Origin of the sequence: Streptomyces sp. NPDC006332, from assembly GCF_040612855.1 — a bacterium.
Classification (GTDB): Bacteria; Actinomycetota; Actinomycetes; order Streptomycetales; family Streptomycetaceae; genus Streptomyces.
Genome location: NZ_JBEXRA010000046.1, coordinates 1 through 55343, shown reverse-complemented (window position 1 = coordinate 55343; position 55343 = coordinate 1). Strand labels below are relative to the sequence as shown.

The following is a 55343-nucleotide window of genomic DNA, read 5'->3' as shown; positions in this document are numbered from 1 at the left end:
TCTGCAGCCGCCCAGGGGGTTCGGCCGGACCTATCTCGACGAACTGCGGGGACAAGGGCTCATCCGCGTCGACTCGGTCGGCGGCACCGCACTGCTGGTACGTGCCGACCTCCATCGGGACGGTCTGATCTTCCCCTCCTTCCCGTACCAGCACCTGATCGAGACCGAAGGTCTGGCCGCGATGGCCCGCGACATGGGCACCTCCTGCTGGGCGCTGCCCGACCTGGAAGTACTGCACCCGCACCACGCCACGGATCTGGCGGACATCGGGGCCATGTCCCCGTCCTGACCGATCGAGGCCGGGCACCGGGTGCCGAAGCGGCATAGCTCACATGGAGTACACGAACGGGCGCCTTGAGTGACGAAATCCTACGGTGATGCTGCTGCCCCAGTCGTGGAGTTCACCAGCCACAGAGGGCAGATCCCAGCCCCCGAAAGGAAGGCACACCGTGAAAGCCCGTGTCATGTCCTCCCTCGCCCTCCCTGCCGCTCTGGCGACCGCCGGACTGCTCAATTCCGCGGAGGCGGCCTACGCGACCGCCCTCGGTGCGGACGCGCCGACAGCGACCGCGCCGTACGCGCACCACGGACAGCCGATAGGCGCCGACGTCACCCTCACCCCCGGGAACGGGCACCCCTGCACGCCCATCGGGAACGTCACCGTCACCGACTACGGGCACTGCTGCACCCCCGTCGGCAACGTGACCATCACCGACTACGGGCACTGCTGCACCCCGGTGGCCAACATGACCATCACCGACTACGGGCACTGCTGCACGCCGGTGGCCAACCTGACCATCTGTGACTACGGGCACCATCAGGAGCTCGCACACGGCCACCACGATCACGTCCCTGGGCGTCTACAGCACTCCAGCTAGCACCCGATCCGGCTGGCCCGCTGCGACGTGGCCCTCGAAACAGGGCCGGGGGGGGCGTCGGCGCCCGACGTCGCGGAACCCTGCCGACCGTATGCCCGGATCCCCTCCATCCCCTTCCGTTCCGAAGCGAAAGACGGCGCATGCCCCACAGATCCGACCCTGTGGTCTCAGTGGTCATCCCCTGCCACAACTACGCCCGCTATCTGCCCGAGGCGGTCTCCAGCGTCCTCGCCCAGACATTCCGTTCCTGGGAAATCGTCATCGTCGACGACGGCAGCACCGACAACACCGTCGAGGTGGCCCAGGGCCTGGCCGCCCGTCACCCCGACCGGTGCATCAGGCTGCTTCAACAGACCAACGCCGGGGTCTCCGCCGCGCGCAACACCGGAATCGACGCAAGCGCGGGCCGATACATCCTTCCGCTGGACGCCGACGACGTGATCGCACCCACGATGCTGGAGAAGACCGTCGAGGTGCTGGAAAACAACCCCGCCATCGCCATCGCCTCGACCGATGTGTTCACCTTCACCGACGACGATCTGCCCCCGCAGGCGATGCCCCTGCCCGCCTACAGCAGAGAGCTGCTGCTCCAGCGGCTGATCATGTTCTACTGCTCGCTGTACCGCCGCGAGGCGTGGCAGACCGTCGGCGGGTACGACGAGACCATGCGGGCGGGGGAGGACTGGGACTTCTGGATCGGCTGCGTCGAGCACGGCTTCGACGCCCACCACATCCATGAGCCGCTGTTCGGGGCGCGCAACAAGGACACCGGACTGCACCTGGAAGCCGCCGAGAACGACCTGGCGATCCGGGCCCGGATCGTGGCCAACCACCCGGACCTGTTCAAGCCGATCACCCGTGGCTGGGCACACGCCGTGCTCACCCAGGACGCGGAAGCCTGCCTGCGGGACGAGCACGTGCCCGACGACATCCTGACCCGGGCCACCGAGATGGACCAGTTCCTCACCGCGGTCATGGCCCTGCAGCGCACCACGCGGGTGCAGTACTACCACATCCGCCGACTGGAGAAGGCGCTGGCCGCTCAGGGCGGCATCGCCGACCCGTCCGTCCCGGAGAAAGAGCCCGCCCCGACGGCTTCCACCGTCTGACGCGGTTGTCGCGATAGGCCTGACGGAGTCCTACGAGCCCAGCATCCGGGCCAGCACGTCCCGCTGCAGCGGCCGGACCCGCGCGTGCAGGTCTCGGCCCGCGCGGGTCAGGGCCACCCACACACCCCGCCGGTCCTCCGCGCAGACGGAGCGTTCCACCAGGCCGTCCTTCTCCAGACGGCCGATCAGCCGGGACAGCGCGCTCTGGCTGAGATGCACTCGTCCGACGAGGTTCTGGACCCGGCACTGGTCGCCCTCCTCGGGCGACTCCGCGGCCAGGATGTCGAGCACCTCGAAGTCGCTCGCGCCCAGCCCGTGCGGGTGCAGCACGCGGTCGATCTCGCACATCGTGCGGGCATGCACGGACAGGATGTCCCGCCACCGCTCCTCGAGGCCGCCCCCGACCCCTACCCCGACTCCGACCGTTTTCGCCGTCATACCAGCACGGTAGCACCGATCCGGCCATTCGTTGAGCATGCAACTAGTGCATGCGCAAGGAGTGTCGAACGGGGCGCGGTGCGCGACGAGTGCATGCGCGAGGCGGATGCGTGACGGGCGTGCGCAGTCGATATCCCCGAGAAGAACCAGGGCGGTCAGGCGGGCGGATCCTGCGTCAACCCGATCAGGTTCCCGTCCGCGTCCTTCACCGAGGCGATCAGCTTGCCGCCGCCGACGTCCTGGGTGTCCTGGAGCAGCTCCGCGCCGGCGGCCAGCAGCGCCGCGAGGGTCTCTCTGAGGTCGGTCACGTGCCAGTAGGGGACCGGACCGGTCATGCCCCGCGCGTGCCCGTTGGGGTCGAGGCCGACATCCTGCCCGGCGTCGCGGAACCCGACGTAGTACGACTCGTCGGCGTACGGTTCCACCCCAGCAGGGCCGCGAACAGGGCCTTCGCCGGAGCGAGATCCTTGACGGGGTAGATGATCGTCTTGAGGCCTGCGGTCATGGCGTACTCCTCCGTACCGAGTGGACCCGACGGATGGTGTCGGTGCCTCTCACGCTAGGCCGGGGAGCGGGCGGCCGCTTCTTCGATCCTGACCGGTTGCCGTACCGGCGTTTCCAGGTCCGGGACCCTCGCCCGTACGAGGACCCGAGCCGCGGGCGACGCGGGTCCTCGCGCAGGAGCAAGCTGCGCTGTGCACGACGTGCGCTGCAAGGGAGTTGGGTACCGGACAAGCTTGACCGGTCGCCGGACAGGGCGGCTCGCACTGCGGGACAGTGGGACGACGCGGTACGCCGAGGGTTCGGACGGAGGGGACACGATGCTGAGGACTCCCACCGGCCCGAGGCGCCTGCACATCCTGGAATGGCTGAAGGACCCCGCCGCACACTTTCCGCCGCAGCGGCACGGCGACCCCGGCGAGGACGGTGTCACCGCGGACGCCGTGGCCCGCAAACTCGGCGTGAGCCGCTCGGTCGCCGAGACGCACCTCGGCCTCCTCGCGGACCTCGGCCTGCTGCGCACCCGAAGAGTCCGGCGCCGCACCCACTACCGGCGCGACGAGATGCGGATCGCCGAAGTGGCGCGCATGTTCGAGAAGGGCTGGTAGACACCGACCCGGCACGGGTACCCGCTCGGCCGGCCGTCTCCGACAGCGAGGAGAAGCACAAATGGCCCGGCCCACTGCCCTCGTCCCCCGCCGCTACCTCGCCGTCGGCGGACGCGGCCCCGAGGATGTCGTCGCCGATGCCCGCGGACGTGTCCTCACGGGGGTGGAGGACGGGCGCATCCTGCGCCTGGACGGGCTGACGGGGCCCGCCGCGCCGCGCGTCGAGGTGCTCGCCGAGACCGGCGGCAGGCCGCTCGGCCTCGAACTCCATCCGGACGGCACCCTGCTGGTGTGCGACGCGGAACGCGGTCTGCTGCGGATCGACCTCGCAAACGGAGGCGTACGGGTCCTCGCCGACTCGGTGGCGGGGGAGCCGCTGCGGTTCTGCAGCAACGCGGTCGCCCTGTCCGACGGAAGCGTGTACTTCACCGTCTCCAGTCGCCGCTACCCCCTGCGGCAGTGGATCGGCGACATCGTCGAGCACACCGGCACCGGCCGCCTGCTGCGCCTGGCCCCCGGCAGTGACACGCCCGAGGTCCTCCTGGAGGGACTGCAGTTCGCCAACGGACTGGCCCCGAGCGGCGACGAGTCCTTCCTGGTCGTCGCCGAGACGGGCGCCTGCCGGCTGACCCGCTACTGGCTCACCGGACCGCGCGCGGGACACGGCGAGCTCTTCACCGACAGCCTTCCGGGGATGCCCGACAACATCTGGCGGTCCGGGCCCAGGGGCCCGGTCTGGGTGTCGCTGGCCGGCCCCCGCATCCCCGTGCTGGAGAGCCTGCACCGCGGTACCGCATCCGTTCGCAGCGCCGCCGCACGTCTGGCCGTTCGCGCTCCCTTCCGCCCCACCGGCACGATCGGCGTCCTGGCGGTCGACGACGACGGTCGGGTGGTCCACCACCTCACCCGACGTCATTCCGGCTTCCGCATGGTCACCAGCGTCTGCGAGAGCGAGGGCCACCTGGTCCTGGGCAGCCTGTGGGAGCGCGGCGTCGCGGTCTGCGAGGCACCGGTCACCACATGACCCCGGCTCAGCCCGGGGTTACGCTGTTGAGCGGCCGCGACCACCCTCGCGGCGCGGCGGTGGGGCCCGCCGTACCCGAACCGCGGCAGGCCGCCGCCAACGGTCCCTACTTGCGAACGCGCGCGCCTGGCTGCCCGGGCCCCGGCGAGTAGGAGACGCACGACCATGACAGCCCCGGAGACCGAGAGCCACCCCACCGCCGCGCGCACCCCCCGGCGACCCGACCGACGTGGTCAGGCCCCCGTCGTCGCCGTGGTCGCGCTCGGCGGCGCCCTCGGCGCCACGGCCCGCTACGCACTCACCCTGGCGTGGCCCGCCGAGCCCGGTACGTTCCCCTGGGCGACCTTCTGGACCAATGTCGTCGGCTGTGCCGTGATCGGCGTGTTCATGGTGGTCATCACCGATGTGTGGGCCGCCCACCGCCTGGTCCGCCCCTTCTTCGGCACCGGTGTCCTCGGCGGCTTCACCACCTTCTCGACGTACGCCGTCGGCATCCAGAAACTGGTCGACTCGGGCCACCCCCGCACCGGGCTGGCCTACCTCGCGGCGACCCTGCTCGCGGCGCTCACGGCGGTGTGGCTCGCGGTCGCGGCCGCCCGCCGCGTCCTGAAGTGGAGGCAGACATGACGAGGCTGACCCACCGCGCCCTGCGCCTGACCGTCTTCGTCGGCGAGCACGACACCTGGCACCACAAGCCCCTGTACAGCGAGATCGTGCACCGGGCCCATGCGGCGGGCCTCGCGGGCGCCAGTGTCTTCCGGGGCGTCGAGGGCTTCGGGGCCTCCTCCCTGATCCACACCTCGCGCCTGCTCTCCCTGAGCGAGGACCTGCCGGTCGCCGTGGTGATCGTCGACGACGAGGAGCGCGTACGGGCCTTCCTGCCTCAGCTCGACGAACTCGTCACCGAGGGGCTGGTGACCCTCGACGACTGCGAGGTCGTCCGCTACACCGGCCAGAAGGACGAACAGGGGCAATCCGGGCATGAAAGGTAAGAGGTCGTTGTGAACTGGCTGCTGGTCGTCGTGGGGGCCATGGTCGGCGCCCCGCTCCGTTACCTCACGGACCGGGCCGTGCAGTCCCGGCACGACTCGGTCTTTCCCTGGGGCACCTTCGCGGTCAATGTCACCGGCTGTCTGATCCTCGGCCTGCTGACCGGCGCGGCGGCCGCCGGAGCCGCCGGTTCCCACCTCCAGCTGCTCCTGGGCACCGGCCTGTGCGGGGCGCTGACGACGTACTCGACCTTCTCCTACGAGACCCTCCGTCTGACCGAGACGGGATCCGGGTTCTACGCCGCCGCCAATGTGGCCGCCAGCGTGATCGCGGGTCTCGGCGCGGCCTTCGCGGGAGTGAGCCTGGCGCAGGCGGTGTGGGCGTAGGGGTCCGGCGGTGCGGGCTCGGCCCGGCTCTCGCCCGCGTGTAGTAAGACTGTCCCCGCCGCACTGGCCCTCCCCGAGAAGAACTGGATCCCATGAGCGTCATCAGCGTCGGTCAGGCTGTCGTCCTCGGAGCCGTGGAGGGGGTGACCGAGTTCCTGCCCGTGTCCTCCACCGGCCATCTGAAGATCGTCGAGGGGCTGATGCACATCCCCGTGGACGATGACGCCGTCGTCGGGTTCTCGGCCGTCATCCAGGTCGGAGCGATCGCGGCCGTGCTCGTGTACTTCTTCAAGGACATCGTGCGGATCGTCTCCGCCTGGGGCCGGGGGATCAGGAACCGTGAGGAGCGCTACCACCACGACTACAAGTTCGCCTGGTGGGTCATCTACGCCACCATCCCGATCGTCGTCGTCGGTCTGGCGGCCAAGCCGCTGATCGAGGGGCCGCTCGCCTCGCTGTGGGTGGTGGCCGGCTCGCTGATCGTCGGCAGCGGCGTGATGTGGGCGGCGGACCAGATGGGCAGGCACAAGCGCGGGGAGGACGACACCTCCTTCAAGGACGCCATGCTGGTCGGCGCCTCCCAGATCCTCGCCCTGCTCTTCCCCGGTTTCTCCCGCTCCGGCGCCACCATGTCCACCGCGCTCATCCTCGACCTGGACCGGGTGGCCGCGACGAGGCTCTCGTTCTTCCTCGGCATCCCCGCGCTGACCGGCGCCGGCCTGTACGAACTCAAGGACGCGCTGGGGGCGGGGGTGGGCGCCGCCCCGCTCGCGGTCGGCACCGCGGTCTCCTTCGTCGTCGCCTACGGGTCGATCGCCTGGCTGCTGAAGTTCGTGGCCAAGCACTCCTTCAACGCCTTCGTGATCTACCGGATCCTGGTCGGCGGGCTGCTCTTCGGACTGCTGGCCACGGGCGCGCTGAGCAGCTGACCTTCCTCGTGCGCGGTGGGGTGTGAGAGCGCGTTCAGGCCTCCACGCCCCACAAATCTCCCCTTCCGGATCCCTTGACAGCACCCGCTCGCCACCCGGAGTATTCACTCCCGTGAACCTGTCAGACAGCCAGACAGCCAGTCAGGGCCCGCGGCGCGTCAGCGCCATGGAAGCGGTGCTCGGGCACCTGCGCGCCGCCATCGAGCGCGGTGAGTACGCGATCGGCGACAAGCTCCCCTCCGAGGCGGAGCTGTGCCGCACCCTCGAGGTCTCCCGGCCTGTGCTGCGGGAGGCCCTGAGGGCCCTGCAGACCATGGGGCTGACCGTGTCCAAGACCGGCAAGGGCACCTTCGTCCTCGCCAACGCCGTCGAAGACCCCACCTTCGGCGACTACGCGGCCAGCGACCTGCTGGAGGTGCGCCGCCACGTGGAGATCCCGGTCGCCGGGTACGCGGCGCGCCGGCGCACCGCCGAGAACCTGGACCACCTGGCCCACCTCCTGGACCGGATGGAGCAGGAGACCGACACCACCGCGTGGGTCGCGATGGACACGCTGTTCCATCTCGGCGTGGCTCAGGCCGCCCAGAACCCGGTCTTCCGCCGGGTCATCGAGGAGATCCGCGACGCACTGGCGCGTCAGTCGGCCTTCCTCAACGAACTGGGCGGACGCCGCGAGCAGTCCAACCGCGAGCACCGGGCGATCGTCGAAGCGCTGATGGACGGTTCCGAGACCGACGCGGTGGACGCCATGGCCCACCATCTCGACCGCGTCGAGACCACCCTCACCGACATCGTGCGCTCCCCGCGCACGGACATCCCCACGGAAGGCGGACCCGAGGCGTGAGCGAGTACCTCAAAGAAGAGACGCGCACAGCGGCCGCACACGTAGACGCCGGAGACGTCGGCTACAGCAAGTCCCTGAAGTCCCGGCACGTCAACATGATCGCCATCGGCGGCGCCATCGGCACCGGCCTCTTCCTCGGTGCCGGCGGCCGCCTCGCCGACGCCGGCCCCTCCCTGTTCATCGCCTACGCGGTCTGCGGGATCTTCGCCTTCCTGGTCGTCCGCGCCCTCGGCGAACTCGTCCTGTACCGGCCCTCGTCCGGCGCCTTCGTGTCGTACGCCCGCGAGTTCCTGGGTGAGAAGGGCGCCTTCACCGCGGGCTGGATGTACTTCCTGAACTGGGCGACCACCGGTATCGCCGACATCACCGCGGTGGCCACCTACACCCACTACTGGGGCATGTTCTCCGACATCCCGCAGTGGGTGATCGCGCTGATCGCGCTCGCCGTGGTCCTCACCGTGAACCTGATCTCCGTGAAGATCTTCGGCGAACTGGAGTTCTGGTTCGCGATCGTCAAGGTCAGCGCGCTCGTGATCTTCATGTGCATCGGCATCTTCCTGCTGGTCACGCAGCACCCGGTGGACGGCGCCACCCCCGGCCCGTCCCTGATCACCGACAACGGCGGCCTCTTCCCCAGCGGTCTGCTGCCGATGCTGCTGATCATCCAGGGCGTCGTCTTCGCCTACGCCTCCGTCGAGCTGGTCGGTGTCACGGCCGGTGAGACCGAGAACCCCGAGAAGATCATGCCGAAGGCGATCAACTCGATCATGTGGCGGGTCGGTCTGTTCTACGTCGGCTCGGTCGTCCTGCTGTCGATGCTGCTGCCGTGGAACCGGTACACGGCCGGCGAGAGCCCCTTCGTGACCGTGCTGTCCAACATCGGCATCCCGGCGGCCGGCGGCGTGATGAACCTCGTCGTGCTCACCGCGGCCATGTCCTCGCTCAACTCCGGCCTGTACTCCACCGGCCGCATCCTGCGCTCCATGGCGATGTCGGGCTCGGCCCCCAAGTTCACGGGCGTGATGAGCCGCAGCCAGGTCCCCTACGGCGGCATCCTGCTCACCAGCGGCATCTGCGTCCTCGGCGTCGGCCTCAACTTCGTCGTCCCGGCCGACGCCTTCGAGATCGTGCTGAACTTCGCGGCGATCGGCATCCTCTCCACCTGGGGCATGATCATGGTCTGCCACCTGGTGTTCTGGCAGAAGGCCCAGAAGGGCGAGCTCTCCCGCCCCGGCTACCGACTGCCGGGTTCCCCCTGGACCGAAGTGGTGACGCTGGCGTTCCTCGCCTCCGTCCTGGTCCTCATGTACGCCGACGGCGGCGCCGGACGCACCACCGTGCTGTGTCTGCCGCTGATCATCGGGGCCCTGGTCGTCGGATGGTTCGCCGTCCGGCGCCGGGTCGCACGCACGTCCACCACCGGAAACGGCGCGTGACCCGCGCGCCGTTCCCTGAGAAGAAGGCAGTGATGTACAGCAGTTCCGTCGCGGACGCACCCCTGATCCGCGAGCCCCTCCACGCTCCCGTCGCCCACCTGATACGCGGCGGGGTCGTCGAGGGCATCCACTACGGCTCCGTCGTCGTTCTCGACGCCGACGGCGGGGTCCGGTTCCAACTCGGCGATGTGGAGGCCGCCTTCTACCCACGCTCGGCACTCAAACCCCTCCAGGCCGTCGCCATGGTCCGGGCCGGGCTCCCGCTCGACGGTGAGCTGCTCTCGCTCGCCGCCGCCAGCCACTCCGGCGAGGAACGCCACCTGGCCGGCAGCCGCCGCATCCTGGAGCTCGCCGGGCTCTCGGAGGACGATCTGCGCAACGTGCGCGACCTGCCCTTCGACCCGGTCGTCCGCGACGACTGGATCCGGGCGGGCCGACTTCCCTCCCGGCTCGCCCAGAACTGCTCCGGCAAGCACGCGGCCATGCTGTACGTCTGCGAGCTCAACGGCTGGTCCCTGGACGACTACCTCGACCCCGGGCACCCGCTCCAGCAGGCCATCGCCGAGATCGTCGAGGACCTCACCGGACAGCGCATCGCCCGGGTGACCGTGGACGGCTGCGGCGCGCCCCTGTTCTCCGTCTCCCTGCACGGCCTGGCCCGGGCCGCCGCCCGTATCACCACCGCCGCCCCCGGCACGCCGGAGGCGCGGGTGGCCGACGCGATGCGCGAACACGCCGAGATGGCGTCCGGCTCCGGCCGGGACGTCGCCGCGCTGATGCGGGCGGTACCGGGGCTTCTCGCCAAGGACGGCTTCGAAGGCGTCCAGGTCGCCGCGCTCCCGGACGGCCGTGCCGTCGCCGTGAAGATAGCCGACGGGGCGAACCGGGCGCGTGTCCCGGTCGCCGCGGCCGCCCTGGCCCGGGCCGGCGTCGATCCCGCGGCACTCACCGAGTTCGCGGGGGAGCCGCTGCTCGGGGGCGGAGAAGCGGTCGGCTGTGTGCGGCCGGTGCGCGCACTCGACCCGGTCACGCTCTCCGCGTGCGCCTGACGTTCGCGTGCGTCTGACGTCCGCGTGTGCCTGACGACAGACCGGCAGAGCGACGTAAAGGGTGCTGTGTCCGGCCGGCCGCGGCGGTGCTGTGGCTGGTCGCGCAGTTCCCCGCGCCCCTTTGGGGCGCCGGCCTGAGCGCCTGTCGGTACGGCGCCCCTCACCCTCGCAGAAAGAGGAACTGCACCCTCATGACCACTGAAGCCACCCGCAGCGAACACGACCTGCTGGGCGACCGTCACGTCCCCGCGGAGGCGTACTGGGGCATCCACACCCTGCGCGCCACCGAGAACTTCCCCATCACCGGCACCCCGATCTCCGCCTACCCGCACCTGATCGACGCCCTCGCCGCCGTCAAGGAGGCCGCCGCACGGGCCAACGAGGAGCTCGGGCTGCTGGGCCCGCGGAAGACCGCCGCGATCGCGGAGGCCTGCCGTGAGATACGCGACGGCAAGCTGCACGACCAGTTCGTCGTCGACGTCATCCAGGGCGGCGCCGGCACCTCGACCAACATGAACGCCAACGAGGTCGTCGCCAACCGAGCCTTGGAGCTGCTCGGCCACGCCAAGGGGGAGTACGAGCACCTGCACCCCAACGAGGACGTCAACCTCGGTCAGTCGACCAATGACGTCTACCCGACCGCCGTCAAGATCGCGACGGTCTTCGCGGTACGTGGACTGCTCGACGCGATGTCCGTCCTCGAGGACGCGTTCGCCCGTAAGGCCGTCGAGTTCCATGACGTGCTCAAGATGGGCCGCACACAGCTGCAGGACGCGGTGCCGATGACGCTCGGTCAGGAGTTCTCCGCGTACGCCGTCATGATCGACGAGGACCGCAGCCGTCTCGCCGAGGCCGTCGAGCTGATCCATGAGATCAACCTGGGCGCCACCGCGATCGGGACGGGGCTGAACGCGCCCGCCGGGTACGCCGAGTCGGCCCGCCGCCACCTCTCGGAGATCACCGGACTGAAGCTGGTCACCGCGGCCAACCTGGTCGAAGCCACCCAGGACTGCGGCGCGTTCGTCCAGATGTCCGGCGTGCTCAAGCGGATCGCGGTCAAGCTCTCCAAGAGCTGCAACGACCTGCGCCTGCTGTCGTCCGGCCCCCGCGCGGGGCTCGGCGAGATCAACCTGCCGCCGGTGCAGGCCGGTTCGAGCATCATGCCCGGCAAGGTCAACCCGGTGATCCCCGAGGTCGTCAACCAGGTCGCCTTCGAGGTGATCGGCAACGACGTCACCATCACGATGGCGGCCGAGGCCGGACAGCTCCAGCTCAACGCCTTCGAGCCGATCATCCTGCACTCCCTGTCGGAGTCGCTCACCCACCTCCGCGCGGCCTGCCTCACCCTCGCCGAACGCTGCGTGGACGGCATCACCGCCAACACCGAGGCGCTGCGCGCGAGCGTGGAGAACTCCATCGGCCTGGTGACCGCCCTCAACCCGCACATCGGGTACACCGCCGCCACCGACATCGCCAAGGAGGCCCTGGCAACCGGCCGCGGAGTCGCCGAACTCGTCCTGGAGAAGGGACTGTTGCCGGCCGCGACCCTCGCCGACCTGCTGCGCCCGGAGATCCTTGCCGGCACCGGCGGGCGGCAGGCCTGAGCCGGGCACCGCACAGGACTTTCGAAACACCCCCTAGGACCGGCCCGGAGGCACAATGGCGATCATGACTTCGTCCATGACCTTCCAGCCGGTCCTGGAGCGCATCGCCGCCGAGATCGAACGGACCCCCGGCGTCGGCCGCCCCGCCGACTACATCCCGGCGCTCGCGGCACGCGACCCGCGCAGCTTCGGCATGGCAGTGGCGGAGCTGGACGGCACGGTGTACGGGGTGGGGGACTGGCGGGAACCGTTCTCCACGCAGTCCCTCACCAAAGTCTTCACCCTCGCGCTCGACCTGGCCCGCGAGGGCGACGAACTCTGGGAGCACGTGGGTCGCGAGCCCTCCGGCAACCCCTTCAACTCCCTGGTCCAGCTGGAGTACGAGAACGGCATCCCGCGCAACCCGTTCATCAACGCGGGCGCCCTCGTCGTCACCGACCGCCTCCACACCCGCACCGGGGACGCGGCCGGCGAACTGCGGGCCTTCCTGCGCTCGGAGTCCGGCAACCCGGCCCTGGACTTCGACCGGGAGGTCGCCGCCTCCGAGTCCGCGCACGGCGACCGCAACGCGGCGCTGGCCCACTTCATGGCGGCCTACGGCAACATCGGCAATCCGATCCCGGTCCTGCTCGACCAGTACTTCCGGCAGTGCTCGATCACCGCGTCCTGCGCCGACCTCGCACGGGCCACCACGTTCCTGGCCCGGCACGGTCTGCGCGCCGACGGCACCCGGCTGCTCACCCAGAGCCAGGCCAAGCAGGTCAACGCGGTGATGCTGACCTGTGGAACGTACGACGCGGCGGGTGACTTCGCCTACCGCGTCGGCCTGCCCGGCAAGAGCGGGGTGGGCGGCGGCATCATCGCGGTCGTCCCGGGCCGCTGCACGCTGTGCGTGTGGAGCCCGGGACTGGACGAGCGGGGCAACTCGGTGGCCGGGGTCGCCGCCCTGGACCGTTTCACCACTCTGACGGGAGTGTCGGTGTTCTGAGCCGGCGCGTCATCGGTGCCTCACGTGCCGGTCACACGCAGGCCCCCGACCGGAGAGCGGCAGGTCGCTTTCCGGCCACCCGACGTTGACACGCTGCCCGAGTGTTGGCCTTGGCTTTTCCCGTCGATCTCCGCCGCTGTCAGGTACTCGGCCTGGTCGGGACCACCTTCCTCGCGGCGGGAGGTGAGAGCGCCGGAGCGCTGCCCGTGCGGGAGCTGCTCGCCCCGTCCTCCGCGCACGCCGCGCTCGGCCTGGTCGGCGCGTACTTCGGCGTCGTCCTGCTGATCGCGGCCTGGGTGCTGCTGGGGCGGCTGATCCGGGGACCCGAGCCGCCCGGCCCGCGCGCCCTGATGGCTGTCCTGGTGATCTGGGCGGCGCCACTGCTGCTCGCGCCGCCGCTGTTCAGCCGCGACGTGTACAGCTACCTCGCACAGGGCGCCATGGTCGACGCGCACATGGACGTCTACGCGCACGGGCCCGCCCGGCTCGGCGGTCCGCTCGCCGCCGAGGTCTCCCCGCTTTGGCGGCACACCGGAGCGCCGTACGGCCCGGTCTTCCTCGGTGTGGCGTCCGCCCTGTCCGGTCTGACCCGGGGCGAACTCCCCGCCGGTCTCTTCGGGATGAGGCTCGTCGCGCTGCTCGGCGTCGGACTGATGGCGGCCGCGCTGCCCCGGCTCGCCCGGCACAGCGGCGCCGACCCGGCCGCCGCGCTCTGGCTCGGCGCCCTCAACCCGCTGGTCCTGCTGCACCTGGTCGCCGGCGCCCACAACGACGCCATCATGCTCGGCCTGCTCGGCTTCGGCCTGGTCGCGGCACTGGGCCGGTGGCCGGTCCTGGGCGCCGTACTCGTCACCCTCGCCGCGCTGGTCAAGGCACCCGCCGCGCTCGGGCTGGTCGCGGTCGTCGTCCTGCAGGTACGCGCGGGCGCCGACCGGACGAGGGCCGTGGTCACGACCGTGGTCGCGGCGACGGTCACCACGGTCGCCGCGACCACGGCCGCCGGCACGGGGTACGGCTGGCTGCGCGCCCTCGACACGCCCGTCTCCTCGCAGAACTGGGCCCTGACCAGCCTGCTCGGACGCGCCACGGGAGCGCTGCTGGAACGCCTCGGCAGCGACCTGGCACCCCTGGCCGTCCCCGTCTGGCACGCCGTGGGCATGGTGGCCGCCGTGGTCTCCGTCCTCGTCATATGGCTGCGGCTGCGTCCTCGGCCGGTGTACGCGCTGGGCCTGAGCCTGGCGGCGGTGGCCGCCTTCGGGCCCGCGATCCGCCCCTGGTACGCCCTGTGGGGGCTGTTCCTCATCGCCGCGGCCGCACCCAGTTCCTCGGTACGGCACCGGGTGGCCGCCGTGACGGGGGTGCTCGCGCTCGCCGCCCTGCCCAGTGGCGGCCCGGTCGGCACCGGGCAACTGGCCCTCGCGGTGCTGGGCGGCGTGCTCGCCGTGATCGTCCTGTTCCAGGCCCACCAGGCGGAACTGGCGCCGGGGCGCACGGCATGACAGCGTCCCGCACCGACCGCGGACGGCTGCTGCTCCTGCTGGCCCTCGCCGTCACCGTGACGGTGTTCACCGCGACCGTGCCGCTGCTGCGCGACTGGTTCGACCTGCGCGTGTACCACGGGGCCATCGACCACTGGATCCACCACGGCGGCCGGATCTACGACTACCGGGTGCCCGGGACACCGTACGGCTTCACCTACCCGCCGTTCGCCGCCGTGGCCATGCTGCCGATGGCGCTGCTCGGCCTGCACACGGCGATCGCCGTGGCCCTGCTGCTCAATCTGGCGGCCCTGGCCGTGGTGCTGCGGATCCTCACCGGACCGGCCTGGCGGCGCTACGGCTGGTACGGCTGCGCCCTGGGCGCCTGTCTGCTCGCGCTCTTCGAACCGCTGCGCGACACCTTCAGTTTCGGCCAGGTCAACCTCCTGCTGCTGGCCCTCGTGCTGACCGATTGCATGCTGCTGGCGACCGGCCGGCAGCGGTGGGCCGGGGTCGGGATCGGTCTCGCCGCCGCGATCAAGCTGACGCCCGCGCTCTTCATCGTCCTGCTGCTGCTCGCCGGCCGGCGACGGGAAGCGGCCCGCGCCACGGCCGTCGCCGCCGCAGCGACCGCGTTCGCCGCCTGCGTGGCCCCGGACGCCTCCCGCTACTACTGGACGGACGCGATGTGGGACACGACCCGGGTGGGCCGCCTGGACTACGTCTCGAACCAGTCCCTGCAAGGGATCCTGGCCCGGCTCGGCGTAACGGACCGCGCGGTGTGGGCGGCGGCGGTGCTGCTGGTGCTGTGCGTGTGGGCGATCCGGAGCCGGCGGGCGGTGGCGTCGGGGGAGTGGCCGACGGCGTTCGCGCTCACCGGCCTCACCGCGTGCCTGGTCAGCCCGATCACCTGGGTCCACCACCTGGTCTGGCTGCTGCCGTCCTTCGTGGTCCTGGTCCGCGCCGGGCACCCGCGGGTCGCGGGCGCACTCTACGCCGTGCTGTGCACCAGCGTGGTCTGGCTGTGGTTCGACGACGCGTCCGGTATCGACGGGTTCCTCGGCAGCAACGCCTACACGTGGATCACGCTCGGACTGCTGCTGTGGCTCCCGGTCGGTCAGTTCCGCTCCGTACGGCCGAGGGCGAGCCGCAGCACCAGTACGACGGCACCGACACCGAGGGCGACGGCACCCGCGAACGCCATCCTGTCCGGCCATCCGGGTCCACCGTCCCCCACCGTCGGCGCGGCGGCGGGCAGCGCGGTCGTGGGCGGCGCGGTCGGTCCTGGGCGAGGCCGCGCCCGGAGCGCGTCGAGCGATCCCACCGGGTCGACCCGTCCGGCGGCGGCGAAGCCCCAGTCGAGCAGCGCCCGGGCCTCCTCGTACACGGCGAAGCGCCCGCCCGACTGAGGGTTCAGTACCGTCACGACCAGCGTGCGCCCGCCGCGGCGGGCGGCGGCGACGAGTGTGTTGCCGGCGTGGCTGGTGTAGCCGTTCTTGACGCCGATGATCCCCCGGTACGGCCGCACCCCGTCCGCGCCGCTCAGCAGCCGGTTGGTGTTGCGGATCGGGAACGACCGTCCGCCACCGGCCGGGAAAAGGGCGGTGGCGGTGCCGCAGTACCACGCGAACTCCGGATCGCGCAGCCCCGCCCGGCCGAAGACGGCCAGGTCGTACGCCGAGGACACCTGGCCCGGTGCGTCGTACCCGTCCGGCGACACCACCCAGGTGTCACGGGCCCCGAGGGCGCGGGCCGTGGCCCGCATCCGGGCGGACGTGGAACCCCAGCCCCCGCTCAGCTCGGCCAGCACGTGCACGGCGTCGTTGCCCGAGTCGAGGAAGACCCCGCGCCACAGGTCGGACACCCGATAGGTGTGCCCCGGTACGACCCCGACCAGGCTGCTGCCGGCTCCGATCCCGGCCAGCTCCCGCGCGCGGACCGTGTGCCGCAGGTCGCCCGGGAGGGACGGCAGCACGGTGAGCGCGAACAGGGTCTTCAGGGTGCTGGCGGGCGGCAGCCCGCGGTGCGCGTCGTGCGCGGCGAGCACCTCGCCGGAGTGGACGTCGGCGACCAGCCACGCCAGCGCGGAGACGTTCGGCATCCTCGGGGCGCCGGCGTGCCTGCGGACGTGGGTGCCGGAGCGGTACAGCAGGGCGGGCGGCGGGGCCACGGTGCGGGAGCCGTCCGGTGCGCCGGGACTCGCGCCGCCGCGAGCCGTCGCGGTGGCGGGCGCGAGCGCGAGCAGGCCCGCCACGCAGATCGCGCAGACGGACACAGGAGTCCGGGAAGTAAATGCGATCGTCATACTGTCAACGTAGGAATGTGCCCACCGAACCCGGCGCTGCCAGGCCGAGCGGTGCTTGCGAGCACCCGGATGCCGCACCCGGCTTGACGTCACGTCATCGTCAGCCGTTCTGCAGGGTCGGCTGGATCCTGCGCAGGAACGTCGCGTTGTCCGGGGTCTCGCGCATCCGCTCCAGCAGGGTCTCCAGGTTGGTCTGGCCGTCCCGGCTCTGCAGGGCGCGGCGCAGGCCCCGCACGGTCGCCAACTCGGCCGGGGACAGGAGGAGTTCCTCGCGGCGGGTGCCGGACGGGTTGATGTCGACGGCCGGGAAGACCCGACGGGAGGCGAGGTCACGGCTGAGGCGCAGCTCCATGTTGCCGGTGCTCTTGAGCTCCTCGAAGTAGAAGTCGTCGGCGCGGGAGCCGGTCTCCACCAGGGCGGTGGCGAGGATGGTGAGGGAGCCGCCCTCCTCGATCGTCCGGGCGGCGCCGAAGAACCGCTTGGGGCCGATGAGCGCGGTCGCGTCGACGCCGCCGCTGAGGGTGCGGCCACCGGCGGCGGCCGCGTTGTTGTGGGCCCTGCACAGCCGGGTGAGGGAGTCGAGGAGGATGACGACGTCCTCGCCCGCCTCGACGAGCCGCTTGGCCCGCTCGATCACCAGCTCGGCGAGGGCGATGTGCTGCTTGGGTGTCTTGTCGAAGGTCGAGGCGTACACCTCGCCGCGCACGCAGCGCCGCATGTCGGTGACTTCCTCGGGACGTTCGTCGAGCAGCACCACCATCAGCCGGGCCTCGGGGTGGTTGCCGGCGACGGCGGCCGCGATCTGCTGGAGCAGGACCGTCTTGCCGGTCTTGGGCGGCGCGACGACGAGTCCGCGCTGGCCCTTGCCGACGGGGGCGAGCAGGTCGGCGACGCGACCGGTCAGCCCGGCCGCCGGGTGTTCGAGGCGGAGCCGCTCGCGGGGGTGCAGCGGAGTCAGGTCACGGAAGTGGCGGCGGCCGCGCTGCTCCTCGGGCGTACGCCCGTTGACCCGGGCGACCTCGGTCAGGGCGCGCTGGGTGCCGCGTACGCCGTCGACGAGGTCTCCCTTGCGCAGGCCGTACCGGCGGATCAGCGGGGCGGGGACCTGGAGGTCGGAGGGCGAGGGCAGCAGGTCCGGGGACCGCAGGTGCCCCTTCCCGTTGGCGTCGATGTCGAGGACGCCGGTGGCGACCCGGGCCGGGAGCTGCCGCTCCGCGGGAGGGTGTTCGAGTGTGGTGGTCATGAGGGGTGGTCCTTTCACGGACGGAGGTGCATGAGGCATGCGAAGGAAGGAAGGGGCGACACCGCGAGGGAGGCGGACGCAGAACACGCCTCGGCGGCGGGGAACAACACCTCGGGTACGGCTGTGCGGCCTCGACGAGGTGGTGTGGAGAAGTCGATGTGGCGACCGGTGAATCGGCGGGCCGTTCGACTGTCTGAGGAGAACTGGCACCGGCGCCCGGACAACGGGCGTACACAAGTGCTAGCCGTACTGTAGCACGCGCTGACGCGGTCACCTCTGTGAGATGGCGCTCAGCGGGCGGAGGGCGGGCCGTGCCGCAGGGAGCGGGGAAGCTCGGGCGGCAGCGGTCCGGGTGCCTCGCCGGGGGCGGGGTTCGGCCCCGGCGAGTTGAGCCCTGGATGGAACTCGGAGATGTACAACGGGAGTTCAGGTAGTGCGGTGGGACTACTCAGCCGATTCGGGCCTGCGCCGCCTCGGTGATCTGCTCGAACTGGGCGCCCATGGCCGCGGACAGGGCCTGGGCCCCCGACAGCGGTCGGACCATGACAGTGAACTCGTCGATCAGGCCGTTCTCGTCGAGGTGGATGAAGTCGCAGCCGTCGATCTCACGCCCGTCCACCGTCGCTGAGAAGACCAACGCGTGGTCGCGGCCGTCCGTGCCGTTCAGCTCCCGCACATAGCGGAAGTCCGCGAAGACCCGCGCGACACCGCGCAGGATCGCCGCGGTGATGGCCTTGCCGACGTACGGCTTGAACACGACGGGACTGGTGAAGACCACGTTCTCGGCCAACAGCGCCTCGGCGGCATCGAGGTCGCCTGCCTCGATCGCCTCGCGGAATGCGCGCACCGGATCCTCCATAGTCAAATAGTTGAGTAGGTGCGTAGTAGATTAATCACCTCCTGCTAGCGTGTCCACATGTCGTTGAAGTACGCCGTGCTGGCCGCCCTGCTGGAGGGTGAGGCCTCGGGCTACGAGCTGTCCAAGGTGTTCGACGTGTCCCTTGCGAACTTCTGGCCGGCCACGCCCCAGCAGCTCTACCGGGAACTGGAGCGCCTGGCGCAGGACGGGCTGGTCGAGGCCCGGGTGGTGCGGCAGGAACGCCGGCCCAACAAGCGGATGTTCACGCTGACCGCGACCGGTCGGCGGGAGCTGGCCGACTTCTCCGTGGAGCCGGTCCGGCGCCCCACGGCCCTTCGAGACGAACTGATGATCAAGATCCAGGCCATGGACGGTACCGACCCGCGGGCGACCCGCGCCCTGGTCGAGGAGCGCATGGCATGGGCCCGCGGAAAGCTCGGCCGCTACGAACGTCTACGCGAACGCCTCCTCGCCGGACGTACCGAGGAGGAGCACCTGCGGGACGCCGAGCGCGTCGGCCCGTATCTCACGCTCGCAGCGGGCATCGGCTTCGAGACGGAGAACGTGCGCTGGTGCGAGCGCGCGCTGACGATCCTCGACCAGCGCGCCACGAGGTGACGCGGATGTTCAGCCCCGAAGGCCCCCGACTGCGCGAACTCGCGGTACAGGCCCTGTCGTCCGTCGAACGCGGCTACGACCTGCTCGCCCCGAAGTTCGACCACACCCCGTTCCGCACCCCCGACTCGGTGCTCGACGCCGCCGCGTCGGCACTGCGCCGTCTCGGACCCTTCGACACCGGGCTCGACCTGTGCTGCGGGACCGGCGCCGGGGTCGGCGTGCTGGCGCGGGTGTGCCGGCACCGGGTGACCGGGGTCGACTTCAGCGCCGGCATGCTCGCGGTGGCCCGGGAGCGGGTGCGGCCCGCCGGTCCGCGTGTCTCCTGGGTGCGCGCGGACGCCCGGGCGCTGCCGTTCGGGCCCGCCTTCGATCTCGTCGTGAGCTTCGGAGCGTTCGGACACTTCCTGCCGCGCGAACTGCCGGGCCTGTTCGCGCAGGTCCACTCGGTGCTGCGGCCGGGCGGCGCCTTCGCCTTCCCCGTCGTCGCCCCGCCCCGGCCGGCCTCCGGCGCCTACTGGATGCTGCTCGCCTTCGACGCGGTGATGCGGGTGCGCAACGCGGTGTGGCGACCGCCGTTCGTCATGTACTACCGGGCCTTCCGGATGGCCGACGTACGACGGGAGTTGGAGCGCGCGGGATTCCGGGTCGAGCTCCAGCCGCTGCCCGAGTTCGGGCGGCGACGGGACGGCAGCCCACGCCTGCGGATGGTCGTGGCCCGTCGGGTGCCGTAGCCGATCAGACACCAGACGGACGGACGGTCATGCCCGAGCGCGCAATGCGTGCCGCGACCAAGCTCCCGAGCGCGTGCCCTGTCCCGTGCCGGGCCGGTCACAACGCGCTGTACAGGGAGCCCACGAGGGCCATTTTCCGCGGGTCGTCGGCGATATGGGGCCCCATGCGGTTCATCACGTACCCCAGGGACACCCCGGCGTCCGGATCCGCCAGACCGCAGGAGCCGCCGAAGCCGTCATGGCCGACAGCGCGTGGGTTGGGCCCGTACGAACCGTTCGGCCCGCTCAGCCACAGACCGAGCCCGACCTCTGTCTCGCTCTCGAAACCGGCGCCCAGCACCAGGTCCCGGCAGCTGCCCTGCCCCTCGCGTACCCGCTCGGCCGCCTCGGGGGACAGGACGCGACGACCGCCGTACACGCCCCTGCCCGCGACAATTCCGTAGAGCGCGGCGACGGCCCGCGCGGTGCCGTGGCCGTTGAGGGCCGGGAGCTCGGCGGCCCGCCACTCGGGCGAGTTGGCTGCGGCCGCGTCGAGCCCGGGGTTGGTCAGGGCCGCGAGCGCGGCGGGCGCCAACTGGCTGAAGACCGCCGCCTGTTCGCTGCTCGCCGCGACGGGCGGCTGCACCAGCTCGGCTGCGCGCCCCGCCTCCTGTTCCGGCAGCCCGATGGTGAAGTCGATCCCGAGCGGGCCGGTCACCTCCCGTCGCAGGAACGCGCCGGGCAGCAGTCCCGAGACCCGCCGTACCACCTCCCCGACCAGGAAGCCGTAGGTCATCGCGTGGTACCCCGAGCGGGTCCCCGGCTCCCACCAGGGCTCTGTCGCGGCGAGGCGCTTCGTGGTCAGTTCCCAGTCGTACAGCTGGGCGAGCGAGTGCGGCTCACGCAGGCCGGACAGCCCGGCATGGTGCGACAGCAGATGACGGACGAGGACCTTCTCCTTGCCGGCCGCGGCGAACTCGGGCCAGTACGTGGCCACCGGCGCCTCGAGATCGAGCAGGCCTCGGTCGGCGAGGACGTGGGCGCACAGGGCGACTGGTCCCTTCGTCGTCGACCACACGTTGACCAGCGTGTCGCGCTCCCAGGGGCGGGTCCCCGCGGCGTCGGCCCGACCGCCCCACAGGTCCACCACGGTCTCGCCGTCGGCCAGGACGGTGACCGCGGCGCCGAGCTCCCCGCGGTCACGGAAGTTCTCCTCGAACGCGGTGCGCACCGCGGCGAAGCGTTCGTCGCAGTGGCCGTGCACCTCGTAAGCACGCTGGGACATGGACCCTCCGTCGTCCGCCGGGGACTCCGGCCCGCTGCGGCGCGGACCGGGTGTCCCGAACATACCGACTGGTCGGACTGGAGGGAAGGTCTCAGGCGAACGACCGCAGCCAGCGCATCCTGGCCGCGTCCTGGTAGGGACCGCCGCCCTCGTGGTCGTTGAACTCGTACACCTCGATCGCCTTCTCGTCGTGCGCCCAGGCGTGGAAGGCCGCGAACACGGTGGAGGGCGGGCAGGTCTGGTCCTCCAGGGCGGCGGAGAACAGCGCCGGGGCCTGGGCACGCTCCGCGAAGTGCACGCCGTCGAAGTAGGAGAGGGTGCGCATGACGTCCTCGGTGTGGCCGCGGTGCGTCTTGAGGTACAGGCCGATCTCGCGGTAAGGGGGACGGTCCGTCACTTTCGCCGCGCGCGGGTAGTCGCACAGGAACGGCACGTCGGGCGCGACCGCCGCGAGGCCCGGAACCAGGCCGCCCACCGCGATCGAGATGCCGCCGCCCTGACTGGCGCCGAGGACGACCGTGCGCGCGGGGTCGGCCAGCGGGTGCGAACGGGCCGCCTCCACCGCCCGCACCCCGTCCGTGAACACCCGGCGGAAGTAGTAGTTCTCGGGGGCGTCGATGCCCCTGGTCATGAAACCGGGGTAGGCGGGGCCCCCGCCCACCGGGTCCGGGGTGCCGCCACCGCCGCCCCAGGCGCTGCCCTGGCCGCGGGTGTCCATCACGAAGTGCGCCCGGCCCGTCGACGCCCACAGCAGGTGCTCGTGCGGCAGTCCGCGCCCGCCGCCGTACCCGATGAACTCCACGATCACCGGAATGGGCGCGGAGACCTCGGCGGGGATCGTGAACCAGCCCTTCACCGAGTGGCCGCCGAACCCGGCGAACGTCACGTCGTACACCTTCACCGTGGACAGACCCGTGTCGACGAACTCGAAGCGGGCGTCCAGGTCGTACGACCGGGCCTCGTCGAGCGTCTTGGACCAGAACGTGTCGAAGTCCGCGGGCGCGGTCGACGCGCTGCGGTACTCCCGGAGTTCGTCGAGGGGAAGGTCGAACAGGGCCATGGGGGACCGCCTTTTGTGAAGAGTGAGTGCGGATGATCACACCGTACGTGCGTGGCAGGACGCCTCGCCAGATCATTACCGTCGGTAGCACCTGGGTGACGCCGGCGGGTGCGGCGTCACGAGGCGGCGTGATGGGTCAGGCCTTGCGGTGTGTCCACTGCGGCTCGGTCCGGGCCCAGTCCCGTTCCCACTCGGCCATCCTGCGTCGGGCGGCGGCGCCGCGGACCGCGGAGTGACCGAGGAGTACGACGGCGGCCGCGCCGCCCGCGGCGCATCCGCCGATGGCCAGGGTGTGCTGCCAGACCGTGGTCTCGTCCGCCGGCGGGGGGACGCTCCGGCCGTGGGAGTCGAACCACACCTTGACCGTCTCCCCGCGGTGTGTGCCCGCCGGGACGGCGGCGGTCGCCGTCCGGGGCCCGCTCCCGGGCTCGGTCCAGCGCACGCTCACCCGGTACGTGTGCTCCCGGCCGCTCACCGACGGCAGCGCGTCGGGAGTCCTGCCGATGACTTTCGCGCGTACCTGATGACGTTCGGCACGCTGTGCCACGGCGACCGCGCGCGCCGTGTCATGGGCCCACCAGCCCGCGACCGCTCCGGCCAGCGGCGCGCCCAGGAAGAGCAGCACCGCGACGGCCAGAACCGTCCAGGCCTCCACCATGTCCGACCGGCGCCGCAACGGATTGCGCCGCCAGCGCCAGCCGCGCGCCCGGGTTCGCATGTCGACCTCCGCACCGCGCACACCTGCGAGTGCCCACACGGATCCAGTATCCCTCCATCGGCAAGGAGCGGCCCGCCCACGGACCGCCGGTTCCCAGTGCCCAGCGGGGACCCGGCGAAACGGCCGGGCGGGGCGGAGGGAGGGGAACCGGCCGGGAGGCGTCCACCCCCGCGTCCGTCAGCCGAAGCGTTCGATCCGGATGCGGTCCACGGGCTGACCGGCCGCGACAAGGAGCCGTGAGGCGTGTTCGGCGAAGGCGTTGGATCCGCAAACATAGGCCTCCCACCCACCAGGAGGCTGCTCAGCCAGGAGGGGCGCCACATGTGCGGCCGACATACGTCCCACCGGCACACCCGGCGGCGCGCTCCGCGTGAACACCGGCGTCGTCTCCGTTCCCAGCTCCCGCGCGTAGATGAGGTCCTCGGGGCTGCGGGCCGACACCAGCATCCGCAACGGCACGGACAGGCCGCGCGAGCGGTGATGCCGCACCATCGACATCAGCGGTACGACCCCGGAGCCGGCGCCGATCAACAGCGCGGGCCGGTCCCCGGGCCAGGCGAAGAAGCCGCTCAGCGGGCCGCGCAGCTCGACCTCGTCGCCGGGCTCGGCCACCGAGTGGAACCAGCCGGAGACCTCGCCGTCCTCGACATGGTCGAGGGTCAGCTCGATGTGCCCGGAGTCCTCGGGCGGGGACGCGATCGAATAGTGCCGCTGGGCCACATAGCCGTCCTCGGCGGTCAGCCGCAGCATCAGGTGCTGGCCCGGCAGATGCCCCGCCCAGGCGGGCACGGCGAAGCGGAACGTGGCCGCCTGCGGGGTCTCGCGTCGGATCTCGGTGAGCGTGGCGGTCTGCCACACCGCTGCGGTCTGCTCGCTCACGGCGATCCGCCCAGGCACCGCGAAGCGGCTCGGCGGCACGAAGGCGGACGAAGCGTGGGAGGCGGGGGAGGTGGGGGAGGTGGTCGTCTCAGTCACCGGAGTACCGCTGCTCCTCCCACGGGTTGCCGCGCGCGTGGTAGCCGTTCTGTTCCCAGAAGCCCGGCTCGTCGTGGTCGAGGAGACGCAGGCCCGCGATCCACTTGGCGCTCTTCCAGAAGTAGAGGTGCGGCACCAACAGCCGGGCCGGCCCGCCGTGTTCGGAGGGCAGCGGCTTCCCGTCGTACTCCCAGGCGAGCCAGGCCCGCCCACCGGTGAGGTCGGCGAGCGGGAGGCTCGTGGTGTAGCCGGTGTGGGAGTAGGCGACGGCATGTGTGGCGGACCCATGGGGCCCCACCACAGCCAGGAACGCGTCCAACGACACGCCCCCGAACCGGACGCCGAACTTCGACCAGCCCGTCACACAGTGGATGTCACCCTCGTAGGCGGAGACCGGCAGCGCGTGTGCCTCGTCCCAGTCCCAGGTACGCGGTCGCTCCACCAGCCCGTCGACGCGGAAGGTCCAGTCGCACGGCGCCAGCTCGGGTGTGACCTCGGCGGACAGGACGGGCCAGTCGTCGCCCGCGTCGTACTGGCCGGGCGGCAGTCCCGGATTGTCGACGCGGGCGCGTCCGGTGAAGCCTCGGGTGACGTTCATACGGTTCCAGCGGGACAGAAGTTATTGCTGACGCGTTCAACCGTACGTGCCCGCCGGACCTGCCCCGGCCACCGCCCGCCCCGGGATCGTGACGGCCCTGTGAACTCTCCGGCGCCCCGGGAATAGCGCGGTGTCGATCTCCCTTGCCGACTGTTGCAGCGCCCGGTGGCCCGTACGAGCGTCCGGTGGCTGGTACGACACCATGGTCCCGGCGACAGCGAAGGAGAGTGGGAGCAGTGCCCAAGGCGTACGTGTTCACGCGGTACGGCGGCCCGGAGGTCGAGGCTTTCGCCGAGGTGGAGCGGCCCGTCCCCGGCCCCGGCCAGATCCTGGTCGCGGTGCGTGCCGCGGGCGTGAACCCGGTCGACTGGAAGCAGCGCACCGGCTACCGCCGCCCCGGTGAGAGCGGCGAGCGGGAGTTCCCGGCCGTGTTCGGCAACGAGGTCGCCGGGCTCGTCGAGGCGATCGGCGACGGCGTCGCCCAGTTCGCGGTCGGCGACGAGGTCTTCGGCAACACGGTGGCCGGAGGGTACGCCGAGTACGCCCTGCTGCCCGCCGGGGTCTGCGCCCACAAGCCGGCCCAGCTGTCCTTCGCCCGCGCGGCGACCCTGCCCGTCGCCGCCGCGACGGCCTACGACGGCGTCCACCAGCTCGACCTGCCCGCCGGGGCGACTCTGCTGGTCACCGGTGCGGGCGGCGGGGTCGGCGCGGCGGCCGTCCAGATCGCCCGCGCCGTCGGACTGAGCGTCGTCGGCGTCGCGAGCGAGGGCAAGAAGGACTTCGTCGAGGCGCTCGGAGCCGTGCACGTGCCGTCCGGCCCGGGCTGGGCCGAGCGGGTGCGGGCGGCGGCGCCCGACGGTGTCGACGCGGTCTACGACCTCGTGGGCGGCGAGGTGCTGGCCGACGCGGCCCGGCTGATCACCGACCCGGCCCGGCTGATCACGGCCGGAGCCCAGGCCGAGGAGGCGCAGCGGTACGGCGGCGCCCGCGTGGCCCGGAAACGCAACGCGGCCGTCCTGGAGGCGGTGGCCCAGCTCGTGGTGAACGGCGAGCTCGACCCGCACGTCACCCGGACCTTCCCCCTCGACCGGGCCGGCGAGGCCCTGCGCACGGTCGAGGACGGCCACGCCCGCGGCAAGGTCGTCATCGAGGTCGCCCGATGAGCACGGACACCACCCCGCACGTCCTCGACAGCCCCGCACACGCCGCGCTGACCGGCCCGCACGCCCACTTCGCCGAGCGGCGGGGCCGGGTGGTGCGCTATCCCGTCGACGTCACGCCGTGGCTGGCCCTTCCCGACGACCCGGACCCCGACGACTGGGCGGACGCCGCGACACTCGTGGGTCCCGGCAACGACGTCCCGCTGCTCGGATTCCAGGGACGGATCCCCGACGGCTGGGAGGTCACGTTCCAGGTCGAGGGCGTGCAGTTCGTCGACGACGGACTGGCCGCGGCCCCGGACCCGGAGGCGGTGCTGCTCGGACCGGCCGACGTGCCCGAGATGCTCGACCTGGTCGCCCGCACCCAGCCCGGCCCCTTCCTGCCGCGCACCATAGAACTCGGCACCTACCTGGGCATACGGCGAGAGGGCGCCCTCGTCGCCATGGCGGGGGAACGGCTGCACCCTCCCGGCTGGACCGAGATCAGCGCCGTCTGCACCGACCCCGCGGCCCGCGGCGAGGGCTTGGCGACCCGGCTGATCCTGGCTGTCGCCCACGGCATCCGGGAGCGCGGTGAGACCCCGTTCCTGCACACCGGCGCCGGCAACACCAACGCCATCCGGCTCTACGAGTCACTGGGCTTCCGGCTGCGCCGCACCACGGCGTTCGGGGCGGCCAGGGCGCCGCAACGGCTGCCGGACCGACCCGCGGCCGTGCCGGTGGCGTAGCGCGACGGGCCGGGTCCCGGGGCCGGGGCGTTCAGTCGCCTTCGGTCCCCGTGCCGGGCCACGCGTTGTAGCGGACCAGGCAGGCGGCGAACCGTTCGAGGTCGTCCCGTGTCCAGTCCGCGAGCCGCTCCCGGACGGCGGCCCGCCGGCTGACGGTGACCTCGGCGAGGATGCCCCGGCCCGCCTCCGTCAGATGCAGGAGCTGTACGCGGTGGTCCTCCGGGTCCCGGCGTCGCTCGACGAGCCCGGCACGCTGCAGGGCGGTCACCTGGCGGCTGACGGTGGACTTGTCCAGCGCGTAGTGGGCGGCCAGATCGGTGGCACGGCAGCCGCCGCTCTCCTCCAGGTGCCCGAGCAGGGTGTACGACACCAGGGACAGCTGGGGATGCATGCGCCCGGCGGATGCCCGGGCCCGGCGGGCGAACGCGGTCATCTCGCGCTGGATGGTCTCCACCGCCGCCTCGGTTCCGTTCACGGCACCTCCCTCACCCGTGAGTACTGGTTGTATAGTACAACTTGATCGGGTGCGCGCCGGGCGGGGCGGGCCGTTGGGGTAGTGTGACCGTTCGGTCGGGGGTGGTCCCGGCCAACCGCGTCGAGGAGGTGAGACCCATTACCGCTGTGTCAGCTCGGGTGCTCTCCCCTCGAAACGGCGCGGATCACCGCCGTTAGGTGACCGCGGGAGCACCTCACGGCTCCCGAAAGGCTTTCGGCTTCCATGCCTCCTCTGTCTCCGCTCACCCCGCCCTCCTCCTCCCCGTCGTCCCGTGCCCGGGTCGTCGCCGCACTGCGTGCCGCCGGTTGTGTCTTCGCCGAGGACGAGGCGGAGCTGATCCTGGCCGCCGCCGACACCCCGGACGAACTGGCGGATCTCGTGGACCGCCGGGTCGCCGGCCTGCCCCTCGAACAGGTGCTGGGATGGGCCGAGTTCCGCGGACTGCGCGTCGCGGTGGAACCCGGCGTCTTCGTACCGCGTCGTCGAACCGAGTTCCTCGTCGAGCGGGCCCTCGCCCACGTCCCGGACGCGTCCGTCGTCGTGGACCTGTGCTGCGGCTCGGGCGCGGTCGGCGCCGCGCTGGCCGCCGGACTCGGCCCCGTGGAACTGCACGCGGCCGACCTCGACCCGGCGGCGGTGCGCTGTGCCCGCCGCAATGTCCGCGCGGCCGGCGGCCGGGTCCACACCGGCGACCTGTTCGAGGCGCTGCCCGGCGACCTGCGCGGCCGGGTCGACATCCTCGCGGCCAATGTGCCGTACGTCCCCACCGGCGAGGTCGGGCTGCTGCCCGCCGAGGCACGCGAACACGAGTCGCTGCTCGCCCTCGACGGTGGCGCGGACGGCCTCGACGTCCTGCGCCGGGTCGCGGCACAGGCATCCGGGTGGCTCGCGCCGGGCGGCTGCCTCCTGATCGAGACCAGTGAACGCCAGGCCCCGTCCGCCGTCGAGGCGTTCGAACGCGGCGGCCTCACGGCCAGGCTGGCCGTGTCGGAGGAGTGGTTCGCCCACGTCGTGATCGGAACGACGTCCTGAGAATCGCCGTGGATGACGGGCGGGCCCCTGCGGGTTCGTAGGACGAGCGGGACCTGGCCGGCAGCCCTACGACGACGGGGACGTCAAGCGCGTGCGACGAGGGCGGCCGTCAGGTTCCCGCACCGTTCCCCGAGGGGCTCGGTGTGCGCCCCTCCCGGAAGTCGTGGCCGGGCAGCCTGTCGAGCCAGCCACCGGGGCCCTTGTCCCCCCGGTCGCCGGACAGGGCGTACCGCGCGGTCCTGGTGCCGTCGTCGTCGCGGGTACCGACCAGATACGCCGTGTCGCCCTTCGTCAGGGTGTCGGAGCCGGAGCCACGTCCGGGAAAGACCTTCACGTCGGCGCCCACGGTCCACGTCCACGCGGCTCCGTCCTCGCTCCTGACCGTGACCTGGTCGCCGTCCGCCTTCTCGACGGTGCCCCGCTGCCAGACGCGGACCACCCACTTGCCCGAGTCGCGGTCCTTCACGGTCGCCTCGCCGTGCACCCAGTCGCCGCCGAGTCCGAACCGCGGGCCGTGACCGTGCCGGTCGCCGGGCCCCTCGGGTGAGGGCGACGCGGACGGGGACGCGGTGGCCGCGGGAGGAGCCCCGCTGTCCGAGTCGCCCGAGGTGGCGGCGTACGCGACCGTCCCGCCCAGAGCGAGGACGGCGACCGCGGTGGCCGCCGTGACCCGGGTGGACCGTCGCTGCCACAGTCCGCGCCATCCCGCGTCCCGAGGGCGTTGGGGTTCCGCTCCGCCGGGGCCCGCGAGAACCTCCCAGTCCGGGCCCGCCCCGGAGGGCCGGTCGGGACGCTCGCCGCCCGCGGTGTGTTCCTGGTCCGGATCGTGCGTCACGGTTCACTCCCCTCGGCCACGGTGACGCCGTCCGCGCCACCACGCCTTGCTGTGATTGTCGGACGCGGCCGGTAAGAAACGGGTAATCCGTTCCTGTGGAACGGGGGCTTCCGCCCCACCCGCCCCACCCGCCCCATCCGACCCGGCGAGTGTCTCAGTCCTCCGCCTGCACCCGCGCGATGAGCAGTGCCACGTCGTCGGAGTTGTCCGGCTGGTGCAGGGTGCGCAGCAGCAGGTCGCAGACCTCCTCCAGGGGACGGTGGGGGCCTTCCAGGAGGGCCAGCAGCGCGTTGAGGCGTTCGTCGAGCGGGTGCTGCCGGGTCTCGACGAGACCGTCGGTGTAGAGCACCAGCCGGTCGCCGGGCTCGAGATCGACGGTGGTCGTCGAGAAGGCGACGCCGCCCACGCCGAGCGGCGCGCCGGTGGGCAGGTCCAGCAGCTCCGGCGGACGGCCCGCGCGCAGCCGGGCCGGTGGCAGATGCCCGGCGTTGGCGATCCGGCACTGCCGCAGCTGCGGATCGTGGACGGCGTACACACAGGTGGCGATGGAGCTGTCCAGGCTCTCGGTGATCCGGTCCAGGTGTTCCAGCAGCCGGGCGGGATCGAGGTCGAGGGAGGCCAGGGTGTTCGTGGCGGTACGCAGCCGGCCCATGGTCGCGGCGGCGTTGATGCCGCTGCCCATCACGTCGCCCACGACGAGCGCCGTCTTGCCGCCGTCCAGCGGGATCACGTCGAACCAGTCGCCGCCGACCTCGGCGGTCGAACCCGCCGGCTGATAGCGGGAGGCGACCTCCAGACCGCCGGTGACCGGCGGGTGACTGGGCAGCAGGCTGCGCTGCAGGGTGAGGGCGGTGTCGCGGGCGTTCTGGTACCACCGAGCGTTGTCGATCTGCACGGCCGCGCGGGACGCCAGCTCCCGGGCCAGCACCAGATCGTCCTCGCCGAACGGCAGTGGGTTGCGGGTGCGCTTGAGATCGAGGGAGCCGAGCACTTCGCCGCGGGCGATCAACGGCACGACCAGGTAGGAGTGGACGCCCGCCCGGGCCAGTGACTCGGCCGCCTCCGGGGTGCGGGCGATACGCGGCAGGACCTCGGCGCCGACCTGCGGCACCAGGATCGGCGCGCCGGTGCGCACACACTCGGTGACCAGACGGTCCGGAGCGTATCGGGTGACTCGTCCCGGCGGGTCGGCGGCGGCGAGGGCGTCCGGGGCGCGGTCCGCCTCGACGGCCAGGGTGCGGATCGTGGCCGGCTCGTCAGGGCCGAGGGTGCTGGGCCTGCCCTGGACGACCGCTTCCAGCAGGTCCACCGCGGCGATGTCGGCGAGTTCCGGCACGGCCACGTCGGCCAGCTCCCGCGAGGTGCGCTCCAGGTCCAACGTGGTGCCGATCCGGGCGGATGCGTCGGCGACGAGGGCCAGGCGTCGCCGGGCGGCCTCCGTCTCGACGGCCGCCCGGTGCTGTTCGGTGACGTCGACGACCGAGACGGCCACCCCCAGCACATGGGCCAGCGAGTCCTCCAGCCGGTACAGGGAGATCGTCCAGGCGTGTTCCTGGTCCGGGTCGGCCGGCGTGAGGCCGGACACCTGCTGGTCGACGGCCGGCCGCCCCGTCTCCAGTACCCGCAGGGCGGCCGACTCCAGGGCGTCGACGTCGACCTGCGGCAGCACCTGGCGCATCGTGCGCCCGATCTGTTCCTCGGCGGGCAGCCCGTTGATCCGTTCCAGCGCGGGGTTGACGGAGACGTACCGCAGATCGGTGTCCAGGACGGCCAGCCCGATCGGGGACTGCGAGACCATCCGGGCCGACAGCGCCACGTCCTGTTCGAGGCGCCGTACGGTCGACTGGTCGGCGGCGAGCCCCAGGGCGTAGACGTCTCCGTGGTCGTCAAGCAGCCGCATGTTGCGGAACTCCACGAGTCGCGTGCTGCCGTCCTTGCGCCGGACGGGGAAGGCGCCGGCCCAGCCCTGGCCGGTTTCCATCACGTCGGCGAACAGTTTGACGACCAGGTCGACGTGCTGCTCGTGCACCATGATCCGGGCCGCGTACTGGCCGAGCGCCTCCGGAGCGCGGTAGCCGAACAGCTCCTCGGCCTGCGGGCTCCACAGCACGATCCGTCCCTCGGTGTCCAACACCACCGAGGCCATGCCGAGCACGTCGAGCAGTCCGCTCGGCCGCACCGGGGGACGCACCGGCCCGTCGCCCTCCGGCGCGGGGATCCCGGCCCCTCCGGTCGCTCCCATGCCACGCACCGCCTTCGCCCGTCTCCGTGGCACACCGTTCCCCCCGTGCCGACTTCCCTGTTCTATCGCGTTCGACCGACACCGCGTCGCCGAAGTCGGCTTCTTCCACCATCCCTCAACACGGAGGACCGTCCGGTGGGCGACCGCGGAGGTGGCCAGGCCGACAGCCACTGTTCCCATATTGGTCTGTACATGACCATCTTATCGGGCCAGACTGTCCGCCGAACCCGCCCCACCCCCCACCGAGGAGTCGTCACCCATGCCCCTGCGCGCCCGGCGCCGCCGTCGCACGTTACTCGCCGCACTCGTCTCCCTGACCGCCGCGACCCTGCTGGCCTCCGCTCCGCCGGCCTCCGCCGCCGACACCTGGACCGAGGTGGGCTCCGACCGCGCCGACCCGCTGACCGAGAGTCAGGGCCTTGCCTCCGTCGAGGTTCCGGCCGGCGCCGCCAACCGGTACACGGGCATCGGCACCATCCCCCTCGCGCTGAGCAGCCGGGGCTGGAACCATGTGGGGGACCCCGACGCCTCGTACGACGGCCATTACATCGAGCCCTACCAGCGGGACTCCGGTACCACGAAGATGTTCCGGGTCCAGTCGCCCGGCGGAACCTGGTCCGAATACGTGCACACGCTCAGCTCCGGGGAGGCGCTGAACAACTCCTGGGCCGCGGTGGCTCCCGACGGCCAGTGGATGCTGTCGGGGGAGTGGGGCACCATGAACCGGCTGCTGGTCTTCCCCACGCCGGGCGTCAACCCGAGCACCTCGCCGTCGGCGAACCTCCCACAGGCATCGACCGTCCGTCTCGACCATGCCGTACGGGACGTGCAGGGCTGTGACTTCGTCAGCGCCACCCGGCTGTTGTGCTCCTCCGACGACCCGGAGGGCAGCCTGTTCGGCCTCACCAAGCCACTGCTCCAGATCGACCTCTCGGCCGCACCGAACGGCACGGCCGATGTCACCGGCCACGTCACCGCGCTGCGGCAACTCCCGCTGCGCAGCTCCTGCTCCGGCACGTTCGAGGCGGAGGGCATCGACTACGACCGCCGCACCGGCACCCTGCGCGTGATCGTCGTGTCACCGGGATTCTGTGTGCTGACGGACAGCAAGACATACCGGCTCACCCGGAGTTGAGCTCTGTCACGCGGTCGGCGGCCGGCCTCCGAAATGAGTGCCGGCACCGATGGCGGCGGGAGCGGGGCGGATGCGACGGTGGCCAGGACCGCCGAGAACGCGGATCCCTGAGGAGCCCTTCAGGACCGGCGATCGACGGCGCCCGCCCGCACCCGGACGAAGGAGAATCCGCATCCACCCCCGTGAAGCGCAGTCCGCCACGCCGCCGACGGGACGGAAGGCGGTGATCTGACCGTGGGACACGCCGACACCCTGCTCGCCATGGGCGGCGCGTTCCTCGCCGCCGCGTTCCTCGCCCGCCTCGGCGGCAAGATCGGGTTGCCGACCATCCCGCTGTTCATGCTCGCCGGCATCCTGCTCGGCCCGCACACCCCGGGCCTGGTGCTGGTGGAGGACGCCCACGACTTCGAGATGCTCTCCGCGCTCGGGCTGGTGCTGCTGCTGTTCTACCTCGGCCTGGAGTTCCACCTCGACGACCTGCGCAGCGGAGGCCGGCGACTGCTGGCGGCGGGCGGGATCTATCTCCTGCTGAACGTCGGCGCGGGCCTCGGCTTCGGGTTCGTGCTGGGCTGGGGCGTGCGGGAGGCGTTGGTGCTCGCCGGTGTCCTCGGTATCTCCTCCTCCGCGATCGTCACCAAGATCCTCATCGACCTGGGCCGCATCGGCCGCCCGGAGACCCGGCTGATCCTGGGCGTGATCGTGGTGGAGGACATCTTCCTGGCCTTGTACCTCGCAGCCCTGCAGCCCGTCATCGGCGGCGCCCAAGGAGTCGGGGAGGTGGCCCTGCAGGCGGGCAAGGCGTTCGCGTTCCTGCTGGCGCTGGCCGCCGCCGCCCGCTACGGCACCCGTCTGGTCGGACGCCTGATCCAGGTCCGCGACGACGAGCTGCTCGTCATCAGCTTCCTCGGCGCCGCGGTCCTGATCGCCGGCGTCTCCGAGGTCCTCGGGGTCGCCGACGCGATCGGAGCCTTCATGGTGGGCCTGATCCTGGCCGGCACCCCCTCCGGGCCGCGGATCCGCGCCCTGGTGCATCCCCTGCGTGACGCCTTCGCCGCCATCTTCTTCTTCGCCTTCGGGTTGTCCATCGACCCCGGCGTCATCGCCTCCGTCGCCGGACCCGTCGCCGCCGCTGCCGCGCTGACCCTCGTCATGAACGTGGTCGCCGGGCTGCTCGTCGCCCGCCTCTACGGCTACGGTGCTGAGCCCGCCGCGGACATCGCCACGACCCTCGTGGCACGCGGGGAGTTCGCGCTGATCCTGGCCGCGATGGCGGCGGGTGCAGGGCTCGACGAACGCCTCGGCCCCTTCATCGCCGGATACGTCCTCGTCCTCGCCGTCCTCGGCCCCGTGGCCGCCGGACGCGCGCACCTGCTCGTCCGGGCGCTGCACCGCGCACGGGCCCCACACCCCGCGGTTCCGGTCGCTCAGGTGCGTGAACCGGTGCCAACCGGCGAGCGGGTCCCCTGAGACCGGGGAGGTCCTGACCACCCTGGCGTCGACGGCACCATGGCCGCCCGCGGCGGGGTGGGCGAGGAGGCCGGTCCGCCCGGCGGCCTCCTCGCCCGGTCGGCGGGTGCGGTGGCCGGACGTGGGGCTACTCGGTGTCCGTGCCGTTCCAGTCGTAGGGGCCGCCGCCGCGCCACTCGATCAGCGCGGGGTCGTCGACGGCCGTGTCCTGTGCGGGCAGGCCTGCCCCGTGCAGGAACTCCAGCACGTCGAAAAGGCTGTACGCGACGCCTGCGCGCTCGCCGCGCACGGTCACCTGCCGCCCTCCGTCCGGCGAAGGCGCGAGCACGATCACGGGCGGGTCCTCGTCCATGACACCACCATGCGCCGAGGCGGGCCGTCACGCAGCTCTGCGGACGCCGAACCGGTACAGCGGGGGCAGATGTCCGGGGATGGGGCCGGTGGGACCGCACCGGATCCCGCAGTCCGCGGTGCTTGCCGGTAGTGCTCCGCCACGGCTGGTGGTTGTCTGGGGGTGGGGCGTCACGTGGAGCGTCCGTGCGCCGCGCCGCCGCCGTGAGAGGAGCGATCACGATGGACGGTCACCGACCGCATCCGGAATCGGTCTCGGTGGAGATCAGCGGGTGCAGCAAGCACGACGCCCGGATCGTGTTCGACGCCCTGTGCGGGTGCTTCGCGTCCGACCGGTGCGCCGAGGACGTGCCCGAGGACCACTCGGAGACCCGGCCGACGGTGTGGCTGGGCACCTTCGACGTCACCGAGGCACACGAGGGCGTCGCCCCCGGCCGACTCTCCTCCTCCGTCGAGGCCGACCTCCAGGGCGGGTACTGGGCGGTCGACCGCTTCCGCACCACCCTGGGATCCCTGTTCTCCGTGCACGACCTGGCCACGGCCTCCGGAGACCAGGAGAAGGAACTGCACGTGCGGCTCGAGAGCAGGTAGCCGGCGCCGAGCGGGCCGTCACCCAGGTGTCGTGACGTGGCCCGTATCACCCCCTCCCGCTTATGCAACTAGTTGCAAAAAGAGCGCGCGGTCCTCTACAACAAGAGGGCACCACAACGCCGCGCACGGAGGGGCCCGATGACCCGTTACCCGCACCTGCTCACCCCGCTCGACCTGGGCTTCACCACGCTGCCCAACCGTGTCCTCATGGGCTCGATGCACGTCGGCCTGGAGGAGGCCGAGCGGGGCTTCGAGCGCATGGCGGCGTTCTACGCGGCCCGGGCACGCGGGGGAGTGGGCCTGATCGTCACCGGCGGCATCGCGCCCAACGAGGAGGGGCGGCCGTACGAGGGCGGCGCCAAGCTCACCACGGACGCGGAGGCCGAGCAGCACGCCGTGATCACGGACGCCGTGCACCGCGAGGGCGGCCGGATCGCGATGCAGATCCTGCACTTCGGCCGGTACGCCTACCACAAGGACCTCGTCGCCCCGAGCCCGCTCCAGGCCCCGATCAGCCCCTTCCCGCCCCGCGAGCTCACCGACGCCGACGTCGAGCGGACCATCGACGACTACGCCCGCGCCGCTCGTCTCGCCCGGCAGGCCGGCTACGACGGCGTCGAGATCATGGGCTCCGAGGGCTACCTGATCAACGAGTTCATCGCCGCGCAGACCAACCAGCGCACCGACCGATGGGGCGGCTCCTACGAGAACCGCATGCGTTTCCCCGTCGAGATCGTCCGCCGGGTCCGCGAGGCGGTCGGCGAGGACTTCATCATCGTCTACCGGCTGTCGATGCTCGACCTGGTACCCGGCGGATCCTCCTTCGACGAGGTCATCACCCTCGCCAAGGCCGTCGAGGCGGTCGGCGCGACCATCATCAACACCGGCATCGGCTGGCACGAGGCCCGTATCCCCACCATCGCGACCTCGGTGCCGCGCGGTGCGTACGCCTGGGTGACCAAGAAGGTCATGGGCGCCGTCTCGATCCCGCTCGTCACGACCAACCGCATCAACACCCCTGAAGTCGCCGAGGAGTTGCTGGCCGACGGCTGCGCGGACATGGTGTCCATGGCCCGCCCGATGCTCGCCGACCCCGACTTCGTCGCCAAGGCCGCGGCCGGCCGGCCCGAGGCCATCAACACCTGCATCGGCTGCAACCAGGCCTGCCTCGACCACACCTTCAACCTCCAGATCACCTCCTGCCTGGTCAACCCGCGCGCCTGCCACGAAACCGAGCTGGTCCTGTCACCGACCAGGCTGCGCAAGCGCGTTGCCGTCGTCGGGGCCGGTCCCGCCGGGCTCGCCTGCGCGGTCAGCGCCGCGGAGCGCGGCCACGAGGTCACCCTCTACGACGCGGCGGGCGAGATCGGCGGTCAGCTCAACGTGGCCCGCAGGGTCCCCGGCAAGCAGGAGTTCGACGAGACGATCCGCTACTTCCGCACCCAACTCGAAGAACACGGCGTGGACGTGCGGTTGAACACCCGCGTCACCGCCGACCAGGTCGCCGGGTACGACGAGGTCGTCGTCGCCACCGGCGTCACCCCGCGCACCCCCGACATCCCCGGCGTCGACCACCCCAGCGTCGTCGGATACCTCGACGTGCTGCGTGACCGGGTGCCCGTCGGCGCCCGCGTCGCCGTCCTCGGCGCGGGCGGCATCGGCTTCGACGTCGCCGAGTACCTGACCGACGGCGGCGACAAGGCGAGCGAGAACCCCCGGACGTACTTCCGTCAGTGGGGCGTGGACATGGACTACCGCACGCCCGGCGGACTCACCGCCCCCGAGCGGCCCGCCCCGCCGCGCACCGTGCACCTGCTCCAGCGCAAGACCGCCAAGGTCGGCGCGGGCCTCGGCAAGACCACCGGCTGGATCCACCGCACCGAGCTCAAACACCGCGGCGTGACCATGGTCCCGGGGGTGCGCTACGACCGTATCGACGACGCCGGACTGCATGTCACCGTCGGCGACGCGAGCACGGTCCTGGAGGTCGACACCGTCGTCCTGTGCACGGGACAGGAGCCGCGCCGCGACCTGTACGACGCGTTGGTCGCCGCGGGTGTCGACGCCCACCTCATCGGCGGCGCCGACGTGGCCGCCGAACTGGACGCCAAGCGCGCGATCAAGCAGGGTACAGAGCTGGCGGCGACGTTGTAGGGCCGTGCGGCGCCGTCCCTAGGATGACCCCATGTCACTCCCGCACGCGATCCTCGTCGCCCTGCTCGAGAAGCCGTCGTCCGGTCTCGAGCTGACCCGCCGGTTCGACCGGTCGATCGGTTACTTCTGGTCGGCGACGCACCAGCAGATCTATCGCGAGCTGAGAAGACTGGAGGCCGAGGGGCATATCCGCACCCTCCCCGCCGAGCAGCCGGCCCGCGGGCAGAAGAAGAGCTACGAGGTCCTGCCCGCGGGCCGCGCGGAACTGGCCCGGTGGAGCGCCGCCGCCCAGGACCCGAAGCCGCTGCGGGACGTGCTGCTGTTGCGGCTGCGGGCGGCGGCGGTGGTGGGCACCGCCGGTATCGAGGCCGACTTGCGCCGCCATCTCGACCTGCACCGGCGGCAGTTGACCGAGTACGAGGAGATCGAGCAGCGTGACTTCCCGCCCGGCAAGGACACTCCGCAGGACCGGTTGAGGCACCTCGTGCTACGGGCAGGCATCGACCTCGAGACGTTCTGGACGCAGTGGCTCACCCATGCCCTGGAGGAGTTCGCCGACCTGCCCGCCGATCAGAGCCGGTAGGGCTTCGAACGTCGGCGCAGGAACCAGACCGTGGCCACCGCGCCCGTCGCCACCAGGCCCCCGCCGACCGCCAGGGTGAGGGTGCCGTAGTCCTTCGCGGCGCCGCCCAGCCCGCCCATGACACCGCGCGAGGGCGACGCCGTGGGGGAGGCGGTGGGTGTGGGGGCCGCGGAGACGATGACGGCCTGGCTGCCCGCCTGCGCCCCGTCCCGGTTGCAGATCACGATCACCGTGTACGTGCCCGGACTCACGTTGGACCACAGGGCCGACTGGAGGGCGTTGGTACCGGACAGTTCGGCCTGCCGGCCCTGCGCGAAGGTGGTCTGACTGCTGGTGAGCAGGGACGCCCTGCCGAAGCCGTTGTTGTTGCTGGTGCACGCGCTGGTCGTGACCGACACCGTGGCTCCGCTGGTGCTCACGGAGATCCCCGAGACGGCGGCGGCCGGCCCCGCGGCCAGGGTGAGCGGAAGCACGGTGGCGGCCGCGCCGGTCAGGCAGGAGCGGAGGAGTTGCCGAGTGGTCTGCATGGGTCTGCCCTCCGGCGGCACGGTGGCGGACATCCCTTGCGCCGCCGGGGGTCGGGGAACGCCGTGCTGCCTCAGGGAGAGCCAATGCGCTCACGGCCCCCCTCGCACCCGCACCGCCGCCGCTCAGGTGACGCGTTCCCACGACCGGCCGAGCCTGCCACCCCGATCGGCCACGTCCCGACCGCGGGCACCCGGTCGGCAGCCGGTCCGGCGTCAGGCAACCGCCGGACCCGCGGTGGTCCGGCGCCCTCAGACCGCCGACCAGCCGTCGTCGACCGGCAGGACCACGCCGTTGATGTTGCCGGCCGCGTCGGAGGCGAGGAACACGATGGCGGCGGCCTGCTCCTCGGGCTGGGCCAGTCGGCCCATGTTGACGAAGTGCGGCTGGATGGCCGCGGGCCCGTGCGCGCCCGCCTCCACGTCCACGGCGATGGCGGTCGCCGTGCCGCCCGGGGCGATGGCGTTCGCCCGGATGCCCTGCCCGCGGTACATCACCGCGAGGTTCTTCGTCAGTCCCACGATGCCGTGCTTCGAGGCCGTGTACGCGGCGCCCGCCGCGCTGCCCCGCAGACCCGCCTCGGACGCGGTGTTCACGATGACGCCCTTGCCGACCGCCAGCATGTGCGGCAACACCGCCCGCGTGAGCAGGAACGGCGCGGTGAGGTTGACCCGGATCACCCGTTCCCACTCCGAGTCGCTCACGTCCACCAGTGCCGACATGCGGTCCATGATCCCGGCGTTGTTCACCAGGACGTCCACCCCGCCCAAACGCTCCGTCGCGGTCTCGGCCACCCGATCGACGACCGCCTGCTCGCTGAGGTCGCCGGTCACGGCCACCGCGGTCCCGCCCGCCCGCTCGATCTCCTTGACCACCGCCTGGGCGCCCGCCTCGTTGAGATCGGCCACCAGGACCCGGTCACCCAGCGCGGCGAAGGCCAGTGCCGTGGCACGCCCGATGCCCGACCCCGCTCCGGTGACGATGACACTGCGCCCGCCCGTACCGTCCTCCACGAGGTGTCCGTCGACCATGAGGTGCTCCCTCCGTATGTCCTCGGACGCGGTGCCCGGGGCGGTCCCACCCTAAGACTTAATGTCTTCCAGTGACATAAACTCGTGCGGGAGAATTCCGGAGGCGTGATCACCACCAGCCGGAGGAACCCATGACCGCACCTCGCGGACGCGCGGGACGACCACCCCTCACCGAGGAACGCAAGGCCGAGACCAGGCTGCGGATCGCCCGGGCGGCGGTGGACCTGTTCGTCGCCCAGGGCGTCGTGGCGACCACCGGCGAACAGATCGGACATGCGGTCGGGGTCTCCGCGCGGACCGTGTGGCGGTACTTCCCGAGCAAGGAGAGCTGCGTACGACCACTGCTCTCGGCCGGCATCGACCTGGTCGCCGCCCGACTGCGCGACTGGCTCCCCGGGCAGTCCCTGGAGCAGCTCTTCGAGGACGAGTTCACCGACACCCACGACATCCCCGGCGGTCCCGGCCGCGCCACTGTGGGAGCCCTGGTCCGGCTGACCCGCACCGAGCCGGGTCTGCGCGCCGTATGGCTCCAGGTGTACGACGAGGCCGAGCCGGCGTTCGCCCGAGCCGTGGCCGAGCGGGCCGGGCTGCCCGCCGACGACCTGCGGACGACGATCCGGGCGGCGATGTTCAACGCGGCCCTGCGCGCCGCCGTCGAGCACTACGCGTGGCGCACCGACACGACGGCCGGCCCGTCGACGGCGGACGCCGGGACGACCGACGCCGCGACGGCGGACGCCGAGCTGGTGGCGACCCTGCGCTCGGCCTTCACCGTCGCGGCGGAAGGGCTCAGGTAGGGGCGACGGGTCCGACCGTCCGGTACCCGTACCCGTACCCGTACCCGGCGAGGCGAGGCCTCCGGTGCGGGACGGGTACCGGTGGGGTCAGACTTTCCGGTACGTGTACGCCTCGGAGGCCGCCGCCTCCACCGCCGCGAGGTCCGCTCCGGCAGCCGCCGTGACCACGGCCGCCACCGCTCCCTCGACGAACGGGGCGTCCACCAGCCGGGTGCCGTCCGGGAGTTCGTCCCCTTCCGCGAGCAGGGCCTTCACCGTGAGCACCGCGCTGCCGAGGTCGGTCAGGACGGCCACTCCGGCGCCCCGGTCGACGGAGGCGGCCGCCGCGGCGATCAGCTCCGCGCTGGTCCCGAGGTCGCCGCCCTCGGTGCCGCCCGCCGGAGCGACGGGCACGTCCGTGCCGCCGCCGGCGAGACTCTTCGCCAACCGGGCCACCGACGCGGCGACCTCCGCGCTGTGCGAGACCAGCACGATCCCGACGGGTTTCGCGTCACTCACCGGCTGCCTCCGCCACCTCGACGAGTCCGGCGATCAGCAGCGCCACCGAGGTGGCGCCGGGGTCCTGATGCCCGATGCTGCGTTCCCCGAGGTAGCTCGCCCTGCCCTTGCGGGCCTGCAACGGGATGGTCGCCTCGGCGCCCGCCTCGGCGGCCGCCCGGGCCGCGGTGAAACCGTCGGGGAGCGCGTCGACGGCCGGTACCAGCGCGTCGACCATGGTCTTGTCGCCGGGTGCGGCACCACCGAGCGTCATCACCGCGTCCACCCCGGCGCGCAGCGCCTGGGCGAACTGTTCCTCGCTGACCTCGGCGGAGTCGCCGAGGGCCTTGCCGGTGCGGCGCAGCAGCGTCCCGTACAGCGGCCCGGACGCCCCGCCGACGGTCGAGATGAGCTGACGTCCGGCGAGCGTGAGCACCGCACCGGGGGTGTCGGGCGCCTCCTTCTCCAGCGTCGCGTTCACCGCGGTGAATCCGCGCCGCAGATTGATGCCGTGGTCGGCGTCACCGATGGGGGAGTCGAGGGCGGTGAGCCGTTCCGCCTCACGTTCGACGGTCGCGGCGGTCACCGTCATCCAACGGTGGAAGAAGTCGGCGTCGAGCACAGGATCTCCTTGCGTGGTCGGTACGTTGCGATCTTCTGCCCCGTCCGGTCAGATGCCCCAGCGCAGTCCCGGAGTCTTCACCGGAGCGTCCCAGAGCCTGAGCAGTTCCTCATCGACCTGACACAGGGTGACCGAGGCGCCGGACATGTCGAGCGAGGTGACGTAGTTGCCGACGAGGGTGCGGGCGACGGCGACGCCGCGCTCCGTGAGCACCCGCTGCACCTCGGCGTTGAAGCCGTACAGCTCGAGCAGTGGCGTCGCCCCCATGCCGTTGACCAGGACGAGGACGGGATTGCGCGGGTTCATGTCGTCCAGGATCGCGCCGACCGAGAAGTCGGCGATCTCCCGGGAGGTCATCATGGGCCGCCGCTCCCGGCCCGGCTCGCCGTGGATGCCGATGCCCAGCTCCAGTTCACCGGCCGGCAGGTCGAAGGTGGGGCTGCCCTTGGCGGGCGTGGTGCAGGCGCTGAGCGCGACACCGAAGGTACGCGCGTTCTCGTTCACCTGGCGGGCCACCGCCGCCACCTGCTCCAGTGGCTGCCCCTCCTCCGCGGCGGCCCCGGCGATCTTCTCCACGAACAGCGTCGCGCCCGTGCCGCGCCGCCCGGCGGTGTACAGACTGTCCGTCACCGCCACGTCGTCATTGACCAGCACCTTGGCGACCTGGATGCCCTCGTCCTCGGCGAGTTCCGCCGCCATGTCGAAGTTGAGCACGTCCCCCGTGTAGTTCTTCACGATGAACAGGACTCCGGCCCCGCTGTCCACGGCGGCCGCCGCCCGCGCCATCTGGTCCGGCACCGGGGAGGTGAACACCTCGCCCGGGCAGGCCGCCGAGAGCATCCCGGGCCCCACGAACCCGCCGTGCAGCGGCTCGTGCCCCGATCCGCCACCGGAGATCAGTGCGACCTTCCCGGCCACGGGAGCGTCCCGCCGTACGATCACCCGGTTCTCGATGTCCACGGTCAACTCGGGATGGGCCGCCGCCATACCACGCAGCGCGTCGGCGACCACGGTCTCGGGGACGTTGATGAGCATCTTCATGGGTACCTCCTGATGAAGCCCGGCAGATGAGTCTGTGCCCTGTGTTTCTACCGGTCAGTATGAGTGTTACCGGATGTTGAACGCCGCCTGGACGCGTGGTCCGGGCTGTACTTTCACGGCCCGCGCACGAAGGGCCGCGGGGAGCGTTCACCTGCGTCACCCGAGTTCCCAGGTGCTCCGGTCGGCCACGATCACGCTGCGGGAGGGGACGCGAGGAGAGGCCGACCGTGGCACCGACTACGGGCGCCGCGTTCGCGTAGGAGCCCGCCCTGGTGGAGGCCCTCCGCCGCCTCGCACGGCACCCGTGTGATCAGCGTACTGCCGGGTGCGAACGACAGCGCCCTGGAAGAACACCCTCGCGGCCGACGCTTTTGGAGAAACATCCAAGCTTTGGGTCGATGTCGTCCTGGGGGTTCAGTCGTCGCCGCCCCTGAGTCCATAGTGACGCATCGCGGAAAACAAATTCCGCATCCCAGAAGTCGCTAGGAGGGGTGCCCTGTGCCTCTGTCCGCACCGTCCGTTCCACGCCGTGTCGCGCGCATGCTGCGTACCTCACTGTTCCTGCAGGTTTTCTGCGCTCTCGGACTCGGAGTTCTCGTCGGCCGGTTGTGGCCCGACGTCGGAACGGCGGTCCAGCCGCTCGGCGACGGCTTCGTGCGGCTCATCAAGGCGGTGATCGCGCCTCTGGTGTTCTGCGTCGTCGTCACCGGCATAGCGAAGGCCGGGAACCTCAGGGCGTTCGGGCGGATCGGTCTGAAGGCCCTGATCTGGTTCGAGGTCGCGACCACCTTCGCGCTGGTCTTCGGGCTCCTCGCCGGAAACCTCTTCCGGCCGGGCGCCGGCATGAACGTCGATCCGTCCACGCTCGACACCTCGGCGGTCGCCGACCAGACCGGCGGGGGTTCGCTGCCCTCCACGAGCGAGTTCGTCCTCCACGCACTGCCCGAGAGCGCGGTCGGCGCGTTCGCGGAGAACTCCCTGCTCCAAGTCCTCGTCCTGGCCTGCCTGATGGGCGCGGCGCTGCTGCACCTCGGCCTCACGAGGGTCCCCGCGATCCTGCCGGCCGTCGAGCAGGTCCAGGACATCGTGTTCGCGATCGTCGGCTTCGTCATGCGACTGGCCCCGCTCGCCGTCTTCGGCGCCACCGCCCATCTGGTGGGGGAGTACGGCCTCGGAGTGATGTCGACGTACGGCAAGTTGATCGGGGTCTGCTACGCGGTCGCACTCGTCTTCCTGCTCCTGCTCGCCGTCGCACTGAAGTTGACGACCGGGCTGAGCCTGTGGAGGTTCGTCCGCTACACCCGCGAGGAGATGCTGCTCGCGCTCGGCACCGCCTCCAGCGAGACGGTCATGCCGCGCATGATGCAGAAACTGCGCAAGGCCGGCTGCCGCGACGACGCCGTGGGCCTCGTGCTGCCCACCGGCTACTCCTTCAACCTCGACGGCGCGTCGATCTACCTCTCCGTCGCCACACTCTTCATCGCGCAGGCGGTCGGGGTCGATCTCACTCTCGGCCAGCAGATCACCGTGGTGCTGATGCTCATGCTGACCAGTAAGGGAATGGCGGGCGTGCCCGGTTCGGCCTTCCTCGCGCTCTCGGCCACCGCCTCCGCCCTCGGTGTCATCCCGGCCGGAGCCGTCGCCCTGCTGCTCGGCGTGGACCGCATCATGGACTCGATGCGCGTGGCCACCAACCTCCTCGGCAACTGTGTCGCCGTCTTCGCCGTCTCCCGCTGGGAGGGCGCGCTGGACACCGTGCGGGCCAAGAAGGTCCTCGGCGGCGAGATCGCCGTCGTACTGGAGGAGGACGATCCCCGTGCGCAGAGCGGCGCCGGGCAGCCCGCCGCCACCGTGGAACAGGCCAAGGAAACCGGCTGACGCCGTCGACCGCACACCTCACCCGCGGTCACGGCCCGTCGAGGGGTGATCGCGGGTGACGCGGTCGGTCCGTGCTTCAGCGCAGCGTGGCCACGAACTTCCCCAGCCGGGCGATCCCCTCGCGGAGCTGGCCCGCCGACGCCGCGTAGGAGAGGCGGACGTGAGTCTCGGCGGTGTGCACGCCGAAGTCCCTGCCCGGGGTGAGGGCGACGTGCGCCTCCTGGAGCGCTCGTTCGCAGAAGTCCCAAGAGGTGAGCCCGGTGCGGGCCACGTCGAAATAGACGTAGAAGGCACCGTCCGGGGGGACCGGGACGGGCAGTCCGATGCGGGCCAGGCCGTCGAGGACGAGCGCCCGCCGCTCGGCGAACTCGACGCGGCGGGCCTCGCAGACCGCGAGCGACTCGGGGGTGAAGCAGGCCAGAGCGGCCTGCTGGGCGGGAGCGGACGCGCAGAGGAAGTAGTTCTGGGCCAGGCGCTCCATCGCCGGCACGAGCGCCTCGGGGACGACGCACCAGCCGAGCCGCCAACCGGTCATGCCGAAGTACTTCGAGAAGCTGTTGATGACGACGGCGTCGGGGTCCGACGACAGCGCGCTGCGCGGCAGCCCGCCCCGAGTGCCGTGGTCGCTGAGGTCGAGATAGATCTCGTCGACGATCCGCCACGCGCCGCGTTCGCGGGCGAACGCGCAGATCGCCGCCAGTTCGTCGGCCGGGACCGAGGTCCCCGTCGGGTTCGACGGGGTGGCGATCATGACGCCGCGGGTCCGGTCCGTCCAACTCGACCGCACCGACGCGGCGTCCAGTTGGAAGCGGGTGGCGGCGGTGGTGGGAACGAGCGTGACATCGGCGCCGAAGCTTTCGACGATCTGCCGGTTGCAGGGGTACGACGGGTCCGCGATGAGTACCTCGTCGCCGGTGTCGACGAGGGCAGCGGTGGCCAGTACCAGCGCGGCCGAGGCGCCGGCGGTCACCACGACCCGGGCGGGGTCGACGTCGACGCCGTGCTGATCCCCGTAGAACCGTGCGACGGCCTGCCGAAGGGCGGGCGTCCCGAGGGCCGCGGTGTAGGGCAGCGGCCGTCCGTCCATGGCTTCGCGCATCGCGTCCAGTACGGCGGGGGGCGCGCCGAAGTCCGGTTCGCCGAGGCTGAGTTTGACGACCTGGTGCCCCTGGGCCTCCAGCAGCGCGGCCTGTTTGCCGAACTCCATGGCGTAGAACGGGGCGACGGCCCGGGCGCGTCGCGAGATCCGTATGTCACTGACGCCACTGTCGCTCATGTCGTGACCTCCGGCTCGTCGATGGGCGAGTTGGTCATGTCCTCTTCCTGGTCGCACGTGGATCAGCGTACGTTCACCCGTCACGAGGGGCCGCTCCCCGGGTTCGCCGACCGCAGCGCGGACGTCCCCGGCAGCGTCGCCGGTCCGCAGGCTGCCGGATTCCGCACATGTCACGGCCGACCCGCCGATGACAAAATCCCGGGCATGACAGATGCGGGGGAAGTCAGGTGTCATGCCCACCGGAAGCGCACATTATGGTTCCTCGTCGGGCTCGGGGCGGTGGGGGCGGCCCTGGCCGTCGCGCGCCTCGCGTACCGGGGCGGACTCCCGGACCCGTGGACATTCCTCGGCACCCTGATCGCCCTGGTGGGGACGGTGTCCCTGCACGCGGTCACCGTGCGGGTGGACGCCGACGCGTACGGCGTGCGCATACGGACGGTGCTGCGCCGCCGCAGCCTGCCCTGGTCCGACATCGCCGACCTGCGCGTGCGCCTGAAGTACGCGACCACCCCCCGGGTCCAGGAGACCCGACGCGTCAGCCTGCTGCTGCGCGACGGACGTGAACAGCTCCTGCCCCTGCCGCACAGCTGGTCCCCCGACGACCCGGACTTCGACAGGACACTGGCCGCGCTGCGCGCACTCCACAGCCGGTACGGGGCCCCGGAGTCGAACCATGTCCCCGTCATCTCGGCCCGCACCGCCGGACGTGGCTGGGCCGGGTCGCTGGGCCTGTGCGTGCTGCTGCTGGCGGCCGCCGCCGTGACCGCGTGGTTCGTGCCGTACACCGCGTCCCAGGAGCGGGAGTGGAGGTCGGCGGCCCCGTGCACCGCCGAGACGCCCGCCGCCGAGCGCGGGGAGTGCCTGAGCACCCAGTCGGCCGTGATCGCTCGTACCGAGGCCAGAGCGCCCAAGAAGAGCAGCTGGCTGTACTTCTCCGACAGTCGGCCGCTGCGGCGGCTCGGGGTCTCGCGGGAGGCCGCACAGGAGTTCCAGCCCGGCGACAAGGTGCAACTCGCCCTCTGGCGCGGCCAGGTCAGGGAGGTCGCCGGCGCCCGCCATGTGTGGCGCGAGCACATCACCGGCGCCGGGGACCTGGCGGTGCTCGCGGCCGGGTTCGCCCTCGCCGCGGGCTACCCCGAGGCCCAGGCGATGCTGCGCCTGCGGGGGCGCCGGCTGCCCGACGACGAGATCCTCCCCTCGGCGCTTCCGTTCGCGGGCGCGCTCGTCGGTACGGCGCTGTGGCTGCTGCCGCTGTGCTACCTCCATCCCACGACCCTGTTCACCTCTCGCACCGCGGTCTCCTGGGCGGCCGCGGGGACGCTAGCCAGCTCGGGCCTGTTCGTCTGGGCCTGGCGCGCCACCGGAGTCCGCAGGCCCGTGGACTCGGGCACGTCCGAGGAGTCGGACGAGACGCGTCAGGAGGAGGTGTTCCTGGCCGCCCGATTCCTGGAGCACACCGATTACAACCCGTACGGCTTCGGCACCCACATCGTCCTCGGCGGCGGCGGTCCCCCCGCGGTGACGCCCCACCCGGGTCCGGACCGGTTCGCGGCGAAACCGATCCCGATGGATCGGCTCACCCTCAGGGACCTGCGGCGCCCCCGGGGCAGCGACGGCGACACCGTTCCCCGAAGCTGGCACATCGCCGAACTCGATGACGCGGGCACCCTGGTCCGCCTCGCGGCCGCCCCGGCCGACCTGACCCGCATCCTGCGCGAACTGGGCCTGGCGCTGCCGTCGAGCCGTGTCACTTCGCCGCCCCGTTGACGGACGTGGCCGTCTCACTCCTGAGGATCAGGGGCGGGTGGGCGCGGTGGTCTTCGACGCGGGCGCCCGGGCGCTTGGAGCCGGGACTGGGGCGCCGTCCCGCGGGGCCCGTCCGGTGTGTGGAATCGGTGAGCAGACCGATCAGGAATTGAGAAGCGGCGTCCCCCGGCCGCGGCTAGCGTGGCGGCCATGGATCTCAGACGTCGGACACGACGGGACGCAGTGGATCACGGTCGCTTCCGCCGACCGAGCCGGCACGTCCGTCGTCCCGTGTCCACAGTCGTACGGGGTGCGCGACAGCGCTTCCGTGATCCCGCCGGCCCGCCTGATTCGAACCCGGGGGAAGCGCTGAGCGCGCCCTTGGCCGCCCCTGGATCAGGTGGCCGACAGACCGTTGCCGCGACCGCGCAGGACGAAGGAGAACCGGAGACACGATGAGCATGGCCACCAGAACGGACTCGCCCTCGCCCGCGCCGCACGTCGCCGACAGCCACGACCTGATCCGTGTGCACGGCGCGCGCGAGAACAACCTCAAGGACGTCAGCATCGAGATCCCCAAGCGCCGGCTGACGGTGTTCACCGGGGTCTCCGGCTCCGGGAAGAGCTCGCTGGTGTTCGACACGATCGCCGCGGAGTCGCAACGGCTGATCAACGAGACCTACAGCGCCTTCGTGCAGGGCTTCATGCCGACGCTGGCGCGGCCCGAGGTCGACGTCCTCGACGGGCTGACCACCGTGATCAGCGTCGACCAGCAGCGGATGGGCGCCGACCCACGCTCCACGGTCGGCACCGCCACCGACGCCAACGCGATGCTGCGCATCCTCTTCAGCCGGCTCGGCGAGCCGCACATCGGCCCGCCCAGCGCGTACTCCTTCAACACCGCCTCGGTCCGGGCGAGCGGTGGGATCACCGTCGAACGCGGCGCCGCCAAGACCAGGACCGTGAAGGCGACCTTCAACCGCACCGGCGGCATGTGCACCCGCTGCGAGGGCCGCGGATCGGTCTCCGACATCGACCTCACCCAGCTCTACGACGACTCCAAGTCGCTCGAGGAGGGCGCCTTCACCATCCCCGGCTGGAAGTCGGACAGCCAGTGGACCGTGCAGGTCTACGCCCAGTCCGGCTTCGTCGACCCGAAGAAGCCGATCCGCAACTACACCAAGAAGGAGATGCAGGCCTTCCTCTACGGGGAGCCCGTCAAGGTCAAGGTCAACGGCGTCAACCTCACCTACGAAGGACTGATCCCCAAGATCCAGAAATCGTTCCTGTCCAAGGACAAGGAGGCGTTGCAGCCGCACATCCGGGCGTTCGTGGAGCGGGCGGTCACCTTCACCACCTGCCCCGAGTGCGAGGGCACCCGGCTCAGTGAGGGGGCCCGGTCGTCGAAGATCAAGACGATCAGCATCGCCGACGCGTGCGCGATGGAGATCAGGGACCTGGCGGAATGGGTCCGCGGTCTCGACGAGCCGTCGGTGGCGCCGCTGCTCGCCGCGCTGCGCGGCACCCTCGAGTCGTTCGTGGAGATCGGACTCGGTTACCTCTCGCTCGACCGGCCGTCGGGCACGCTGTCGGGCGGTGAGGCGCAGCGCGTCAAGATGATCCGCCACCTCGGCTCCTCGCTCACCGACATCACCTACGTCTTCGACGAACCCACCATCGGTCTGCACCCGCATGACATCCAGCGGATGAACGACCTGCTGCTGCGGCTGCGGGACAAGGGCAACACCGTGCTCGTCGTGGAGCACAAGCCGGAGACGATCGCGATCGCCGACCACGTCGTCGACCTCGGCCCCGGCGCCGGCACGGCGGGCGGCACCGTCTGCTTCGAGGGCACCGTCGAGGAGCTCCGGGTCGGTGGCACCATCACGGGCCGCCATTTCGACGACCGGGCCGCCCTCAAGGACACCGTCCGCAAGCCCGCCGGAACACTGGAGATCCGCGACGCGACGACGCACAACCTGCGGGGTGTCGACGTCGACATCCCACTCGGAGTGCTCTGCGTGGTCACCGGTGTCGCCGGCTCCGGCAAGAGCTCGCTCGTGCACGGGTCGATTCCCGCCGACGAGGGTGTGGTGTCGATCGACCAGAGCCCGATCCGCGGCTCGCGGCGCAGCAACCCGGCGACGTACACCGGCCTGCTCGAACCGGTCCGTAAGGCATTCGCGAAAGCCAACGGGGTGAAGCCGGCGCTGTTCAGCGCCAACTCCGAGGGCGCCTGCCCCACCTGCAACGGCGCCGGCGTCATCTACACCGACCTGGCGATGATGGCCGGCGTGGCCACCCCCTGCGAGGAGTGCGAGGGCAAGCGGTTCCAGGCCTCGGTGCTGGAGTACCGCCTCGGCGGCCGCGACATCAGCGAGGTCCTCGCGATGTCGGTGAGCGAGGCCGAGGAGTTCTTCGGCGCGGGCGAGGCGCACACCCCCGCCGCGCACCGCGTACTCGGGCGGCTCGCCGATGTCGGTCTCGGCTACCTCAGCCTCGGCCAGCCGCTCACCACCCTGTCCGGCGGTGAGCGACAGCGGCTCAAGCTGGCCACCCACATGGCCGAGAAGGGCGGCGTCCTGGTCCTCGACGAGCCCACCACCGGCCTTCACCTCGCCGACGTCGAGCAACTGCTCGGCCTGCTCGACCGGCTCGTCGACTCCGGCAAGTCGGTCATCGTCGTCGAGCACCACCAGGCGGTCATGGCACACGCCGACTGGATCATCGACCTGGGCCCCGGCGCCGGACACGACGGCGGCAAGATCGTCTTCGAGGGCACCCCCGCCGACCTGGTCGCCGCCCGCTCCACCCTCACCGGCGAACACCTCGCGGCCTACGTCGGCGCCTGACCCGGGCCGACGCAGGGTGGCTGTGCGCAGGGCCGGGGTGCCGGGCGATGGAGGTCCCGGCACCCCGGCCCTGCGACCGTTTCCGCAACTGGCAACTGGCAACTGGCATCCGCAACCGCGAATGCGGCCGATTCAGCGCCCGCCCGCGCCCCCGCTGCCGAAGGAACCGCTGCTGCCCTCGTCCCAGCGCGGCCGTCCCTCGGACGTGCCGCTGCGGGTGCCGGCGTTGCCGTGCCCGGGCATCTGGTGCGGGGTCAGCCGCTGATCGCTCTGCGGCACCTCGTTCGGCTCCCGGTTCTCCCTGACCTCGCGGACCGCACCGCCCTCCGGGGGCCGCGGCTGCTCCGCCGGCGTCGGCCGTGGCGGCTCGCGCCTCTTGACCCGTACGCCCAGCCAGAAGGCGCCGATCAGGACCGCCACAACCACCACGCCCGCCACGATCAGACCGCCGGCCAGAGCGCCCCGGCCTGCGGCGATGTCCATCCATGAGGTATTCATGGCACGCGAGTACCCCTGGCACCGACGGCGAACCCGCAGGTCCCGGCCGTCCGCCGGAGGGCGGGCTGGCCCTGAGGCCGACCGAGCCCTTGGGAACACCGGGTTTGACGCGGTGGGCGACGGCTACCCGCCCGGTGTGACGACGACAACATCCCAGCAGGAGCTCTTCCGGTTCCTGGAGGACAGGTTCACCTGCGCCCAGGCGTGCACCGAGTGCGCACGGGCGTGTGCCTTGCGTGCCAGCCTCGTGGATCCGGACGCGACCGAGGAACAGGAACTCGTACGACGCAAGGGCATCATGTGCGCGGAGGTCTGCGACGCGACCTGCCGTGTGCTGTCCGAGCAGAACCGGCTCGACGAAGACGGCATACGCGCGCAACTGGAGTGGTGCCGGTCGGTGTGCCTGGAGACGGCGCACGCCTTCGACCGGTACCCGGGAGCCGAGGACAGCGCGAAGGCGTGCCGGGAGTGCGCCCAGGCGTGCTCGGACTTCATGGCCACGCTCGTCTGAGGGGCCGGAGCGCCCAGCCCGGCACGGACTGTGACCCTGTGCCCGCCGAACGGTCGGCGGGCACAGTGCCGGGCGGATGAGCGTCGCGTGCCCCGCTCCGCACGCCCATTCCCAATTTCTGCAACACGTTCTACGGTGTGCGCCGTCAGGACCGGCCTGGGAGCCTGGAGGCGCCGTGCACCTCGATCACACGCCCGAGCAGCAGCGGCTGCGCATCGAACTCCGTGCCTACTTCGCCGAGTTGGTGCCCGACAACGCGCACGCCCGCTTCACCGACCGTGCCGCCCAGAAGCGCTTCTACCGGGACACGATCCGCCGCCTCGGCACGGACGGCTGGCTCGGGGTGGGCTGGCCCGAGGAGTACGGCGGGCGGGGCATGTCGGCGATGGAGCAGTTCATCTTCTTCGACGAGGCCGCCCAGGCCGGCGTCCCGCTGCCGCTGATGGCGCTGAACACCGTCGGCCCGACGATCATGCGGTACGGCACGGACGAGCAGAAGGCGTACTTCCTGCCGAAGATCCTCTCCGGGGAGATCGACTTCGCGATCGGCTACAGCGAGCCCGAGGCCGGTACCGATCTGGCGTCCTTGAAGACGCGTGCCGTGCGGGACGGCGACGACTACGTCGTCAACGGCCAGAAGATCTGGACCACCAACGGCGACACCGCCGACTGGGTGTGGCTCGCGGTCCGTACCGACCCGGACGCCCCGCCGCACAAGGGCATCACCATGCTCCTGATGCCGACCACCGACCCCGGCTACTCCTGCACCGTCATCAACACCCTGGCCTCGCACGACACCACGGCCAGCTACTACGAGAACGTCCGCGTCCCCGCCGCCCACCGCGTCGGTGAGGAGAACCAGGGCTGGCGGCTGATCACCAACCAGCTCAACCACGAGCGCGTCACCCTCGCCGCACACGGCACCATGGCCATCCGCGCCCTGCACGACGTCCAGCGCTGGGCCATGGAGACCAAGCTCGCCGACGGCCGCCGCGTGGTCGACCTGCCCTGGGTACGTCGCCTGCTCGCCCGTACCCACACCCGGCTGGACGCCCTCAAACTCATGAACTGGCGGATGGTGAGCGCCGTCGAGGACGGCACCCTCACCCCGCAGGACGCCTCCGCGGTAAAGGTGTACGGCTCCGAGGCCCGCCGGGACGCCTACGGTTGGCTGATGGAGATCGTCGGTGCCGCGGGCGCGCTGAAGGAGGGCTCGGCGGGTGCGGTGCTGCACGGCGAACTGGAACGCGGCTACCGCTCCGCGGTGATCTTCACCTTCGGCGGCGGCAACAACGAGATCCAGCGGGAGATCATCTCCTGGATCGGGCTGGGGATGCCGAGGGTCCGACGCTGACGCCCTGTGACGTGCTCCGCCCACCAGCCGTCAGGTGAATCCTGCCTGACGGCTGAAGCACTCCTCAAAACACTGCTGTCCGGGACCGCCGGCTTGCAGGGGCCGCAGTCGCTCACGACGCCGCCTCGGCGCCGGCGCCCTCAAGTGGACCGGCAGCTCGGCCGCGTCTCGCGCGGCAGTGGGCAGCCTCCGACCCCGGCCGCCGAGGACGTGGCTGCCGGGGCCTGTGGGTTCGGGCCCTGGATGGTTCATCCGCCGCCACCCGGGCCGGCAGGGCGCGCCGGATGTTGCCCGCGCGCCGCGGGTCCGTTCCCATGAACGGGTTCACCCTCAGCGCGCCGGCCGAACCCGCTAGCCGGTGGCGTGAGTGGGGGAACGAGGCGCGGACCGGGAAGCTGCCCACCGCGAGCTGACCCGGGCCCTGAAGCCGCAGGTTGCCGCACTCAGCTCGTGATCCTCCGGGCTGCGCGCTTCATCGGCCTTCTAGTGCTCAGGGCGCGGCTTGGCCTTGGTGGCGTGGCGGGCGGCCTTGTAGGTCTCGGGCAGGAAGCGGTGTTGGATGGCGGTGCGCTTGGTGGTGGTGTCGCCGCCGACGATTTCGGCGCGTCCGTTCATCAGGGCGAGGAAGCCCTGGCGGGCGACTTCCTTGCGGCTGTTCTTCTTCATGCCGGGGCCGAAGGCGGTGTTGTTCATGCCGGCGCTGGCGTGGAAGTTGCTGTCGGTGGCTCCGGGCATGAGGCATGTGACGGTGACGCCGTGTTCCTTGAGTTCCTCGCGCAATCCGAGGGCGAACATGCGGGTGAAGGCGCGGGAAGGTCCGTACACGGTCTCGTAGGGGGTGGGCAGGGTCGCGGACAGTGACGAGGTGATCAGGATGCGGCCTCGGCCGTTGTCGGCCATGTGCCGGGCGACGTGCTTGGCCAGGTGGACGACGGAGGCCACGTTCAGCTGGATCAGGGAGAGTTCGTCGTCGAGGTCGGTGTCGAGGAAGGCGCCGCCGATGCTGCGGCCGGCGTTGAGGACTGCGGCGTCGAGCGGTCGGCCGGTCTCCCGCACCGCCCGCCACACCGTCTCGATGCCCTCGCTCTCGGCGAGGTCGGCGCGCACGGGTGTGACGTGGACGCCGTGCCGTGCGAGGTCGGCTGCTGCCTGGTCGGTGTTCTCGCTGCGGCCGGTGGCGATCAGGTCGAAGCCGTTGATGGCGAACAGCTTCGCGAGTTCGTAGCCGATGCCCGCGGAGGCCCCGGTCACCAGGGCGAGCGGGCGGTGGGATGCGGTGCTGCTCATGAGGGGTGCTCCTTTTCCGTGTGCTGGTGGGCGTCCGGTGCTGCCGGTGACCGACCACCGTGGGGGAGTGTGGGGTCGCTGCGGTCCTGGGGGTCGGACTACCAGGCCTGGCGGGTGGGGTGGATGACGATGTCGTTGACGGTGACGTCGGCAGGTTGGTCGAGGGCGTGGACGACGGCGTCGGCCACGCGGTCGGGGTGGATGGCACCCTTGTTGAGGTCCTTGGCGGCCTGTTTGCCCTCTGCGCTGGGGACCTTGTCGGCCCAGCCGGTGTCGATGACCCCGGGGCTGATCATGGAGACCTGAATGCCGTGGGCGATGCCGACTTCCTGGCGGAGGCTGTCGGTGATGCCGCGGATGAAGAACTTGGTGGCGCTGTACACGCCGCTGGCGTCCCCGACGCGGATGCCGGCCACCGAGCTGAGGTTGAGGATGTGGCCCGACCGGCGGGCGACCATGCCGGGCAGGACGGCACTGATGGCGTGCAGATAGCCGCGGAGGTTGGTGTCGATCATCTTGTCCCAGTCGTCGACGGCACGGTCGGACCACTTGGAGAAGAGCATCAGGCCCGCGTTGTTGACCAGGTGGTCGACGGGGCCGTACTCGCCGGCGGCGAAGTCCATCAGGCCCTCGACGTCGTCCCGGCTGGTGACGTCGGTGACGCGGGCGGTCGCGGTGCCGCCGGCCTCGCGGATCTCGGTGACCAGGGTGTTGAGCTTGTCGGCGTTGCGGGCGGCGAGGACGACGCGGGCACCACGCGCGGCCAAGGCGCGGGCGGTGGCCGCACCGATGCCGGAGGAGGCGCCGGTGATGACGCTGACGCGGGCCTGGAGGTGGTTGTCGTGGCTGTCAGCCATGGTGGCTCTCTCCTTCTGCGAACCTTCTGCGGACTTTCTGCGACGCGGTGTTCAGGCGGTGCGTGCGCGGGTGTCGAAGTCGAGGAACATGCGCAGGAACCCCTCCGGGTTCTCCTCGGGCACCCAGTGGCCGGCGTCCTCGACGAGGTGGCCGGTGACCTGGTCGGCGATCTCCTCGCACATGGCCCGGTAGTTGGCGGCCAGTGATTGGGTGGCGCCGCCGGAGGCGAGCACGGGGAGGGTGAGCTTGCCGTCGGAGGCGATGGCGTCGCGGTGGATCTGGGCGTCGTGGTCGAGTTCCCGGTAGATCTCGCACAGGGCGCGCATCGCGCCGGGGGCCTCAAAGGCGCGGGCGTAGACGTCCACATCGGCGTCGGTGATGGCGTCGGGCTGGTAGGTCAGGTCGTCGAAGAACCGCGTGATGTACCAGCGTTCCCGGCCGTGGGTGAGGTGGACGGCGATGTCGGGGTTGGCGTGGAAGTCGAAGTGCCAGGCGCTCTTGGCGACCTTGCGCTGCTCGTAGTAGTCCGTGCCGGGCAGCGGGGCTTCCATGGTGGTGAGGCTGACGACGTCGTCGCGATAGCGCAGGGCGTAGCCGAACGCCAGCATCGAACCGAGGTCGTGGCCGACCACGGAGACTGGCCCCGGGATGCCGAGGTCGTGAATGAGGGTGTGAAGGTCGGCGGCCATGGTCCACTTGTCGTAGCCGTCGCGGGGTTTGGTCGAGGCGCCGGCGCCGCGGTAGTCGGGGGCGACGACGCGGTAGCCGGCCTGCGCCAGCGGGGTGAGGACCTTGCGCCAGGCGTGCCGGGTCTGCGGGGCGCCGTGGACGAGCACCACGGTCTTCGGCGCCGCGCCCTCGGGCAACGGGGACGGTTCGGCGAGGGTGTAGCCGATGCGGACGCCGGCGTCCTGATCGATCCAGGCGCGTCCGTGGCTGATCCGGACATTGGCGTGGTCGGTGCCGGTGGCTGCTGAGTGGTGGGCGCTCATCCTGGCGCGCCTTTCGTCGTACGGGTGTGGGCGGTGGTGGAAGGTCCGACTGTGGGGCCAGCGGCGGCTGGGGCCGACAGCTGCGGGGGCGGCTCGGGTCGGTGGGCCTTCCGTGCGGGGTACTGGGCGGGCCGCAACCCTTTTCCGTGCGCAACGATCTGGTTCGGATTCCTGCGCGTGTGGAATTCAGT

General features: G+C 71.5%; 53 protein-coding genes and 3 pseudogenes (1 of these 56 running past the window's edge). 32 read left to right on the top strand and 24 right to left on the bottom strand.

Features of this window, described 5'->3' with window-relative positions:
* The 3 genes from ABZ027_RS32385 to ABZ027_RS32375 form a co-directional block, all read left to right on the top strand.
* A protein-coding gene (locus ABZ027_RS32385; protein WP_356774535.1) for a glycosyltransferase crosses the window boundary here: on the top strand, positions 1–289 show its final stretch. 2111 nt of this gene lie to the left of the window's left edge; the window shows 289 of its 2400 coding nt (coding positions 2112–2400); its start codon lies beyond the left edge, outside the window; its stop codon occupies positions 287–289.
* Positions 290–449: 160 nt separating this feature from the next.
* Positions 450–878: a hypothetical protein gene (locus ABZ027_RS32380; protein WP_356774533.1), complete on the top strand. Its 429-nt coding sequence runs from the start codon at positions 450–452 to the stop codon at positions 876–878.
* Between the two features lie 140 nt (positions 879–1018).
* Complete coding sequence (locus tag ABZ027_RS32375; RefSeq protein WP_356774531.1) at positions 1019–1987, top strand: glycosyltransferase family A protein; 969 nt, start codon at positions 1019–1021, stop codon at positions 1985–1987.
* Positions 1988–2017: 30 nt separating this feature from the next.
* Here ABZ027_RS32375 and ABZ027_RS32370 read toward each other — a convergent pair whose 3' ends face one another.
* Positions 2018–2425: a MarR family transcriptional regulator gene (locus ABZ027_RS32370; RefSeq protein ID WP_356774529.1), complete on the bottom strand. Its 408-nt coding sequence runs from the start codon at positions 2423–2425 to the stop codon at positions 2018–2020.
* 155 nt (positions 2426–2580) lie between these two features.
* A pseudogene (locus ABZ027_RS32365) lies at positions 2581–2930 on the bottom strand (glyoxalase).
* Positions 2931–3246: 316 nt separating this feature from the next.
* On the opposite strand from ABZ027_RS32365, the gene ABZ027_RS32360 reads away from it, so the two are divergent.
* The 13 genes and pseudogenes from ABZ027_RS32360 (at position 3247) to ABZ027_RS32300 (ending at position 15671) form a co-directional block, all read left to right on the top strand.
* Complete coding sequence (locus ABZ027_RS32360; RefSeq protein WP_356774527.1) at positions 3247–3534, top strand: helix-turn-helix domain-containing protein; 288 nt, start codon at positions 3247–3249, stop codon at positions 3532–3534.
* 61 nt (positions 3535–3595) lie between these two features.
* Entirely contained in the window at positions 3596–4558 is a 963-nt protein-coding gene (locus ABZ027_RS32355; RefSeq protein ID WP_356774525.1) for an SMP-30/gluconolactonase/LRE family protein, read from the top strand.
* A 165-nt stretch (positions 4559–4723) separates the two neighbouring features.
* A complete protein-coding gene (crcB, locus tag ABZ027_RS32350) occupies positions 4724–5185 on the top strand; it encodes a fluoride efflux transporter CrcB (protein WP_356774523.1) in 462 nt (153 codons plus the stop codon).
* A pseudogene (locus ABZ027_RS32345) lies at positions 5182–5563 on the top strand (DUF190 domain-containing protein). The gene crcB (ABZ027_RS32350) and the pseudogene ABZ027_RS32345 overlap by 4 nt, the downstream one beginning before the upstream one ends.
* Entirely contained in the window at positions 5560–5934 is a 375-nt protein-coding gene (crcB, locus tag ABZ027_RS32340; protein ID WP_356774521.1) for a fluoride efflux transporter CrcB, read from the top strand. The pseudogene ABZ027_RS32345 and the gene crcB (ABZ027_RS32340) overlap by 4 nt, the downstream one beginning before the upstream one ends.
* A 92-nt stretch (positions 5935–6026) precedes the next feature.
* Positions 6027–6863 (top strand): undecaprenyl-diphosphate phosphatase, encoded by an 837-nt coding sequence (locus ABZ027_RS32335; RefSeq protein WP_356774519.1) that lies wholly within the window; start codon positions 6027–6029, stop codon positions 6861–6863.
* A 166-nt stretch (positions 6864–7029) separates the two neighbouring features.
* On the top strand, positions 7030–7707 hold the full coding sequence (locus ABZ027_RS32330) for a FadR/GntR family transcriptional regulator (protein ID WP_356774577.1): 678 nt from the start codon (positions 7030–7032) through the stop codon (positions 7705–7707).
* Positions 7704–9143, top strand: coding sequence for an amino acid permease (locus tag ABZ027_RS32325; protein WP_356774517.1), 1440 nt, complete (start codon positions 7704–7706; stop codon positions 9141–9143). Before ABZ027_RS32330 ends, ABZ027_RS32325 begins: the two co-directional genes overlap by 4 nt.
* 32 nt (positions 9144–9175) lie before the next feature.
* Positions 9176–10192, top strand: a complete 1017-nt coding sequence (locus ABZ027_RS32320; RefSeq protein WP_356774515.1) for an asparaginase — start codon at positions 9176–9178, stop codon at positions 10190–10192.
* A gap of 191 nt (positions 10193–10383) precedes the next feature.
* A complete protein-coding gene (aspA, locus tag ABZ027_RS32315) occupies positions 10384–11796 on the top strand; it encodes an aspartate ammonia-lyase (protein ID WP_356774513.1) in 1413 nt (470 codons plus the stop codon).
* 55 nt (positions 11797–11851) lie between these two features.
* Positions 11852–12784: a glutaminase gene (locus ABZ027_RS32310; RefSeq protein ID WP_356774511.1), complete on the top strand. Its 933-nt coding sequence runs from the start codon at positions 11852–11854 to the stop codon at positions 12782–12784.
* A gap of 110 nt (positions 12785–12894) precedes the next feature.
* On the top strand, positions 12895–14283 hold the full coding sequence (mptB, locus tag ABZ027_RS32305) for a polyprenol phosphomannose-dependent alpha 1,6 mannosyltransferase MptB (protein ID WP_356774575.1): 1389 nt from the start codon (positions 12895–12897) through the stop codon (positions 14281–14283).
* On the top strand, positions 14280–15671 hold the full coding sequence (locus tag ABZ027_RS32300) for a glycosyltransferase 87 family protein (protein WP_356774509.1): 1392 nt from the start codon (positions 14280–14282) through the stop codon (positions 15669–15671). The genes mptB and ABZ027_RS32300 overlap by 4 nt, the downstream gene beginning before the upstream one ends.
* 11 nt (positions 15672–15682) lie before the next feature.
* Here ABZ027_RS32300 and ABZ027_RS32295 read toward each other — a convergent pair.
* The 3 genes and pseudogenes from ABZ027_RS32295 to ABZ027_RS32285 all read right to left on the bottom strand — a co-directional run.
* A pseudogene (locus tag ABZ027_RS32295) lies at positions 15683–16363 on the bottom strand (serine hydrolase); the annotation flags it as partial.
* A 304-nt stretch (positions 16364–16667) separates the two neighbouring features.
* Positions 16668–17849: a transcription termination factor Rho gene (rho, locus tag ABZ027_RS32290; protein ID WP_356774507.1), complete on the bottom strand. Its 1182-nt coding sequence runs from the start codon at positions 17847–17849 to the stop codon at positions 16668–16670.
* A 409-nt stretch (positions 17850–18258) separates the two neighbouring features.
* Positions 18259–18657 (bottom strand): nuclear transport factor 2 family protein, encoded by a 399-nt coding sequence (locus ABZ027_RS32285; RefSeq protein WP_356774505.1) that lies wholly within the window; start codon positions 18655–18657, stop codon positions 18259–18261.
* A 69-nt stretch (positions 18658–18726) separates the two neighbouring features.
* Between ABZ027_RS32285 and ABZ027_RS32280 the strand changes: the two genes are divergently transcribed.
* Both ABZ027_RS32280 and ABZ027_RS32275 read left to right on the top strand, forming a co-directional pair.
* Positions 18727–19287, top strand: a complete 561-nt coding sequence (locus ABZ027_RS32280) for a PadR family transcriptional regulator (protein WP_356774503.1) — start codon at positions 18727–18729, stop codon at positions 19285–19287.
* Positions 19288–19292: 5 nt separating this feature from the next.
* Positions 19293–20018 (top strand): class I SAM-dependent methyltransferase, encoded by a 726-nt coding sequence (locus ABZ027_RS32275; protein WP_356774501.1) that lies wholly within the window; start codon positions 19293–19295, stop codon positions 20016–20018.
* Positions 20019–20115: 97 nt separating this feature from the next.
* On the opposite strand, the gene ABZ027_RS32270 is transcribed toward ABZ027_RS32275, so the two are convergent.
* From ABZ027_RS32270 to ABZ027_RS32250, 5 genes are all read right to left on the bottom strand, one after another.
* The gene (locus tag ABZ027_RS32270; protein ID WP_356774499.1) at positions 20116–21282 is read right to left on the bottom strand and encodes a serine hydrolase domain-containing protein; all 1167 of its coding nucleotides are present in this window, start codon (positions 21280–21282) and stop codon (positions 20116–20118) included.
* Positions 21283–21373: 91 nt separating this feature from the next.
* On the bottom strand, positions 21374–22342 hold the full coding sequence (locus ABZ027_RS32265; RefSeq protein WP_356774497.1) for an acetylxylan esterase: 969 nt from the start codon (positions 22340–22342) through the stop codon (positions 21374–21376).
* Between the two features lie 136 nt (positions 22343–22478).
* Complete coding sequence (locus ABZ027_RS32260) at positions 22479–23060, bottom strand: hypothetical protein (protein WP_356774495.1); 582 nt, start codon at positions 23058–23060, stop codon at positions 22479–22481.
* Positions 23061–23237: 177 nt separating this feature from the next.
* Positions 23238–23978: a ferredoxin reductase gene (locus ABZ027_RS32255; protein ID WP_356774573.1), complete on the bottom strand. Its 741-nt coding sequence runs from the start codon at positions 23976–23978 to the stop codon at positions 23238–23240.
* 49 nt (positions 23979–24027) lie between these two features.
* Positions 24028–24633 (bottom strand): sulfite oxidase-like oxidoreductase, encoded by a 606-nt coding sequence (locus tag ABZ027_RS32250; protein ID WP_356774493.1) that lies wholly within the window; start codon positions 24631–24633, stop codon positions 24028–24030.
* A 236-nt stretch (positions 24634–24869) separates the two neighbouring features.
* Here ABZ027_RS32250 and ABZ027_RS32245 point away from each other — a divergent pair, with 236 nt between their 5' ends.
* Positions 24870–25796: an NADP-dependent oxidoreductase gene (locus tag ABZ027_RS32245; protein WP_356774491.1), complete on the top strand. Its 927-nt coding sequence runs from the start codon at positions 24870–24872 to the stop codon at positions 25794–25796.
* Positions 25793–26521 carry a GNAT family N-acetyltransferase gene (locus ABZ027_RS32240; protein ID WP_356774489.1) on the top strand — a complete coding sequence of 243 codons (729 nt, stop codon included), beginning with the start codon at positions 25793–25795 and terminating at the stop codon, positions 26519–26521. Before ABZ027_RS32245 ends, ABZ027_RS32240 begins: the two co-directional genes overlap by 4 nt.
* Before the next feature lie 31 nt (positions 26522–26552).
* Here ABZ027_RS32240 and ABZ027_RS32235 read toward each other — a convergent pair whose 3' ends face one another.
* On the bottom strand, positions 26553–26954 hold the full coding sequence (locus ABZ027_RS32235) for a MarR family winged helix-turn-helix transcriptional regulator (protein ID WP_356774571.1): 402 nt from the start codon (positions 26952–26954) through the stop codon (positions 26553–26555).
* A 285-nt stretch (positions 26955–27239) separates the two neighbouring features.
* On the opposite strand from ABZ027_RS32235, the gene ABZ027_RS32230 reads away from it, so the two are divergent.
* Positions 27240–28049 (top strand): putative protein N(5)-glutamine methyltransferase, encoded by an 810-nt coding sequence (locus tag ABZ027_RS32230; protein ID WP_356774487.1) that lies wholly within the window; start codon positions 27240–27242, stop codon positions 28047–28049.
* Between the two features lie 109 nt (positions 28050–28158).
* On the opposite strand, the gene ABZ027_RS32225 is transcribed toward ABZ027_RS32230, so the two are convergent.
* Positions 28159–28884 (bottom strand): hypothetical protein, encoded by a 726-nt coding sequence (locus ABZ027_RS32225; RefSeq protein ID WP_356774485.1) that lies wholly within the window; start codon positions 28882–28884, stop codon positions 28159–28161.
* 154 nt (positions 28885–29038) lie between these two features.
* On the bottom strand, positions 29039–31030 hold the full coding sequence (locus tag ABZ027_RS32220; protein WP_356774569.1) for a SpoIIE family protein phosphatase: 1992 nt from the start codon (positions 31028–31030) through the stop codon (positions 29039–29041).
* Between the two features lie 355 nt (positions 31031–31385).
* Here ABZ027_RS32220 and ABZ027_RS32215 point away from each other — a divergent pair, with 355 nt between their 5' ends.
* Both ABZ027_RS32215 and ABZ027_RS32210 read left to right on the top strand, forming a co-directional pair.
* On the top strand, positions 31386–32261 hold the full coding sequence (locus ABZ027_RS32215; protein ID WP_356774483.1) for a hypothetical protein: 876 nt from the start codon (positions 31386–31388) through the stop codon (positions 32259–32261).
* Between the two features lie 234 nt (positions 32262–32495).
* Positions 32496–33728, top strand: coding sequence for a cation:proton antiporter (locus ABZ027_RS32210; RefSeq protein WP_356774481.1), 1233 nt, complete (start codon positions 32496–32498; stop codon positions 33726–33728).
* A 127-nt stretch (positions 33729–33855) separates the two neighbouring features.
* Here ABZ027_RS32210 and ABZ027_RS32205 read toward each other — a convergent pair whose 3' ends face one another.
* Complete coding sequence (locus ABZ027_RS32205; RefSeq protein WP_356774479.1) at positions 33856–34080, bottom strand: hypothetical protein; 225 nt, start codon at positions 34078–34080, stop codon at positions 33856–33858.
* Between the two features lie 221 nt (positions 34081–34301).
* On the opposite strand from ABZ027_RS32205, the gene ABZ027_RS32200 reads away from it, so the two are divergent.
* The 3 genes from ABZ027_RS32200 (at position 34302) to ABZ027_RS32190 (ending at position 37407) form a co-directional block, all read left to right on the top strand.
* The gene (locus ABZ027_RS32200) at positions 34302–34670 is read left to right on the top strand and encodes a hypothetical protein (protein WP_356774477.1); all 369 of its coding nucleotides are present in this window, start codon (positions 34302–34304) and stop codon (positions 34668–34670) included.
* A gap of 138 nt (positions 34671–34808) precedes the next feature.
* Positions 34809–36824, top strand: coding sequence for an NADPH-dependent 2,4-dienoyl-CoA reductase (locus ABZ027_RS32195; RefSeq protein ID WP_356774475.1), 2016 nt, complete (start codon positions 34809–34811; stop codon positions 36822–36824).
* A 31-nt stretch (positions 36825–36855) separates the two neighbouring features.
* Positions 36856–37407 (top strand): PadR family transcriptional regulator, encoded by a 552-nt coding sequence (locus tag ABZ027_RS32190; RefSeq protein ID WP_356774473.1) that lies wholly within the window; start codon positions 36856–36858, stop codon positions 37405–37407.
* On the opposite strand, the gene ABZ027_RS32185 is transcribed toward ABZ027_RS32190, so the two are convergent.
* Both ABZ027_RS32185 and ABZ027_RS32180 read right to left on the bottom strand, forming a co-directional pair.
* Entirely contained in the window at positions 37395–37934 is a 540-nt protein-coding gene (locus ABZ027_RS32185) for a hypothetical protein (protein WP_356774471.1), read from the bottom strand. The two genes, ABZ027_RS32190 and ABZ027_RS32185, sit on opposite strands and share 13 nt — an antisense overlap.
* Before the next feature lie 249 nt (positions 37935–38183).
* The gene (locus ABZ027_RS32180; RefSeq protein ID WP_356774469.1) at positions 38184–38963 is read right to left on the bottom strand and encodes an SDR family NAD(P)-dependent oxidoreductase; all 780 of its coding nucleotides are present in this window, start codon (positions 38961–38963) and stop codon (positions 38184–38186) included.
* Positions 38964–39094: 131 nt separating this feature from the next.
* On the opposite strand from ABZ027_RS32180, the gene ABZ027_RS32175 reads away from it, so the two are divergent.
* On the top strand, positions 39095–39760 hold the full coding sequence (locus ABZ027_RS32175) for a TetR/AcrR family transcriptional regulator (RefSeq protein WP_356774467.1): 666 nt from the start codon (positions 39095–39097) through the stop codon (positions 39758–39760).
* Positions 39761–39847: 87 nt separating this feature from the next.
* Here the strand turns inward: ABZ027_RS32175 and ABZ027_RS32170 are convergent, their stop codons facing one another.
* Genes ABZ027_RS32170 through dhaK form a run of 3 tightly spaced genes read right to left on the bottom strand, consistent with a single transcriptional unit; the run spans position 39848 to position 41900 of the window.
* Positions 39848–40258, bottom strand: a complete 411-nt coding sequence (locus ABZ027_RS32170; protein WP_356774465.1) for a PTS fructose transporter subunit IIA — start codon at positions 40256–40258, stop codon at positions 39848–39850.
* Positions 40251–40859: a dihydroxyacetone kinase subunit DhaL gene (dhaL, locus tag ABZ027_RS32165; RefSeq protein ID WP_356774463.1), complete on the bottom strand. Its 609-nt coding sequence runs from the start codon at positions 40857–40859 to the stop codon at positions 40251–40253. Before dhaL ends, ABZ027_RS32170 begins: the two co-directional genes overlap by 8 nt.
* A 48-nt stretch (positions 40860–40907) precedes the next feature.
* Positions 40908–41900: a dihydroxyacetone kinase subunit DhaK gene (gene dhaK / locus ABZ027_RS32160; protein WP_356774461.1), complete on the bottom strand. Its 993-nt coding sequence runs from the start codon at positions 41898–41900 to the stop codon at positions 40908–40910.
* Between the two features lie 540 nt (positions 41901–42440).
* On the opposite strand from dhaK, the gene ABZ027_RS32155 reads away from it, so the two are divergent.
* The gene (locus ABZ027_RS32155; protein WP_356774459.1) at positions 42441–43778 is read left to right on the top strand and encodes a cation:dicarboxylase symporter family transporter; all 1338 of its coding nucleotides are present in this window, start codon (positions 42441–42443) and stop codon (positions 43776–43778) included.
* Between the two features lie 76 nt (positions 43779–43854).
* Here ABZ027_RS32155 and ABZ027_RS32150 read toward each other — a convergent pair whose 3' ends face one another.
* Entirely contained in the window at positions 43855–45054 is a 1200-nt protein-coding gene (locus tag ABZ027_RS32150) for a pyridoxal phosphate-dependent aminotransferase (protein ID WP_356774457.1), read from the bottom strand.
* A 204-nt stretch (positions 45055–45258) separates the two neighbouring features.
* Between ABZ027_RS32150 and ABZ027_RS32145 the strand changes: the two genes are divergently transcribed.
* Entirely contained in the window at positions 45259–46821 is a 1563-nt protein-coding gene (locus tag ABZ027_RS32145; RefSeq protein ID WP_356774567.1) for a PH domain-containing protein, read from the top strand.
* Positions 46822–47255: 434 nt separating this feature from the next.
* Positions 47256–49652 (top strand): excinuclease ABC subunit UvrA, encoded by a 2397-nt coding sequence (locus tag ABZ027_RS32140; RefSeq protein WP_356774455.1) that lies wholly within the window; start codon positions 47256–47258, stop codon positions 49650–49652.
* 132 nt (positions 49653–49784) lie between these two features.
* On the opposite strand, the gene ABZ027_RS32135 is transcribed toward ABZ027_RS32140, so the two are convergent.
* On the bottom strand, positions 49785–50150 hold the full coding sequence (locus tag ABZ027_RS32135) for a DUF6479 family protein (RefSeq protein ID WP_356774453.1): 366 nt from the start codon (positions 50148–50150) through the stop codon (positions 49785–49787).
* 136 nt (positions 50151–50286) lie between these two features.
* On the opposite strand from ABZ027_RS32135, the gene ABZ027_RS32130 reads away from it, so the two are divergent.
* Both ABZ027_RS32130 and ABZ027_RS32125 read left to right on the top strand, forming a co-directional pair.
* Complete coding sequence (locus tag ABZ027_RS32130; protein ID WP_356774451.1) at positions 50287–50661, top strand: four-helix bundle copper-binding protein; 375 nt, start codon at positions 50287–50289, stop codon at positions 50659–50661.
* A 175-nt stretch (positions 50662–50836) separates the two neighbouring features.
* The gene (locus tag ABZ027_RS32125) at positions 50837–52015 is read left to right on the top strand and encodes an acyl-CoA dehydrogenase family protein (RefSeq protein ID WP_356774449.1); all 1179 of its coding nucleotides are present in this window, start codon (positions 50837–50839) and stop codon (positions 52013–52015) included.
* Positions 52016–52498: 483 nt separating this feature from the next.
* Here ABZ027_RS32125 and ABZ027_RS32120 read toward each other — a convergent pair whose 3' ends face one another.
* The 3 genes from ABZ027_RS32120 to ABZ027_RS32110 all read right to left on the bottom strand — a co-directional run bounded on the left by ABZ027_RS32120 (position 52499) and on the right by ABZ027_RS32110 (position 55152).
* Positions 52499–53302: an SDR family NAD(P)-dependent oxidoreductase gene (locus ABZ027_RS32120; protein ID WP_356774447.1), complete on the bottom strand. Its 804-nt coding sequence runs from the start codon at positions 53300–53302 to the stop codon at positions 52499–52501.
* Positions 53303–53400: 98 nt separating this feature from the next.
* Entirely contained in the window at positions 53401–54159 is a 759-nt protein-coding gene (locus ABZ027_RS32115) for an SDR family oxidoreductase (protein ID WP_356774445.1), read from the bottom strand.
* Between the two features lie 51 nt (positions 54160–54210).
* Positions 54211–55152 carry an alpha/beta hydrolase gene (locus ABZ027_RS32110; RefSeq protein WP_356774443.1) on the bottom strand — a complete coding sequence of 314 codons (942 nt, stop codon included), beginning with the start codon at positions 55150–55152 and terminating at the stop codon, positions 54211–54213.
* Positions 55153–55343: the final 191 nt, after the last annotated feature.

What these genes read in the sequence shown, in the direction of transcription:
- ABZ027_RS32375 (WP_356774531.1), top strand. Translation starts at nt 1,019, where the DNA reads ATGCCCCACAGATCCGACCCTGTGGTCTCAGTGGTCATCCCCTGCCAC.
- ABZ027_RS32370 (WP_356774529.1), bottom strand. Translation starts at nt 2,425, where the DNA reads ATGACGGCGAAAACGGTCGGAGTCGGGGTAGGGGTCGGGGGCGGCCTC.
- ABZ027_RS32360 (WP_356774527.1), top strand. Translation starts at nt 3,247, where the DNA reads ATGCTGAGGACTCCCACCGGCCCGAGGCGCCTGCACATCCTGGAATGG.
- ABZ027_RS32355 (WP_356774525.1), top strand. Translation starts at nt 3,596, where the DNA reads ATGGCCCGGCCCACTGCCCTCGTCCCCCGCCGCTACCTCGCCGTCGGC.
- crcB (WP_356774523.1), top strand. Translation starts at nt 4,724, where the DNA reads ATGACAGCCCCGGAGACCGAGAGCCACCCCACCGCCGCGCGCACCCCC.
- ABZ027_RS32335 (WP_356774519.1), top strand. Translation starts at nt 6,027, where the DNA reads ATGAGCGTCATCAGCGTCGGTCAGGCTGTCGTCCTCGGAGCCGTGGAG.
- ABZ027_RS32330 (WP_356774577.1), top strand. Translation starts at nt 7,030, where the DNA reads ATGGAAGCGGTGCTCGGGCACCTGCGCGCCGCCATCGAGCGCGGTGAG.
- ABZ027_RS32320 (WP_356774515.1), top strand. Translation starts at nt 9,176, where the DNA reads ATGTACAGCAGTTCCGTCGCGGACGCACCCCTGATCCGCGAGCCCCTC.
- aspA (WP_356774513.1), top strand. Translation starts at nt 10,384, where the DNA reads ATGACCACTGAAGCCACCCGCAGCGAACACGACCTGCTGGGCGACCGT.
- ABZ027_RS32310 (WP_356774511.1), top strand. Translation starts at nt 11,852, where the DNA reads ATGGCGATCATGACTTCGTCCATGACCTTCCAGCCGGTCCTGGAGCGC.
- ABZ027_RS32300 (WP_356774509.1), top strand. Translation starts at nt 14,280, where the DNA reads ATGACAGCGTCCCGCACCGACCGCGGACGGCTGCTGCTCCTGCTGGCC.
- rho (WP_356774507.1), bottom strand. Translation starts at nt 17,849, where the DNA reads ATGCCTCATGCACCTCCGTCCGTGAAAGGACCACCCCTCATGACCACC.
- ABZ027_RS32280 (WP_356774503.1), top strand. Translation starts at nt 18,727, where the DNA reads ATGTCGTTGAAGTACGCCGTGCTGGCCGCCCTGCTGGAGGGTGAGGCC.
- ABZ027_RS32275 (WP_356774501.1), top strand. Translation starts at nt 19,293, where the DNA reads ATGTTCAGCCCCGAAGGCCCCCGACTGCGCGAACTCGCGGTACAGGCC.
- ABZ027_RS32270 (WP_356774499.1), bottom strand. Translation starts at nt 21,282, where the DNA reads ATGTCCCAGCGTGCTTACGAGGTGCACGGCCACTGCGACGAACGCTTC.
- ABZ027_RS32265 (WP_356774497.1), bottom strand. Translation starts at nt 22,342, where the DNA reads ATGGCCCTGTTCGACCTTCCCCTCGACGAACTCCGGGAGTACCGCAGC.
- ABZ027_RS32260 (WP_356774495.1), bottom strand. Translation starts at nt 23,060, where the DNA reads ATGCGAACCCGGGCGCGCGGCTGGCGCTGGCGGCGCAATCCGTTGCGG.
- ABZ027_RS32250 (WP_356774493.1), bottom strand. Translation starts at nt 24,633, where the DNA reads ATGAACGTCACCCGAGGCTTCACCGGACGCGCCCGCGTCGACAATCCG.
- ABZ027_RS32240 (WP_356774489.1), top strand. Translation starts at nt 25,793, where the DNA reads ATGAGCACGGACACCACCCCGCACGTCCTCGACAGCCCCGCACACGCC.
- ABZ027_RS32235 (WP_356774571.1), bottom strand. Translation starts at nt 26,954, where the DNA reads ATGACCGCGTTCGCCCGCCGGGCCCGGGCATCCGCCGGGCGCATGCAT.
- ABZ027_RS32230 (WP_356774487.1), top strand. Translation starts at nt 27,240, where the DNA reads ATGCCTCCTCTGTCTCCGCTCACCCCGCCCTCCTCCTCCCCGTCGTCC.
- ABZ027_RS32220 (WP_356774569.1), bottom strand. Translation starts at nt 31,030, where the DNA reads ATGGCCTCGGTGGTGTTGGACACCGAGGGACGGATCGTGCTGTGGAGC.
- ABZ027_RS32215 (WP_356774483.1), top strand. Translation starts at nt 31,386, where the DNA reads ATGCCCCTGCGCGCCCGGCGCCGCCGTCGCACGTTACTCGCCGCACTC.
- ABZ027_RS32205 (WP_356774479.1), bottom strand. Translation starts at nt 34,080, where the DNA reads ATGGACGAGGACCCGCCCGTGATCGTGCTCGCGCCTTCGCCGGACGGA.
- ABZ027_RS32200 (WP_356774477.1), top strand. Translation starts at nt 34,302, where the DNA reads ATGGACGGTCACCGACCGCATCCGGAATCGGTCTCGGTGGAGATCAGC.
- ABZ027_RS32195 (WP_356774475.1), top strand. Translation starts at nt 34,809, where the DNA reads ATGACCCGTTACCCGCACCTGCTCACCCCGCTCGACCTGGGCTTCACC.
- ABZ027_RS32190 (WP_356774473.1), top strand. Translation starts at nt 36,856, where the DNA reads ATGTCACTCCCGCACGCGATCCTCGTCGCCCTGCTCGAGAAGCCGTCG.
- ABZ027_RS32185 (WP_356774471.1), bottom strand. Translation starts at nt 37,934, where the DNA reads ATGCAGACCACTCGGCAACTCCTCCGCTCCTGCCTGACCGGCGCGGCC.
- ABZ027_RS32180 (WP_356774469.1), bottom strand. Translation starts at nt 38,963, where the DNA reads ATGGTCGACGGACACCTCGTGGAGGACGGTACGGGCGGGCGCAGTGTC.
- ABZ027_RS32175 (WP_356774467.1), top strand. Translation starts at nt 39,095, where the DNA reads ATGACCGCACCTCGCGGACGCGCGGGACGACCACCCCTCACCGAGGAA.
- dhaK (WP_356774461.1), bottom strand. Translation starts at nt 41,900, where the DNA reads ATGAAGATGCTCATCAACGTCCCCGAGACCGTGGTCGCCGACGCGCTG.
- ABZ027_RS32155 (WP_356774459.1), top strand. Translation starts at nt 42,441, where the DNA reads ATGCTGCGTACCTCACTGTTCCTGCAGGTTTTCTGCGCTCTCGGACTC.
- ABZ027_RS32150 (WP_356774457.1), bottom strand. Translation starts at nt 45,054, where the DNA reads ATGAGCGACAGTGGCGTCAGTGACATACGGATCTCGCGACGCGCCCGG.
- ABZ027_RS32145 (WP_356774567.1), top strand. Translation starts at nt 45,259, where the DNA reads ATGACAGATGCGGGGGAAGTCAGGTGTCATGCCCACCGGAAGCGCACA.
- ABZ027_RS32140 (WP_356774455.1), top strand. Translation starts at nt 47,256, where the DNA reads ATGAGCATGGCCACCAGAACGGACTCGCCCTCGCCCGCGCCGCACGTC.
- ABZ027_RS32135 (WP_356774453.1), bottom strand. Translation starts at nt 50,150, where the DNA reads ATGAATACCTCATGGATGGACATCGCCGCAGGCCGGGGCGCTCTGGCC.
- ABZ027_RS32120 (WP_356774447.1), bottom strand. Translation starts at nt 53,302, where the DNA reads ATGAGCAGCACCGCATCCCACCGCCCGCTCGCCCTGGTGACCGGGGCC.
- ABZ027_RS32115 (WP_356774445.1), bottom strand. Translation starts at nt 54,159, where the DNA reads ATGGCTGACAGCCACGACAACCACCTCCAGGCCCGCGTCAGCGTCATC.
- ABZ027_RS32110 (WP_356774443.1), bottom strand. Translation starts at nt 55,152, where the DNA reads ATGAGCGCCCACCACTCAGCAGCCACCGGCACCGACCACGCCAATGTC.